A 55409-nucleotide genomic window follows, 5' to 3' on the forward strand; every position below is an offset into this window, starting at 1 on the left:
GGCGGCCGCCGTCGGCTTGGCACTCGCTTGGCGCCGGCTCGCACCGTGGGTGCTCCCGGGCGCCCTGCTGATGGGCTTCTCACGGGTGTTCGTCGGCGCGCATTACCCGCACGACGTGCTCGCCGGGCTCGTCCTCGGCTCGGTCACGGCGTGGCTCGTGTTCCGGTACCTGAAGGGCCCGGCGACCGGGATCGCCCGACGGCTCACCGCCCATGCCGGAGACGCGCCGACCCAGCCCATGCCCAAGGTCGACCTGCGGGGCGGTAGCAAAGGTCCCTTGCTCCCGCCCCGCAGGTAACCGCAGGTCAGGCGTAGGAAGCGACCAGTTCGACCAGCGTCCGCGCCGCGAAACCGGTGGCCCCGGGCACGACGTCGGCGTAGGTCTTGTCGGCCCGCGCGGGGCCGGCGATGTCGAGATGCGCCCACGGCACGTCGCCGACGAACTCCCGCAGGAACAGCGCCGCGACGATGCCGCCGGGACCACCCGGCGCCTGCCGGACGTCACCGAGCGAGCCCTGCACGGATTCGGCCAGGTCCTCCAGCAGCGGCATCCGCCACCACGCCTCGCCGACCCGCTCGCCCGCCTTCGTGACCCGCTCCGCGAGCGCGTCTTCGGTGGCGAAGACGCCGCCGGTGCGGACGCCGAGCGAGACCTTCATGGCGCCGGTCAGGGTCGCCGCGTCGATCACCGCGTCCGGCTTGTGCTTCTTGATGCCGTAGACGAGCGCGTCGGCCAGGACCATGCGGCCCTCGGCGTCGGTGTTGCCCACCTCGGTGGTCTTGCCGCCGTAGTGCCGGACGATGTCGCCTGGCCGGTACGACGAACCGGACACGTGGTTTTCGGCGGCGGGCACCAGCCCGGTCACCTTGACCGGCAGGCGCAGCGCCGCGATGGCGCGGACCGCGGCGATGATCGCCGCGCCGCCCGCCATGTCGGTGCGCATGAGGTGCATGCCGTCGGCCGGTTTGATCGAAAGACCGCCGGTGTCGAAGGTGATGCCCTTGCCGACCAGCAGCAGATGCGTCGTCGCCCCGCGCGGCCGGTACTCCAGCTCGATCAGCCGCGGCGGCGCGGCCGACCCGCCGCCGACGGCGAGGACGCCGCCGAAGCCCTGCTCGGCCAGCCACTTCTCGTCCCGCGCCGTCACGGTCAGGTTCGGGATACCACCGGCGGCCCGGGCGGCCGTGTCAGCGAGCCAAGCGGGGGTTTTGACGTTCGACGGCGTGTTCGCCAGGTCGCGCGCGAACGCGGCGGCCGCGGCGAGTTCGCGGACCCGCTCCAAGGCGTCCACGGCGTGCTCGTGACGTGTGATCAAGCGCACGGTCCGCAGGCTCGGCTTGGGGTCCTCGGCCGTCACCGTGAAGCGGTAACCGCCGAGCAGCAGCCCGAACGCGAGTTCCTCGACGTGCTCGGCGCCCGCGTCCTCGGGCAGCTCGACGGCGAAGGCGCGGAACGCCTTCTGCCCCGCCTTGACGTCTTCTTCCAGCGCCGACGAGACGGCGCGGACCAGCGCGGCGCCGGCCTTGCGGTACTGCTTCGGCTCACCGTCGCCGACACCCGCCAGCCAGCGGACACCGCCGGTCGGCACGGTCTGCACGTCACCTGCCTTGCCGGTGGGCCGCACGCCGCCGATCTCCGCGAGTCCGGCGTCACCGTCCTCTTCGGACGGCGCGGCGACCAGCGTGGCCAGCGGCGTACCGCGCCTTAGGTCGTCCGAGACCTCGAGTTCGAGCAGCTTCCCCGGAACGGGGGGTAGCGGGTTACGCACAGTGAGCGACCTCCGGGCGCAGATGAACCGCGACCCCGGCCTCCAAGGGGAGACCGGGGTGCGGGTGGTTGAACGTTGGTGCGGTCCGGCTCAGCCGGTGACCTCCTGCAAGGCCGCGCCGAGATCCTTCGCTTCTTCCGCGGAGAGTTCGACGACGAGGCGCCCACCACCTTCGAGTGGTACGCGCATCACGAGGCCCCGCCCCTCCTTAGTCACTTCGAGGGGACCATCTCCGGTCCGGGGCTTCATGGCCGCCATAGCGTGCTCCCTCCGTCTCAACCGGCGCGCCCGGGTCGCGCTCGTCAAAGCCAGCCGGGTCTACTGTCCATTGTCCCTCATCAGCGGCCGAGCGCGAACGCGGACCGATCTTTTGCCGCCGTATCGGTGCTGGTATGCGGCTCGCGAGGCTGAAAGACTCGTCTCCGACCGCAGTTTCGCCGACTAGGAGATCCCGTGACCACATCCGACGTTCTGCTGACCGCCGACGCCGATGGCGTGCGCACCTTCACGCTGAACCGGCCGCAGGCGTACAACTCGCTGACCGTCGAACTCAAGGAACTGCTGCTGGCGGGCCTGACCGAGGCCGCGGCCGACGACAGTGTCCGCGCGGTCGTACTGACCGGTTCGGGCAAGGCGTTCTGCGCCGGGCAGGACCTGAAGGAGCACGTCGGCCTGCTGCAGGCGGGTGACCCCGCGCCGCTACACACGGTCAAGGAGCACTACAACCCGATCGTCAAGACCATCGTCGGGATGCCGAAGCCGGTCATCGCGGCGGTGAACGGCCCCGCGGCCGGCGCGGGCGCGGCCTTCGCGTACGCGAGCGACCTCCGGATCGCCGCGACGTCGGCGAACTTCCTGATGGCGTTCGCGAACGTCGGCCTCGGCCCGGACTCGGGCGCGTCGTGGACGCTGCAGCGGCTGATCGGTCTCGGCCGAGCGGCGGAGCTGATGCTGCTGGCGCGCACGGTCGACTCCGCTGAAGCGCTGACACTCGGCCTGGTCAGCGAGGTCGTCCCGGACGAGGAACTGGCCGCCCGCGCGCAGAAGGTCGCCGCGAAGCTCGCGGCCGGCCCGACGGTCGCGTACGCGAAGATCAAGAACGTCCTGTCCGTCGCCGCCGAGTCGTCCCTCGAAACCGCGCTGGCGGCCGAGGACGAGGCCCAGACCGCGCTCGGCGCGACCGCCGACCACACCGAGGCCGTCGAGGCCTTCGTGGGCAAGCGCAAGCCGAACTTCCAGGGCAAGTAACGCTTGGCGCTCGTGGCTGACTTCGAGTTCGAGGGCCGCGTCGANTATCGGGCTCGCGCTGGCGCACGGGCTGGTCACCCGCATGGGCGGGACGCTGACGGCGGGCCCGGAAGCAGTCCTTGACGTGGTCGTCGACCATCCCCGTCGCCTGCATCAGCGCGTAACAGGTCGTCGGCCCGAGGAACACGAAGCCGCGCTTCTTGAGTTCCTTCGCCATCGCCTTCGACTCGTCGGTGATCGCCGGGACGTCGGCCATCCGCCGCGGCCGCGTATGCGAGGAGGGCGCGAACGACCACAGCAGGTCGTCCAGCGAACCGTCGAGTTCCTCGATCGCCCGCGCGTTGTTGATCGCCGCCAGGATCTTGGCCCGGTTCCGCACGATCGAAGCGTCTTCCATGAGCCGGGCGACGTCGTCGTCGGTGAAGACGGCGACCTTCTCCGGCACGAATCCGGCGAACGCCTTCCGGAACGACTCGCGTTTCCGCAGAATCGTGATCCACGAAAGCCCGGACTGGAACGACTCCAGGCACAGACGCTCGTACAGTTCCTCGTCGCCGTGGAGCGGGACACCCCATTCGGTGTCGTGGTACTCGATGTAGTCCGGGGCCGAGTTGCCCCACGAACACCGCTTGATCCCGTCCGCGCCCAGCAGACCCGCCTCAGCCAACCCGATACCCCTCCGCGTACTTCACGAATCTCCGCAGGCAAAGCCGCAGCCCCAGTTCGAACCCCGGTTTCGCGACCGGCCAGCCGAGCCGCCCGACGACGCCGAACGGCGGCCGCAGATGCTCCGCCCAGACGAACGTCGACGCGTGCGGCCCCTTTTCGATCACCTGGAACACCCCGGTGCCCTGCACGATCTTGCCGGTATGCCGCACGACGCAGCGCAGCGGCGGTTCCCAGCTGGTGATCTCCATGGTGTCGGTGAACCCGATCCCGGCCACGCCGGTGAACGCCGACAGTTTCGAGCCCACGCTACGCCCATTGCCTTCGACGACCTCGACCTCGGTGCCGATCATCCATTCGCCCTGGCGTTCCCAATCGGTCAGGGCGAGCCAAGCCGTCCCGGCCGGTACCGCGACGTCGACGGAGACGACGACATCGGTCACCTGGCGCCCTCGCGCTCTGCCTCCAGTTCGGCCACCTTGGCGCGCAGCTCCTCGATCTCGACGCCGAGCCGCCGCATCACCCAGTCCACTTCGGACATTTTGTAGCCGCGCAGCACCATCTGGAAGCGGACGGCGTGGACGTCCTCGGCGGTGATGTCCTCGGCGGGCAGCCTGGTCGGCGAACTGCCGGGCGGCAGCGGGGCCAGCTCCTCACCCCGGCCGAACACCACGGCGGCCAGCAGAAACACCACGGCGGCCACCAGCAGCATGACTACGAGATAGATCAGGGCGGTCGTCACGTCACGATCGTGGCACACGAACGCCACGATCGTCGCGCCAGCAACGCGAGTCGCACGCTGACCACCACCCAGAGCACCATGAGGATCCCGCACGGCACCGACAGGAACAGCCTCGACGCGTCGATGAACCCGGTGGCGATCACCAGCAGCGCCACCGAAAGCAGGTTCAGCCCGACGGCCTCGCCGATCAGCACGCCGGCGGTCTTGACCAGCCGGGTGCCGTCCATCCGCCGGGACAGCCAGCGCATGGAGACGAGGGCGATCACGCCCAGCACCGGCACGATGAAGACCGAACCGTGGGTGAACTGGGCGATGTACTTGTACCAACCCGGCGTCGGCGCGAGCTGCGACCAGTCGCCGAAGGTCCATTTCCGGGCGAGCTCCCAGGCGAGCTGCATCAGCGGCACGCCGAGGATCAGTTTCCACAGGGTGCGGGTACCGCTGTGCATGCCCAGTTCGGCCTGGTAGTCCCGGGCGATGAGGTGCACCGGCCCGAAGTCGGCGACGGCGCGCCGCTGCGCCTCGTGTTCGCTCCAGCCGCCGTCGCGGTACGCGTCCGCCGCGTCGTTGAGCCCGTCGCGCGCCTCGCGCAGCAGATCTCGTTTCGCCGACGCCGGGCCGTCCAGCCGCGTGCGCAGCTCCTTGAGATAGGCCTCGATCACTGTCATGCCGTGGTTCTCCAACTCCGCGCGGCGACCGTGAGCCGCATGCTGAACAGGATCCAGGTCCCGGACAGGACCGCGCACGGCACGCTGACGAGCAGGCGGGAGGGCTCCAGAAGTCCGGTCGCGCCGCCGTAGGTCGCGACCGCGACCAGGTTCAACCCCACGGCCGCGGCCAGCGTCCACGAGACCGCGCGCGCGACCGGCGGACCGGCCGTCCGCCGCGAGAGCAGCCGTGCCGCGAGCAGCCCGGCGATCGCGACGGCCGGGGACAGCGCCGCCAGCGTGTCGGCCACGCCGATCGCGCGGTGGTACCAGGACGGCGGAGCGCCGAGCCGCGACCAGTCGGCGAAGACCCGCGCCAGATCCCAGGCGAGGATCAGCAGCGGGACACCGGCGATCAGCTCCCACAGCACGCGGATGTCCCGCCGGAGACCCAGTTCCGCCTGGTAGTCGCGAGCGATCAGGTCTGCGGAACCGAAGTCCGCGACGGCACGGCGTTCGGCTTCGGCTTGGTCGGCACCGCCCGCGCGATAGGCGTCGGCCGCGTCGACCAGACCGTCCCTCGCCTCGGTGAGCAGATCGGCTTTCGCCGCCGACGGCCCGCGCAGCCTGCCGTCGAGCTCGCCGAGGTAGGCCTCGATCGCGTTCATGCGGCGAGCGCGGGCCGGGACCGGAAGGCGGGCGCGAGCAACCAGAGACTGAACGCCGCCCAGCCCGCCGCCAGCACGTTGCACGCCAGGCTCACGTTCATCCTGGACGGATCGAGGGCAGCGGTGCCCACGGTGAGCAGCAGCAGCGCCAGCAGATTCGTACTCGCCGCGGCGCCCACCGTCCACCGCGTCACCTTCCCCAGCCTGACGCTGTCGAGCCTGCGCCCCAGCCGCCGGGCACCGCAAAGCGCGACCACGCCGATCAGCGGCGGAACGATGACCAGGACGCCGAAGAGTTCGATGACGGACAGGTACCACTCGGGGTTCGACTTCCCGCTCCGGCTCCAGTCGCCGTAGGTCCAGATCCGCGCGAGTTCCCAGCCCAGATGGATCAGCGGGATACCGACGATGACCTTCCACAGGGTGCCGATGTCACCGCGCAACGCCAGCTCGGCCTGATAGTCACGCGCGATCACGGCGACCGGGCCGAAGTCGGCGACCGCACGACGTTCGGCTTCCGCCTCGTCGACGCCACCCTCGCGATACGCCTCGGCCGCGTCGACCAGACCGTCCCTGGCCTCGATGAGCAGATCGGTCTTCGCCCTCGGCGACCCGTGCAACCGCCTGCCCAGATCGCCGATGTAGCCGTCGATCGCGCTCATGCCGTGCTCCCCCCGAGGACACCACCGATCACGGTGGTGAACTCCTGCCACTCCGCCCGTTCCGCGGCCAGTGCCTTCTGTCCTGAGCGCGTGAGCTTGTACGTACGACGTTTGCGGCCGGACACGACGTCCCATTCGCTGGCGAGGAATCCGGCGCGCTCCAAACGGCGAAGCGCCGGGTAGACGGTGCCCGTCGGCAGGTCGAGCGCACCGTCGCTGCGGAGCTGGAGCGCCTCGATGATGGCGTACCCGTGCAGCTTCCGGCCGTCGAGGACGGCGAGGAGCAGCGCGTCGAGGTGCCCGCGCAGACTGTCGGCCTTCATAGATAGACAGTCTACACATCGCCGCATACCAGGGTAGCCGGGACTTTCCCGGACCGGCCTCAGGGAATGTCCCCGAGATCACCCCGATTTCATAGATTTAGTGGCTACATGTAGGCAGCCTACGTATACAGTGCTTCGACATGGACGCACTCCCGATCGCGAGACTCCAGTTCGCGACGACGACCTCGTTCCACTTCCTGTTCGTGCTGCTCACACTGGGGCTCGTGACACTCGTCGCGGTGATGCAGACTCGCTCCGCGTTCGGCGGCAAGCCGGAACTCACGCGGATGACTCGTTTCTGGGGCAAGCTTTACGTGATCAATTACGCGCTGGGAATCGTCACCGGAATCGTGATGGAATTCCAGTTCGGACTCACCTGGACCGGCCTGTCCGCGGTCGCGGGCGACGTCTTCGGCGCACCGCTGGCCATCGAGACGCTGGTCGCCTTCTTCGCCGAATCGACCTTCCTGGGGCTCTGGATCTTCGGCTGGGGGCGGCTGAACAAGTGGGTCCACCTGACGCTGATCTGGCTGGTCACGCTGACCGCGTACGCCTCGGCGCTGTTCATCATGGTGGCCAACTCGTTCCTGCAGAACCCGGTCGGCACGCACGCCGAGAACGGCGTGCTGAAACTCGACGACTTCGGCGCGCTGTTCACCAACCCGGCGCTGACGATGTCGCTGCCGCACGTGCTCAGCGCGGCGCTCATGACCGGCGGCTTCTTCGTGGTCGGCGTCAGCGCGTACCACTTCATCAAGCGCACCGAGGAGATCGAGTTCTTCCGGCGGTCGATGCGGATCGGCGTGCTCACCTCACTGATCGGCAGCACGCTGGTGATCAACTTCGGCTTCGGTCAGTTCGGCCCGCTCGGTGACTACCACCCCGGCAAGCTCGACGGAGCGGATCCCCTGGTCGGCGCCTCGCTCGGCTTCATGATCCAGATCGGGTTCATCGCCTTCCTCGCTTCGCTCCTCGGCACGGTGCTGCTGTTCCGGAACTGGATCACCAAGGTGCGGCCGCTGCTGTACGTGATGGTGCTGGCCATCCCGCTGCCGTTCGTCGCGGCGATCCTCGGCTGGCTGGTGCGGGAGATCGGCCGTCAGCCGTGGCTGATCCGCGGGCGGCTGACCACCGCCGACGCCGTCGCGGCGATCCCGGCGGGGCAGATCTTGTTCTCCTTCATCGCTTTCACCCTGTTGTTCCTGGTGCTCGCGATCGCCGACTGGGTGCTGATGTCACGGGTCGCGAAACGCGGCCCGGAACCCGTCGAAGAAGCGGCCGCGCCCCGTGCCGAGCTTCCCGTCCTGAGCGGAGTCTGACCGATGGTGATCCTCTGGTGGTGCGTGCTCGGTTTCCTGACCGCCGGCTATTTCGCGCTGGCCGGCTACGACTACGGCGTCGGCATGCTGCTCGGCAGGCTCGGCCGTGACGAGACAGGGCGGCGGCGCGTGCTCGGCGCCTTCGGCCCGTTCTTCCTGGCCAACGAGGTGTGGCTGGTGGCCGCGGTCGGTGTCCTGTTCGGCGCTTTCCCGCATCTGGAAGGAAAAGTGTTCGCCGGGGCGTATCTCCCGGTCGTCACCCTGTTGCTCGGGCTGGTCACCTTCACCGCGGCGGTGCAGCTGCGCAGCAGGCGGCCGGACGCGGGCCGCGGTGCCTGGACGCTGGCGATCACCGTCGGCGCCTGGGTGACGGCGGCGTCCTGGGGAGTGTTCCTCGGCAATCTCGTCCTCGGGCTCCCGCTCGACGCGGCCGGGAAGCCGACCGGCGACGTCCTCGCGGTGTTCAGCCCGTACGCGCTGCTCTGGGGCGCCGGGTTCGTCGCGCTGTTCGCCCTGCAGGGGGCGGCTTTCCTCGCCGTGCGGGCACCCGCCGAGTTCACCGCCCGCGCGAGCCGGATCGCCAAGGCGCTGCTCGCGCCGTCGCTCGCGTTCCTGGTAGTGGCGGTCGCCTGGGGCGCCGTCGAGACCACCGCGTCGTGGTCCGTGCTGCCCGCGATCGTGCTGGCGTTCGGCGCGCTGGGCGTCGCGGCCGCGGCCTTGCGCGCCGGACGGCACAAGACGGCGCTGGTCGCCACGATGACGCTGTCCGCGTCACCGGTGCTGGCCGTCGGAACGGCGCGCCTGCCGGACGCGCTGGTGTCCTCTGTGGACGGAGGGTTCTCGTTGAGCCTGACGGAAGCGGCCACCAGTACCGAGATGCTCGGGCTGCTCACCTTCGTCCTGCCTCCCGCCCTGGTGGCGATCGCCGCCGTGCAATGGGTGACCTGGCGCAGGCACGACAGCCGGGTCGACCAGCGTTCGCTGCTGCACTTCTAGGAGCCCGAGATGCCTCCCCTTCCCGGATTGCGGCGCCACTTCGGCGTACTGGCCGTCCTCGGAACGCTGACCGCCGCGGCGATCCTCGTCCAGGCCGACGGCCTCGCGACGCTGCTCACCGGCGGCGGCGTGACCTGGACCCTCGTGGCCGCCATCGCGGTACGGGCGCTGCTTGCGGGCGTCCAGGGCTCCCTCGGCGGCCGGTTCGCGGCGACGGTCAAGGCCGGGCTGCGCAAACGGCTTCTCGGCGCGGAGGCGGAGAACCCCGGTGAGGTCGCGACCCTGGTGACCAAGGGGATCGACGCGGGCGACGGCTATCTGACCGGTTATCTGCCGACGGTGGTGCTGTCGGCGATCGTGCCGGTCGCGGTACTCGTCCGGCTGTTCGCCGCGGATCTGTCATCGGCGCTGATCATCACCGCGACGCTGCCGCTGATCCCGGTGTTCGCGATCCTGGTCGGGCAGCACACGAAGGCGAAGACCGCCAAGCAGTGGTCGCTGCTTTCCAAGCTGGGCGGGCATTTCCTCGACGTCGTGCGCGGGCTCGGCACCCTCAAGGTGTTCGGCCGCGCGGAGGCGCAGGCGAAGACGGTGCGGGCGATGGCGGACGCGCACACCGACGCGACGATGCGCACGCTGCGGGTCGCGTTCCTGTCCGCGCTGGTACTGGAACTGGTGGCGACGCTTTCGGTGGCGCTGGTCGCGGTACCGATCGGCTTCCGGCTGCTCGAAGGCGGCATGGTCGTGCACACGGCGGTGCTGGTGCTGCTGCTCGCCCCGGAGGCGTACCTGCCGCTGCGGGCGGCCGGGGCGAAGTTCCATGCCAGCGCCGAAGGGCTCGCCACGTTGCGCGAGGCGCTGGCCGTGCGTTCGGAGGATGTCGTCCACGGTTCGCGCGTGGCCGGCCGCGGTGCGCCGCGGATCGTGCTGGAGAAGGTGAGCGTCGCATACGGCGACGAGGTCGTACTGTCCGAAGTGGACATGACGATCGACTCGGGCGAGCACGTCGCGCTCGTCGGTCCCAGCGGTTCCGGGAAGAGCACGCTACTGGCGGTCCTGCTGGGCTTCGTGACGCCGACGTCCGGCCGGGTCCTCGTCGACGGCGTCGATCTGTGCGGACTGGATCCGGCCGCGTGGCGGGCCGGAACGGCGTGGGTGCCGCAGCGACCGACTTTGTTCACCGGGACCGTCGAGGAGAACATCGCCATGGGCCTGGTGCCGGACGTCCAGGCCGCGGCGCGGGCGGCGGCCTTCGACAAGGTCGTGCGCGGGTTGCCCGACGGCTACCGGACGCGGATCGGCGAACTGGGCGCCCCGCTTTCGGCCGGGCAGCGGCAACGGCTGGGGCTCGCCAGAGCACTGGCCCGCACGGAGGCGGGGCTCGCGCTGCTCGACGAGCCGACGGCCAGGCTCGACGCGGAGACCGAAGCCGCCGCGCTCGGCGCGACCCGCGAACTGCTCACCGGCCGGACCGCGGTGTTCGTGGCCCACCGGCCCGCGATGGCCGAGCTGGCCACCCGCGTCTTCGAAGTCCACGAGGGCGCCGTACGAGAACGGGAACTGGTGTGAACGTCTGGGGTGCGTCCACAAAGGACGTCTTGCGACTGGTCCGTGCCGGGCTGATCGGGGCCGGGGCGGAGATCGCCGGGCTGGCGTTGATGGCCATGGCCGCTTGGCTGCTGCTGAAGGCGGCCGAACAGCCGCCGCTGGCGTCGCTCACGGTGGCGATCGTCGCCGTCCGGACGCTGGCGTTGCTGCGCGGCGGCCTGCGTTACGCGGAACGGCTCGCCGGGCACGAGGTCGTCCTGCGGTATCTCGGCGCCCTGCGGACCCGCGTGTACACGTCGTTGCTGCCGCACCGGGTCTCCCGGCATTCGGGCGGCGATCTCGTCACGCGGCTGGTGTCCGATGTGGACGCCGTGCAGGACGCGATCCTGCGGTGCCTGCTGCCCGCCGGTGTCGCCGCGTTCGTGGGTGCGGCGTCGACGACGGTCACCCTGATCGCCAGCCCGGCCGCCGGGCTCGTGCTGGCGGCCGGGCTCGCCGTCGCGGGGATCGGCTTGCCGTGGTTGTGCGTGCGGATCACTCGCACGGCGGCGGAGAAGAGCGCTCCGGCCCGCGCGGATCTCGCCGAACGGTCGGTCGAGCTGATCACCGGACGGCGGGAGCTGATCGCCTACGGCGTGCACGAGTCCACTGTGGACGCCGCGCACACCGCTGTCGACGCACTGGCGGTGCGGGACCGCGCGACAGCGAACCGCACGAGCCTGCCGAGCGCGGCCGGGATCCTCGTTCAGCTGCTGACCTGCGTCACGATCGCGCTGACCGCCGGGGTTTCACCGCCGCTGACGGCGGCACTGGCCCTCGGGGCGCTGGCCGTGTTCGAGCTGGTCCTCCCCCTGATCGCGGCCGCCCAGCGCTGGGTCGAGGTCCGCGCGTCGGCCGAGCGGGTGCGCTCGCTGCTGACGGAACCGCCGCCCGCACGCGGCACCGTGGCGCCCGAGCCTGGGCATCTGCGGCTCGAAGGGGTCGGCGTTCGGTTCGAGGGCAGGGCCCCCGCGCTGGACGGCGTCGACCTCGACCTTCCGCCGGGCAAGCGAGTCGGGATCGTGGGGCCGAGCGGGGCCGGGAAGACGACGTTGCTGAACGTGCTGCTGGGTTCCGTGGCGCCGACGTCCGGGCGCGCTCTGCTGAACGGGAAACCACTGGAGACCTACGACCCGACGCTGCTGCCGTCGGTGATCACGGGCGCGCTCGCGGACGCGCACGTCTTCCACACGACGGTCCGGGAGAACCTGCTGCTCGCGAAGCCCGGCTCTTCCGACGCCGAACTGCTCGACGCGTGCGCTACGGCCGGTTTCGACCTGCCGCTGGATCGCGAAGTCGGCTCAGACGGCGACTCGCTGTCCGGCGGGCAACGCCAGCGGCTCGTGCTCGCTCGGGCGGTGCTGGCCGCGCCGCCGGTGCTCGTGCTGGACGAGCCTGTCGAAGGGCTGGACCCTGAGCACGGCGACGCCGTCCTGGCGGACGTGCTCGCGGCCGCGCGCGGCACCGTCGTCCTGGTGACGCATCGTGAGTCGCAGGTCGCCGGGTTCGACGAAGTCCTACGTCTGTAGGTCGCGCACGTCCCGCATCGGCGGCCGGTCACTCACCGGCACCTCGGCGACCTCCGGCAGCCATTCGTCACCTACTTGCGCGAACTGGGTGAGCTGGGCCGGGTCGTCCGACTTGATGCCGCAGCGCGCGAGCGCCGTCCCGAGGATCTGGCGCGCCATCACCCCGAGCTGAAGCAGCGAGCGGTTGCGATGCTTGCGTACACCGAGATTGACCTGCGCGAGCCCTTCGAGGCCGTAGCGCGCTTCGGCGTCGAGAATGAGCCCGATCTCGACGCCGTACCCGGCCGCGAAGGGCACTGATTCGAGGAACTCGCGCGTCGCGGCGTACTCGCCTCCAAGGGGCTGAATGAGCCCGGAGAGCGAAGGTCGCAGCGCCGAGAGGACCGGTCGTGCCAGCAACTCGGTGACCCGGCCGCCGCCGCTGCTCTCCAGCCGCAGCGGCCGCCGGTAGAACCCTTTGACCAGGTGGACGCCGGTTTCGCAGAGCAGGGGCCCGAGCAGGGTCGGCACGAACGCCGGATCCGGGTCGACGAGGTCGGAGTCGAGGAACACGACGACGTCACCGGTCGTCGCGGCCAGCGACCGCCACAGCACCTCGCCCTTGCCCGGCACCGGCGGCAGGTCGGGGAGCACGTCCTCGCGGTGCACCACGCGCGCGCCGGCGCGGGCGGCGAGCTCGGCGGTGGCGTCGGTGGACCCGGAATCCATCACGATCAGCTCGTCGACGACCGTGCCCAGCAACGGGCGGACCGTCCCCACGACCTCGGCGACGGTGTCCTCCTCGTCGAGTGCCGGTAGCACGACCGAAACCGTCCGGTCACCCTTCGCAGCGACGATGTCATCGACCGTCCAGCCGGGGTTCTGCCACGTACGCCGCTCGAACCAACTCATGAGTAGTGATCGTGCCATGCTGGAGTCCGACACCCTGTCGATGGAGGAACCTTGCTACCGCTACTCGTCCGATTCGTGCTCGGCCCGCTGGTCAGGGCGCTGTACCGCCCCGAGATCCGCGGCGTGGAGAACATTCCCGCCACCGGGCCGGTGCTGCTGGCACCCAACCACCGGGCGGCGCTGGACACCGGCGTGATCACTTTCACGGCGATGCGGCAGGTCAAGTTCCTCGGCAAGGCGGAGTACTTCACCGGTCGCGGGCTCAAGGGCAAAATGATGGCCGGATTCCTGGGCGGCCTCGGCTACGTCCCGGTCGAACGCGGCAACGCGCAAGCCGGCCTCGCCGCGCTGGAAGCGGCGCGGAAGGTGCTCGACGCGGGCGGCGCGTTCGCGATCTACCCCGAAGGCACCCGCTCGCTGGACGGGCGGCTGCACCGCGGCCACACCGGTGTCGCGGCCCTGGCGCTGGCGACCGGCGCGAAGGTCGTACCCGTCGCGCTTTCCGGGACCGAAAACCTGCAGCCCGCCGGGAAGCGGATCCCGCGGCGGGCGAAGATCACCGTCACCTACGGTTCGCCGCTGGACTTCTCCCGGTACGAGGGACAGGACTCGTCGCCGGCGATCCGGCGCTCGGTGACCGACGAGATCATGTACGCGATCCTGGAGCTTTCGGGGCAGGAGTACGTCGACTCGTACCACAAACGGCCTGATCAGAGCGCTGCCTGACGGTCGAGTCGGGCTGGGGTGGTAGCAAAGGTCCCTTGCTCCCCTGCTGCTCGCGGGAGTTGGACTCTGCCGGTCTGGGTGAAGTGCCGTGAAGGCCTCCTTGCCTACCTTGAGGGTAGGGAAGGAGGCCTTCACGGANGCGCGGAGCCGCCATCAGTGGGTGTCCTCCCAAGCCTTGTACGAATCCTGCACGACGCGTACGGCGTCTTCGATGTCGTCGGTCACGTGCAGAAGCTCGAGGTCCTTCTGACCGATCTTGCCCTCGGCGAGCAGCGAACTGGCGATCCAGTCGTACAGGCCGCCCCAGTACTTGCTGCCGAACAGCACGACCGGGAACTTCGTGACCTTCTTCGTCTGCACCAGCGTGAGCGCCTCGAACAGCTCGTCGAGCGTGCCGAAACCGCCGGGCAGGCAGATGAACGCCTGCGAGTACTTGATGAACATGGTCTTGCGCGCGAAGAAGTACCGGAAGTTGACGCCGAGGTCGACCCACGGGTTCAGGCCCTGCTCGAACGGCAGCTCGATGCCGAGGCCGACCGAGAACCCGCCCGCCTCGTTGGCGCCCCGGTTCACCGCTTCCATCGCGCCGGGGCCGCCGCCGGTCATCACCGCGAAGCCCGCGTTCGCGAGCGCGCCGCCGATCTTGCGGCCGAGTTCGTACTCCGGGTGGTCCCGCTTGGTCCGCGCCGAACCGAACACCGTCACCGCGCGCGGCACCTCGGCCAGCGCGCCGAAGCCCTCGACGAACTCCGCCTGGATCCGCAGCACGCGCCACGGGTCGGTGTGCACCCAGTCGCTCGGACCCCGCGAGTCCAGCAGGCGCTGGTCGGTGGTGCTGCCTTGGTCACGGCGATCCCGCCGCAGCACGACCGGGCCCTTGTGGCGCTCGATCGGACGTTCCGGGTACTGGCCGTCGGGGAACTCGCTTGTCTCGCTCACCCCACCAAGACTACGACGTCGTCACCGTCCGGAGCGGCAGCATCGCCGGGAACAGGAGTTGTCGGATACGCGAACGCGGGGCCCGCCGCCGAGCGGGCCCCGCGATCACGCCTCAGGAACGTCCGGTCAGCGCGAACGCGAGCATGGCCGTCGAGGTGAAGTCGATGGCGGGCTCGTTGCTCGGCCACGAAGCGAGGTCGTCGGCGTAGCGGGCCTCGGGGGTGTCGAAGGCTTCGAAGGGCTTCTTGCAGTCCTTCGAACCCGGCGGGAGCTCCATGTGCTCGAAGTTCTCCGCTCCGTTGGGGCCGTTCACGACGGCGCCGTAGAGCAGTTTCTCCTCGCCGGCGAGGTTCGCCGCCTGGTGGTGCGGGCACCGCGGGTACGTGGTGCCGACGCCGACGACCAGCGAGATGCCCCACGCGTTCGCGCCGAGGGTGAAGTTCCGCTGCTGCGAACCGAACGCCGCGTACCGGCGGTCACCGGTCAGGTCCGCGTACAGCCGCTCGGTCGCGGCGAACCCGAAGCTCTTGCTGGCCGCGTCGAATTCCTTCACCGAGACGGCGGTCCGGAAAGGACTTTGAGCCGCGCTCGCGACACCTTCGGCGAGCTGACGGCGGAGGTCGCCGATCAGTTCCTTCGGACCGAGCGCGGCACCTGGGACACTGTGCCGCAGGAGCTTCGCCAGTTCGGCGTGCGCCAGCGCGCTGGTGTCGTACAGGTTGAGCGTGCTCTTCTCTTCGAGGTCGATGTAGGCCTTCGCCCAGTGCGCCGCCTGCCGCGTCCAGTCGGCGGACCGCGGGTCACGCAGGGCCTTGGCCGCCAGGGCCAGCTGCGTCGCGCCGAGTTCCATGTCGTCCCGCCAGGACGACTCCGGGTAGTACGCGTGCGGGAACGCGGTGACCAGTTCGCCGACGTTCTCGGTCTTGGCCTGCGCGAAGACCGACGAAGCCTCGGCGAGGTATTCCCTTGCCAGCGCAGGGTTCCGCTTCGCCTCGACCTGGGCGCCGAGCGCGAAAGCGGCGGCGACACGGCCGGCGAGGTTCGGGCTGAGCCCGGACCCGCCGGGGTTAGCCGGGAAGACCGGCCGATGCTTCACGAAGTACTTGGGGTCACCGGGTTTCACGTCGAGCGCGTCGTCGTCGTGCGGATTCCGCCAGACGTCGTGGTCGCCGAGGAACCCGAACTTGTCGCTGCCCGTCCCGATCCCGACCTGGGCGTAGAGCGTCTTGCTCTTCTCGTCCCACATCTTGTCGAGCCAGTCGAGGCCGAGCTTGACCTCCTTGGCCAACGCCGGGTCGTAGCCCTCGCGGAGCACGTAACCCAGCTCCGCCAGCGAGTACGCCGTGTTCGACGTGAACTTGACGAAGTCGCCCGCGTCGACCCAGCCGCCCTCGACGTCGATCGGCCCGCCTGCCGGCTTCAGCGGTTCGGTGATCTCGTCGCCGAATTCACCGCCGAACGCGGGCCACTCGTAGACCGTGGCCTGCTTGTCGGCCAGATGCGAGGGTTTGCGGTCGAGACGCCCGGGGATGATGTCGTCACCGTCGCGCTGCGCCTGGAAGAACTCGTTGGTGGCACGGACGAGCGGCGTGAAGAGCCGGTCCTTGGTGTCCACCCGGAAGGTCGGCGACGTCGCCTTGGTCTCGCCGGTGACCTCGATCCGGTACTTGCCCGGCAGCCAGACCTTCGACAGGTCCAGCTGGTACACCGCCGGGTACTTCGCGTTCCACGCGCCGAGCGACTGCCCGGTCCGTCCACGATGGACGGTCCGGCCGCGTTCGTCGATCACCGAGAACGCACCCGGCGCGCTGGAGAGGAGATAGGCGTGCTTGGTCTCGGTGATGCCGTAGCCGACCTGATCGACCCGCACCTCACCTTGGACCGCCGCCGCGGCCGAAACCGCCGGAACCGTCAAACCCCCGAGGACCAGTGCCGAAACCGCGGCCACCGTCCGGGACCAGGAACTCACCATCATCGGCGCCCCGCTCATGGATTAGTTAAGAAAGTTTCCTTTTTATGGCGCAAGACGCTAGCGTCCGGGACGTCACCAGTCAATATGTCCGTTTCGCCGGTCGGAAGTCACCGGATCCGGCCGATGTTGGCGGGTATCCGCCCAGCTCAGCCGGATACCCGTCAGGAAATCGTCTACCGTGGATCGGTGCCGTCCAGGGCAGAACCACTCGGCGCGCGGATCCGGCGGTTGCGCCGGGCACGCGGGCTGACTCAGCGTGAGCTCGCCGAGCCGCGCTACGACCGCGGCTTCCTCGCCAAGGTCGAGTCGGGCCGCCGTCTGCCCTCGGACGACGTGCTCTCCCACCTCGCGCGACGGCTCGGCCTCACCGCGGACGAACTCCGCTTCGACCGGCCACCGGGCGCCGCCGCGGAACTCACCGACGCGCTCGAGGCCGCGTACCGCGAGTTGCAGCAAGGCGGACTCGAAGCCGCCGAACGCGAGTTCACCCGGGTGGAACACCGAGCGGCGGAGTACCGGCTGCCGGACGTCCAATGCCACGCGCGCTTCCATCTCGGCGAAGTCCAGTGGCAGCGCTACGACATCCCGTTGGCGGACAGGGGCTTCGCGCACGCCATGGAACTCGCCGACGCGGCGTCGCCCCGGCTGCGCGCGATGATCGTCAACCGCCTCGCCACCTGCCGCGCGCTTTCGGGTGATCTGGGCGCTTCGGTCGCGCTCGTGGAAAACGCGCTCGCCGATCTCCGCGCCCCCGGCACGAGCGATCCCGACGCCGAGCTGGCGTTGGTGACCGCGTTGATCCATCCGCTGATCGAAATGGGCGCGCTCCGCCGCGCCCGTCGTGCCGCCGATGAAGGCCGGCGCGTCCTCCCTTCCGCTCACCGTGCGGACATCGCCGCGCGCTATCACCGGCAGGCCGCGCAACTGTGGCAGGCGATCGGCCTGGTCGACCGCGCGGAGAAGGACCTTTCGCGGGCACTGCACCTGTTCACCTCCCTCGGCTACGACCGCGACGCCGCCCGGTGCCGCTGGGCCCGCGGCTTCCTGTGGCGGCGACTGGGCAAACTCGACGAGGCGCACGCCGAACTGCGGCTCGCGCGCGATCTCCTCGCCAAGGCGGGATCGCGGGAAGGTGTGCTCGGCGCGACCATCGAACTCGCCGATGTCCGCCGCCGCCAAGGGAAGCTCGACGAGGCCGCCGAACTCGCCGAAGGGATCCGCCCGCTTCTGGATCGATCCCCCGATATCGAGGCCAGAGCCGAGGTTCTCCGGTTACTGGGACTCATCGCCCGCGCGCGCGGCGACCTGTCCGAGGCGACCGCGCTACTCGAAGAAGCCGCCACCGCACAGGAAAAGTCCGAACTGCGCGGCGCGCTCGTCGCCACCTCACTGCATCTGGGTGACACCTTGCGCGCCCGCGGATTAATCGAAAAGGCCGCGGAGGCCTATCGGCGCGGTGTACGCGCGGCCGCTATGTCCGATTTCGGGCCGACCGGCTGAAAACCATACGAAAGTCGCCATATATCGCACATGGCGGGAAAAACTCTTACTACACAGGCATTTCATTCCCTGCATGTCGATCTTCACCCGCTCCGCTAGGCCATCCGGCCCATTGACGCACCTTGTGACCGGCTCCTTTACTCGGACGTGCCCATCGGGATAACTCCAGTTATCCGAATGGGCACGCTCCCCGTCCCCGCCGTGCGCCCGCCAGGTCGAATTCCCCGCCGCGCCTGAAGGCCGGACGGGTACACGGTCCTGCCCATGGAAGGTTCACATGACCATTCAGCGAGGGCTCAGAACAGGGTTGGCGGCCGTCGCCGGCCTTGCCCTGAGCATGACGTTCCCGGTGACCCCGGCGAACGCGACCACCGCCACCATCCAGCCCGCGAGCCCCGACGCCGTGGCCGCGAGCGCGGCCGACCGGGCCGCCGCGACCGGTGTAGACCAGCTGCGGAAGGGGGCGCAGGAAGACTTCCGCCGCGTCGGGCTGACCCCCGGCGGCGGAGGACTCTTCTACGCCGCTTACGAACGAACCTACCGTGGCCTGCCGGTCGTCGGCGGGGACGCGGTGGTGGTCGCCGACGGCGCCGGGCGCGTCCGCGGCACCAGCGCCGCGGAGACCGCGGCGATCTCGGTGGACACGAAGGCCAAGGTCTCCGCGGCGAAGGCGACCGAGGTCGCCCGCGGCCAGCTGTCCAAAGTAGACAGTGTCGCCGCGCCGAAGCTCGTCGTACTGGCGGGGAACTCCCCCAAGCTCGCCTACGAGGTCGTCGTCGCCGGTACCAAGGCGGCGAACCCGAGCAACCTGCACGTCTTCGTGGACGGCGTCACCGGCGCGGTGCTCGAAACCCGTGACGACGTCAAGATGTCCAACTTCCCCGCCGCCGCGCCGAAGGCGACGTCGAACGACGTCAGCACGCTGGGCGCCGGGAACAGCTACTACGTCGGCAACGTCACCATCGACACGACGAACTCCGGCGGCACGTACACGATGCGCGACCCGCAGCGCACCAACATCAGCTGCGCCCGCCAGAACGGCTCGCCCTACAGCGGACCGGACGACAACTGGGGCAACGGTTCCGGCACCGATCTGGAAACCGCCTGTGTCGACGCGCTCTTCGGCGTGCAGACCGAGTGGAAGATGCTGGGCGAATGGCTCGGCCGCAACGGCATCAACGGCAGCGGCGGCGGCTTCCCCGCCTACGTCGGCCTCAACCAGGCCAACGCCTACTGGAACGGTTCTTCGACCACCTACGGCCGCTCGCAGGACAGCCAGCGCCAGGCCACCCCGATGGACGTCGTCGCGCACGAGTACGGCCACGCCATCTTCCAGACCACGCCGGGCGGCGCGGGCAGCGGCAACGAGAACGGCGGCCTCAACGAGTCCACCGGTGACATCTTCGGCGCCGTCACCGAGCACTACGCCAACAACGCCAAGGACGTCCCCGACTACGACGTCGGCGAGGGCGTGAACCTGGTCGGCCGCGGCCCGATCCGCTACATGAACCAGCCGAGCAGGATCTCCGGCAACCCCGACTGCTACTCGTCGTCCATCCCGAACACCGAGGTGCACGCCGCCGCGGGCCCGCAGAACCACTGGTTCTACCTGCTCGCCGAGGGCACCGCGCCGGTCGGCAAGCCGGCCAGCCCGACCTGCAACAACACCTCGATCACCGGGATCGGCATCCAGAAGGCCGCGAAGATCTTCTACAACGGCCTGCTGAAGAAGACCTCCAGCTGGAACCACCGCGCGGCCCGCAAGGCCACCCTGGAAGCGGCGCTCGCGCTGTACCCGGGTTCCTGTACCGAGTTCAACACCACCAAGGCGGCGTGGAACGCCATCAGCGTTCCCGCGGCGACCGGTGAACCGGCCTCGTGCACCCCGCAGGGTGACGACTTCTCGGTCGGCGTCACCCCGGCGGCCGGTTCCGTCAAGCCGGGCGAGTCGGCCACGGTCACGGTGAACACCGCGACCACCAACGGTGCGGCGCAAACGGTTTCGCTGAGCGCCAGCGGTCTTCCCGCCGGGGCGACCGCGACGTTCAACCCCGCTTCGGTGCAGTCCGGCGGCTCCTCGACGCTCACCATCGCGACGTCGGCGAGCACCCCCAACGGCACCAGCACCATCACGGTGACCGGTGACGGGACCTCGGTGGACCGCACGGCGCAGTACACGCTCACCGTCGGCGACGTCAGCGTGCGCACGTTCACCAACGGCACCGACTTCGCGCTGAACGACTACGCGACGGTCAACAGCCCGATCACGTCCAGTGCGACAGGTGCGGCGACCTCGCCGGTGAAGGTGTCGATCACCGGGACGCACACCTGCTCCGAGGATCTCCGGATCAGCCTGAAGGCTCCCGACGGCAGCACGTACTCGGTCAAACCCACCGGTTCCCTGCCCTGTACGGATCTCGGCACCAGGACGTACTCGGTCCCCGTGACCAACGAGGCCGCTTCCGGCACTTGGACGCTCGTGCTCTACGACGCCTACGCGCAGGACACCGGCACGCTCGACAGCTGGACCATCACCGTCTGACCATCCGAATGGCGAGGGCCATCTCACGAGGACACCCGTCCTCGTGAGATGGCCCTCGTGCGTGGGGGAGAATTTCGGACAACTCTTCGATATCTGGTCTAGACCACCCGATCGTCGGTAGCGCCACTCATGCGCGGCCACCTATGTTGAGCCGAACGGCCGCTTCCTGTTCGTTCAAACCGCTTTCGAGATGGGAGCTGGGTATGTTCGGTCGCGTCTCACGGCTGCTCGCAATCACCGGCGCGGCGGTACTCGCCGTCACCACACTCGTCGCCTTGGGCTCGGCGCAGGCGTCTCCCGATGCCGAGGTCTGCGCGGTCAAATCGAAGCCCGCGGGCAAGGTCCTGCAAGGTTATTGGGAGAACTGGGACGGCGCCTCGAACGGCGTCCATCCGCCGATGGGCTGGATCCCGATCACCGACGCCCGGATCAAGGCCAATGGGTACAACGTGATCAACGCGGCCTTTCCGGTCATCCTGTCCGACGGAACGGCCAAATGGGAGGATGGGATGGACGCGACTGTGAAGGTCGCGACCCCGTCCGAAATGTGCGCCGCGAAGGACGCCGGCGCGACCATCCTGATGTCCATCGGCGGCGCCACCGCGGGGATCGACCTGAATTCGGCCACCGTGGCGGACAAATTCATCGCGACCATCGTGCCGATCCTGAAGAAGTACAACTTCGACGGGATCGACATCGACATCGAAACCGGCCTCACCGGCAGCGGGAACATCAATACGCTTTCCGCTTCGCAGAAGAACCTCATCCGCATCATCGACGGCGTCCTCGCGGCGATGCCGCCGAACTTCGGGCTCACCATGGCGCCCGAGACGGCGTACGTCACCGGCGGCAGCGTCGTCTACGGCTCGATCTGGGGCGCGTACCTGCCGATCATCAAGAAGTACGCGGACAACGGCAGGCTGTGGTGGCTGAACATGCAGTACTACAACGGAAGCATGTACGGCTGCTCCGGTGATTCGTACCAGGCCGGGACGGTCCAGGGCTTCGTCGCGCAGACCAACTGCCTCGACAAGGGCCTGGTGATCCAGGGCCAGACGATCCGCGTGCCCTACGACAAGCAGGCTCCGGGCTTGCCCGCGCAGGCCGGCGCCGGCGGTGGCTACATGTCGCCGAGCCTGGTTTCCCAGGCGTACCGCAGCATTCCGGCACTGAAGGGCCTGATGACCTGGTCGATCAACTGGGACGGTTCACGGAACTGGACATTCGGGCAGAACGTGAAATCCCTGCAGGGGCGCTGAGTCGTCCGTCTGATCACGCGAGCTTGCTGTGCGGAACCGGCGAACTCGCGTGATCGAACGGCGAACTCACGTCATCGGCGGGTTCGCCCGTATCGTTCTCGGTCATGGACGAGGAGGTCGGCGGACGGCTACGGCGGCTCCGCGCCGAACGCGGCCTCACCCAGCGCGAACTCGCCGAACCGCACTACACCGCCGCGTACGTCTCGTCCGTCGAGACGGGCGCACGGACACCCTCCGGTGACGCGATGCGCCATTTCGCCGCGCGGCTCGGCGTGGACACCGGCGAACTCCTCGGCGTGACGTCGCCCCGCGACGACGTCCGGCTCGATCTGGACATCGCGGCGGCCGCGGCGGATTTCCTGGCGGGGACCGGTTCGGCGCCGAAGATGCGGCGCCTGGTCCGGCGGGCCGAGAAGATCGGCCGTCACCGCCAGGCCGGACTCGCCTGGATGTGGCTCGCGCGGTTCACCGAGGGCGACGCCAGGGCACGGCCGGTGGCCGCCGCCGAAGCCGCGCTCGCCGGCGACATTCCGCCGTACCGCGAACTGGCCGCCGCGCTGCGGGCGAACGTCCTGATCGGCCGGGGCGAGCCGCATCACGCGATGCACCTGCTCCGGACGGCGCTCGACGCGAGCCTCGTCCGCCATCCGCATCCGGTGCTCCTGCTGACCCTGCACGCGTACCTCGCCGACGGGCAGCTCCGCCTCGGCGAGACCGCCAAGGCCGCGCATCACGCGGAAGAGGCACTTCGGCTCGCTCGCGGCAGCGAGGAGATTCTGGCCGAACTCGCCGGGAACCAGCGACGGCTGGCCGAGTCCTATCTCGGCGAAGGACGGCTGGCCGACGCCGTCGCCGCCGTGTCGGCGCTGCACGATCTGCTCCACGAACGCGCCCTGCGGCCGGTGCTGGCCCGGTGCCTGTTCGCGCGAGCCCTGAACCGGCGTGCCGACGATCTCGAAGGCGCTCTGGCGGACCTTCGCGCGTCACGCGCGGCCGCACCCGATCACACCGTCACGCTGGAACTCGCCGACGTCTGCCGCGAACTCGGTCGTCTCGGCGACGCCGCCGCGCTACTCTCCGAAGCAACCGAAGCCATCCCTGAGGACTCGCCGCTGTCAGCCTCACTCACGTTCCAGCAGGGCTCACTGGCCCTGGCCCGTGGAGACCTCGAAGCAGCCGAAGCAGGCTTCGCGCATGCCATCGACGTAGCCGCCCTCCACGACACTCGCGGCGTCTTGGCCGCTTCAATCGACAAAGCGGGAGAGCTCCTGCGCGATCAGGGGCGTTTCGAAGAGGCCGCGGACCTACTGCGGCATGGACTGCTCCTTCTCGGAGCCGAGGAGGACGTTTCCCAGTGACCGAGGTGGACTTGGAAGACATCAGAGCTCGTTTGGTGAGCCGATTCGGCGCCGACGCCGACGGATGGCTCGCCGGGGTCCCCGCACTCGCCGCGAAGCTGGCCTCTCGATGGGACTTCGAGCTCGGCGAGCTGTTCGAGAGCGGCGCCTCGTCCGTCGTCCTGCGCTGCCGTTGGTCCGATGGGACGCCGTCGGTGCTCAAACTCAGCCCGGACGGGGCGCTGCTGACCAAACAGCTCGAAATGCTGCGGGTGCTCGCGCCGTCGGGCCGGGTGCCCGCCGTCCTCGCCGCCGACGCGGACGCCGGTGCGATGGTGCTGGAAGAGATCCAGCCGGGCACCCCGGCCGAGGACCTGCCGCTGCCGACCCTGCCGGAACGTTGGGGAGACCTGCTCAGCGCGCTGCATTCCGTCGCCCCGCCGGCGGACTGGCCGTGGAGCCTGCGCGGCCGGTTCGAGGAGTCCTTCGACCGGATCGGCAAGCGGATCACCGAACCGGCCATCGCCGCCAGGATCGGCCCGGAAACCTGGCGGCTGGCGATCGAGCGCTGCGAGAAGTTGCTGGACACCCAGGCCGGCGTCGTGTTGCTCCACGGCGATCTGCATCTCGGCAACGCCTTGGACGGCGGCTCGCGCGGCCTGATCGCGATCGATCCGAAGGCGTGCGTGGGTGATCCGTGCTTCGACGCCGTCGACTACGTGGTGAGCGGCGCCGGGCACGAAGGCGTCGAGGCCCGTTGCCATACGGTGGCGAACGCCTGCGGGCTCGACGGGGACAGGTTGTACGCCTGGAGCCGGGTGGTCGCCCCCATGTTCGCCATCTCGCACCTGACCTATGGCGGCCCGGAGCAGGCGCTCGACGAGTTGCTCGCCCTGACTAGCTGAGGAATTCGCGCAGCACCGCGGCCACTTGCCGGATCTCGCCCGCTCGGACGTTCTCCTGGCGGGTGTGCGCCAGCGTCGGGTCGCCCGGACCGAAGTTCACCGCCGGGATCCCGAGTGCCGCGAAGCGCGCGACGTCGGTCCAGCCCAGCTTCGCGACCGCCTTGCCCCCGGCCGCGGCGACCAGCTCGGCCGCCGCGGGAGCGCTCAGGCCGGGCAATGCCCCTGGCGACAAGTCGACGATCTTGACGTCGTAGCCCTCGAAGACCTCGCGAAGGTGCGCCTCGGCATCCTCCGGGGAGCGGTCGGGAGCGAAGCGGTGGTTGATCGTGAGCACGGCTTCGTCCGGGACGACGTTGCCCGCGACGCCGCCGCCGATCTTCGTGGCCTGCAACCCTTCCCGGTAGGTCAGGCCGTCGATGTCGACCACCCGCGGCGTGTACTCGGCCAGCCTGCGCAGCGGTTCGGCGAGACCGTGGATCGCGTTGACGCCCATCCAGCCGCGCGCGGTGTGCGCCCGGACGCCGTCGACGCGGATCTCGATCCGCATCGTGCCCTGGCAACCGCCTTCGATCCCGCCGTTCGACGGCTCGCCGAGGATCGCGAGGTCGGCTCGCAGCCACTCGGGCAGCTCACGCTCGATGCGCCCGAGACCGTTCTTCGTCGCTTCGATCTCTTCGCAGTCGTAGAACACGAAGGTGATGTCGTGCCTCGGCTCCCGGAGCGCGGCGGCGAGGTGCAGGAAGACGGCGTCACCGCTCTTCATGTCGACGGTGCCGAGACCGTGCAGGATCTCGTCGTCACCGGTCCCCTCGCGGCGCACGGGCAGGTTCTCGTTGACCGGAACGGTGTCGAGATGCCCGGCCAGCAGCACCCGCGAAGGGCGGCCGAGGTTCGTGCGGGCGAGGACCGCGTCGCCGTTGCGGATCACCTCGAGATGCGGCGCCTGCGCCTGGAGCGCGGCCTGCACGGTGTCCGCGATCACCTTCTCCTGCTCCGAGACGCTGAAGATGTCCACCAGCGCGGCGGTGAGGGCGACGGGATCGGCGTGCAAGTCGAGCGAAGGCATGCCCGCACCGTACCGCCGGGGGCCCGGGGCTACCGTGAAGGAGTGCGCATGCGAACGATCTTGGTCGCCCTCCTCCTGGTGCTCAGCGGGTGCGGATCGAGCGAAGTCCCGGTGAAGGTCCGGCCGACCCAGAGCACCGGCCCGGACGTGCTGCCGATCAAGCTCAAGGCGCTGACCACCGATCAGTGCTATCTGGCGCCGGGGACCGAATCGCCCGAGGGCTGCCAGAAGTACGTCACCGAGCTCTCGAGCGCCGCGGGCACCGTCCGCAAGCGCCGCCCGGACCTGTCGTCGCACGCCGACGTCCTCGATCGCCCGATCGCCGCCTTCCGCGCCGCGAACTGCCAGGCCCAGGCGGCTCCCGGGGGACCGTGCGGCCAGGCGCTCACCGATATGGCGACGGCGCTGACCAGTGTGAAGAGCCTCGTCGGCGGCTGAGGAGCGTCACTGGGTTACCGTTCAGGTCGTGAGCGAGCAGACCCCTGACCCCGAAACGACCGGCGCCACCGGCGTCGGACTGGCCACCGTCACGACCGACGGCACGGTACTGGACACCTGGTTCCCGCTGCCCAAGCTGACCGACGGCTCCGACAGCAAGGCCGGCACGGTGCGGCTGACCGCCGAAGAGGCCTCCGAAGCCCTCGGCGAGGCCGCGGCCGCCCAGCTCGGCCCGGACACCGATCGCGGTGTCGAGGTCGTCGCGGTCCGCACGACCATCGCCCGGCTGTCGGACGCCCCCGGCGACACGCACGACGTCTACCTGCGTCTTCACCTGCTGTCGCACCGTCTGGTCCGGCCGCACGGCGCGAGCCTCGACGGCATCTTCGGCCTGCTGGCGAACGTCGTGTGGACCAACCACGGACCGTGCCCCGTCGAGGGCTTCGAGGCGACCCGGCTGCGGCTGCGGGCGCGCGGCAACGTCACCGTCTACGGCGTGGACAAGTTCCCGCGGATGGTGGACTACGTCGTGCCGACCGGCGTCCGCATCGCCGACGCCGACCGCGCCCGCCTCGGCGCGCACCTGGCCAACGGCACCACGGTCATGCACGAGGGCTTCGTCAACTTCAACGCCGGCACACTCGGCGCCTCCATGGTCGAAGGCCGGATCTCGGCGGGCGTCGTGGTCGGCGACGGCTCCGACGTCGGCGGCGGCGCGTCGATCATGGGCACGCTGTCCGGTGGCGGCAAGGAGACCATCTCGATCGGCGAGCGCTGCCTGATCGGCGCGAACGGCGGCGTCGGCATCTCGCTCGGCGACGACTCGGTCGTCGAAGCGGGCCTGTACGTCACGGCCGGCACGAAGGTGACCTTCGAGGGCAAGGTCGTGAAGGCGCTGGAGCTGTCCGGCATCTCGGGCGCGGTGTTCCGGCGGAACTCCGGGACCGGCGCCGTCGAGGTCGTCGCGCGCACCGGCGTCGGCATCGAGCTGAACGCGGCCCTGCACGCCAACTGACCTGCGAAAAGAGAGCAAGGGACCTTTGCTACCGCGCGGGCGGCAGGTGGGTGTGTGGGAATAGGGACGTTGAGTGTCCCTATTCCCACACACCCCTCACCCCGCGTAGCGACGCTGACCGACCGTGTCGGTTTTAGGACGTTAGATGTCCCGAAACCCACACAGTCACCTGAGGCGCCCGGGGCCGCTGCGCGCGGGGAGCAAGGGACCTTTGCTACCACTCTCCCCCGGAGGGCTGCAGCAAAGGTCCCTTGCTTCTCTCACGGCCTGGACCACCTTGCCGGTTCACCTAGAATTCATCTTGTGACAGCCGAGACCCTGCCGCGCAAGAACGCCCCTTCGACCACTCCGGCCGCGCTCGGGCTCGGCGACCGTCCCGCGAAAGCCGGGCCTGGCGATCCGGCGGCCACCCACGTCCGGGTCAAACTCGACGTCGAGATCCGCGCGCTCCTCGCGCACGAGCCGGGCACCAAATCCGGCGCCGACCCCGAAGATCTGCACCAGATGCGGGTCGCGCTGCGCCGCATGCGAAGCGTCCTCAAGCTCTCCGGTCGCCTCGTCGGCCCGGACTCCGAGCCGGTGCGCGCCGAACTCGGCTGGCTCGGCCAGTCCCTCGGCGACGTCCGCGATTACGACGTCCTGATCGGGCATCTCCGTGAGGTCGTCGCCGAGTTCGAGGTGCGCGACCAGCCGGCCGCGCGCCGTCTGGTGTCGAAGTTCGTCACCGAGCGCGGCGTCGCGAAGCGGCGGCTCACCCGCGCGCTCGCCAGCCCCCGGTACGCCTCGATGCTGCAGGACATCGGCCGCCTCGCCCGGCAGCCCGCCGCCGAAGAACCCACTGCCGAGGCCGCCCCCACCTCGGCCGATCTCGTCGTCGGTCTCGCGAAGCCGCATCGAAAGCTCGCGAAGGCCGTGAAGGCTCTTCCCGCCGATCCTCCGGACGACGACCTTCACGCGCTTCGCATCTACGGCAAGAAACTCCGCTACGCCGCCGAGATGGCCAAGCCCGCCGCGAAGAAGAAGCAGGCGGAGCGGATCCAGCGGCTGATCAAGGCCACGAAGAACTTCCAGACCGTCCTCGGAGACCACCAGGACGCCTGCGTCGCCGCCGATCGGATGCGCGGCGTCGCAGCCGCCGTCGACTCCGAGGTCGCCTTCATCGCCGGCCGGATCGCGGAGAAGGAACTGCTGCGCCGCGCCGAGGTCCGTGCCGTGTGGCGCGACGTCTGGACCGAGGTCGACCAGGCCGCTCAGGCGGTGACCGCGCGGATGTAGCCGTCCGGGCGGATCTGCACCTGCCACCCGTTCCCCGCTTCATACGCGGCGAAGGCGTGCCCGCCGACGTCCTCGAAGTCCGCGTCGGACAGCGCACTGCCCGCGGGCAGGATCCGCCGCGCGTCTTCGGGCGCCGGACCGTCGCCGAACACCAGCACCGTCGCCTGCGGGCCGCGCAGCACCTCGAACAGCCGGACGGACTTGCCGTTCGCGTCCCTCAGCGGCGCGTCCGGCGCGCGGTCGCCGGGCCGGATCCGGCCGGTCGCCGCGGGCGCGAGCGGGCCGCCGCGATACCCGATGTCGAGCTGACGCGTGTTCTCCCCGCGCTCGTGCGCGTCTTCCGCCCCTTCCTTGTACTTCTCGAGGATCTCGGTGCTGATCTTCAACACCCGCGCGGCGACCCCGCGCCGTTCGGGCTCGTAGCTGTCGAGCAGCTCCGGTGAACCGTCGGCGAGTTTCCAGCCCAGGTTGTACGCGTCCTGGACTCCGGTGTTGAGGCCCTGCCCACCGGTCGGCGGGTGGACGTGCGCCGCGTCGCCGGCGAGGAACACACGACCGTCACGAAACCGCTCGGCGAGCCGGGTATTGGGCCGCCATACCGTCGACCAGGCGAGGTCGTGCAGCCGGACCCCGCCGCCGGACAGTTCGTCGAGCCGGGACTGCAAGGTGCCGAGCGACGCCTCGACCTCCTCCTCACCCAGTGGCGCGGCGAACTGGAAATGCGGCACCCCCGGCAGCGGCGTGAGCACGATCCCCGACATCGGGTCCTCGGGCTTCGCGAACCAGTGCCCATACGCGCGATCGAGCCCCTCGGCCTGGACGTCCCCCAGCAGCATGCGGACCGATTCATCGGTGGTGCCCTCGAACGCGATCTTGAGCGCCTTGCGCACGAAGCTCTTCCCCCCGTCCGCGCCGACGAGGTAGTCGACCCGGACGCGCTCGCCCGGCAGTTCGGCGGTCACCCCGTCGGCGTCCTGCTCGAAGCCGAGCAGCGGCGTGCCGAGCTCGACCTGGACGCCGAATTCGGCGAGCCGCTCACGAAGGATCCCCTCGGTCCGCGACTGGCCGAGGAAGTGGCCGTTCGGGTATGGCACGTCCGGGGTCGGCTCGGCGAGCTCGGCCATCCTCCGCTCGCCGACGACCTCGCCACCCAGATGGATCTTCACCGCCACGGGCGGCTGCCCGGCGGCCAGGACCGCGTCCAGCACCCCGAGATCCTCGAAGACCTCCAGCGTGCGCGGTTGCAGGCCGTCGCCGCGCGAGCCCTCGAAGAACGTCTCGGCCTTCTCCACGATCCGCACGCCGACACCGCGACGCGCGAGATCGATGGCCAGCGTGAGCCCGGTCGGACCGGCTCCCGCGATCAGTACCTCGGTCATCTCGCCTCCAGTGAATTAAGATTCAGTGAATCTTGATTCAGTTTGACCGTTGCTAGCCTTCCGTGTCAAGGAGGTGCCGATGACGGCGACGAGCCGCAAAGAGAGGGCGGCGGAAACCGAGGCCGCGCTCAAGGAGGCGGCGAAGCGCGTTTTCGCGGCGAAGGGGTACCTGAACACCAAGATCACCGACATCACGGCGGAGGCCGGACGCGCGGCGGGCTCGTTCTACAACCACTTCGCGAGCAAGGAAGAGCTGCTCGAAGCGCTCCTCGCGGACCTGGCGGCGGCCAGCGACGTCAACGCGTCCTCGCCGGAGCACAAAGCCGACTTCACCGACCCGGAAGCCGTGCGCTGGCACGTCCGCGAGTACTGGAGCTTCCATCGCGACAACGCCGCGACGATGCTCGCGCTACGCCAGGCCGCCATGGTCAGCGACGACTTCGCGCGGACCTTCGCGCGCTTCGGCGCCGATCAGGCGGAGGACATCCTCGGCCACCTGGGGTACGTCACCGCGGCCGGCCTGGAGCTCCCGGCGTCGGAGCGGCTCACGCTCGCGATGATGGGTGAGCTGGTCAACGGTTTCGCGCACACGTGGCTGCTGGACCCGTCCTCGGTCTCGGAGGAGGATGCCATCGAGGCGCTGACGCGGTTCATCTACCGGGGTTTCACCGGCCGCGACGTGTCCTGAATCCGCTCAGATCGAAGCGAGCCGCTCCACGGCCGCGTCGATCCGCTCGTCCGTCGCCGTCAGGGCGATCCGGACGTGCCGCCCACCGGTCGGCCCGTAGAAGGTGCCCGGAGCGGCGAGGATGCCGCGATCGGCCAGCCAATCGACCGTGTCGAGCGCGGCTTCCCCGCGCGTGGACCAGAGATACAGTCCGGCCTCGGAATGAGAGATCTCGAAACCGCTGTCCAGCAACGCCTTACGCAGCACCAGCCGACGGCGCGCGTAGCGTTCCCGTTGCGCGGCAAGTGCTTCGTCGTCCTTCAGCGCGGCGACCATGGCCTCCTGCACCGGCCGCGGCACGATCAGCCCGGAGTGTTTGCGGATCTCCAGCAGCCCGGCGACGAGCTTCGGGTCACCGGTGACGAATCCGGCGCGGTAGCTGGCGAGGTTCGCGGACTTCGACAGCGAGTGGACGGCCAGCAGGCCGTCGAGGGAGCCGCCGTGCACGGACGGGTGCAGGATCGACACGGGCTCGCTTTCCCAGCCCAGCGCCAGATAACACTCGTCGGAGACAACGACGACATCGCGTTCCCGCGCCCATTCGACGACCTTGCGCAGGTGGTCGACGCCGAGCACGCGCCCGGTCGGGTTGGACGGCGAGTTGATCCACAGCATGGACGGCCGCTGCGGACCGACCGCGAAGGTGCTGTCCGCGCGCAGCAGGGAAGCACCCGCCAGCAGCACGCCGACCTCGTAGGTCGGGTACGCCACCTCGGGGATCACGATGAGATCGCCGGGGCCGAACCCCAGCTGCCGCGGCAGCGAAGCGACCAGTTCCTTCGAACCGATCGTCGGCAGCACGGCCGCCTCGGGAACACCCTCGATGCCGTGCCGCCGCGAAAGCGCGTCGATCGCGGCGGCCCTGAGCTCGGGGATCCCGTGCGTGGTCGGATACCCCGGGATCTCCGACACGGACGCGAGCGCCGCGCGGATACTCTCGGGGACCGGGTCCACCGGCGTGCCGATCGACAGGTCGACGAGGCCGCCGGGATGCGCCTGGGCCTTCGCCTTGGCCTCGGCCAGGGAGTCCCAGGGAAAATCGGGAAGAGCGACCCGGCTCATTCGCCCTGCGGGGGAAGAGCCTTGATGAAGGCGGGGTCGTGGCTGGTCTTGCCGACCTTGGAGGCGCCACCGGGCGAGCCGAGTTCGTCGAAGAAGTCGACGTTGGCCTTGGTGTAGTCGTTCCACTCGTCGGGGACGTCGTCCTCGTAGTAGATCGCCTCGACGGGGCAGACCGGCTCGCAGGCACCGCAGTCGACGCATTCGTCCGGGTGGATGTACAGCATGCGGTCACCCTCGTAGATGCAATCCACGGGGCACTCGTCGATACACGCCTTGTCGAGCACGTCGACGCAGGGCTCGGCGATCACGTAGGTCACTGCGCACTCCTGCTTATCTCTGCTTCACCAGTCTGCAACGGACATTACGCGCCCACGGGCGCGACCGGCCCGCTTAGGCCACCCTTATCGGTACCCCGGGGATGGGCGTTCAGCGGTCTTTCCGGCGAGGCGGCGGAGTGGCCCTGCTGTCCCCAGTGATGACGAACTTCGGTGCGGCGGGCTTGGCCGCTACTGCGTCCTTCCCGTCCTTCTCGACGGCCTTTTCCGCGCCCAATGCCCGGTTGAAGCCGTCCGAGATCTCGCGGACGAGGTCTTCGTTGTGCCTGTCGTCCTTGCGCGCGATGCTCATCGGGGTCCCTCCACTGCCTTCCTTGGCACAATCTAACCGTGAACAGTGCGGAAATGCTCGAGCTCACCTGTAGCCAGGCTTGGACTCCCCTGCACGAGAGCCGGATCGGTGACTGGAGGCTCCGCTGGGCGGACGGGTTCACCGCGCGGGCCAACAGTGCCCTGGCGATCGGTGACCCGGGAAAACCGCTGCCAGACGCCCTGCGGACGGTCTGTGACTTCGCCCACGATCATGCCATCCCGCCCGTCGTTCAGGTGATCCAGAACACGTCTCTCGAGGACGCCATCGCCACCCGCGGCTGGGTCCACTATGTGGAACACCGCCCCGCGCACGAGGTCCGCGTGCTGACCGGGCCGCTCTCGCACGGGACCTCGGCGGGAGCGGTGATTCTGGACGAACCGACGTCCGGATGGTGGGAGATGACGGCAGGCGGCGCGGATCCGGCGGAGGCGCCAAGGCACGTCCTCGGCACCGGCAAGGTCGGCTTCGGGGTGGTCGAAATCGACGGCGTCACGGCCGGCGCGGTGCGCGGAGCGGTCGTCGGCGAGTGGCTGCACATCGCCCGTTTGGAGGTACGGCCGGAGTTCCGGCGGCGAGGGCTCGCACGCGGGCTGATGAACGCCGTGGGCGCCTGGGGCGCCGCTCAGGGCGCGACCGGGATGCTGCTGCAGGTCGCGGTGGCGAACTCCGGCGCGCTGAAGCTGTACGAAAGCCTGGGCTGTACGGAGCACCACAGGTACCGCTACTGGGCCCCGGCTCCGGGGGCGTGCGAGGATCGCCCGTCGTGAAGGTCGTCATTTTGGTCGGCGGAGTGGGCGGGGCCCGCTTCCTGCTGGGGGTCAAACAAGCACTGGGTCTGCCCGCGACCGGTTCCGCGCCGGAATCGCCGCATGAGGTGACCGCGCTGGTGAACACCGGGGACGACGTGTGGATGCACGGTCTGCGCATCTGCCCGGACCTGGACACCTGCATGTACACCCTCGGCGGGGGGATCGACGAAGAGCGCGGCTGGGGTCACTCCGGGGAGACCTGGACGGTCAAGGAGGAGCTCGCCGCCTATGGTGCCGAGCCGACCTGGTTCGGACTGGGCGACAAGGACATCGCGACGCATCTGATCCGTTCGCGGATGCTGCGCGCGGGCTATCCGCTGTCGCAGGTCACCGAGGCGCTGTGCGATCGCTGGCAGCCGGGCGTACGCCTGCTGCCGATGTCGGACGACCGCGTCGAGACGCATGTCGTGATCGACGACCCCGAGGATCCGGACCAGCGCAAGGCGATCCACTTCCAGGAGTGGTGGGTGCGCTACCGCGCCGAGCCGAAGGCGCATTCGATCATCGCCGTCGGCGCCGACGAGGCCAAGCCGGCGCCCGGCGTGCTCGACGCGATCGCGGCCGCCGACATCGTGCTGTTCGCGCCGTCCAATCCGGTGGTCTCGGTGGGCACGACGCTCGGCGTCCCGGGAATCCGCGACGCCTTGCGGAAGACGCGCGCCAAGGTCGTCGGTGTCTCGCCGATCATCGGCGGGAAGCCGTTGCGCGGGATGGCCGACGCGTGCCTGAGCGCGATCGGCGTGGAGACCTCGGCCGAGGCCGTCGGACGGCATTACGGATCCCGCAAGGAATCCGACGGCGTGCTCGACGGCTGGCTGATCTCCGAGGGGGAGACCGTCGACGTGCCGGGAGTCGCCGTCCGCGACGTGCCCCTGCTGATGTCCGATGTGGACGCCACGGCGGCCATGGTGCGCGCCGCTTTCGATCTGGCGGGAGTTTCCGTTGACTGACCACGCTTCCGCGAAGATCGAGATCCTGCCGGTCGAGGGCCTGCCGGAGTTCCGCCCCGGCGACGACCTGACCGGGGCGATCGTCGAGGCGGCCCCCTGGCTGCGGTCGGGCGACGTCCTGGTCGTGACGAGCAAGATCGTTTCCAAGGTCGAAGGCATGCTGATCCGGGTCCCGTCCGATCCGGAGGAGCGCGACGCCGCCCGGCGCAAACTCGTCGAAGAGGAGTCCGTCCGCGTGATCGCGCGGATCAACCGGACGGTGATCACCGAGAACAAGCTCGGCATCGTGCAGGCCGCGTCCGGTGTGGACGCGTCGAACGTGGCCTCCGGCGAGGTCGCGCTGCTGCCGTCCGATCCCGACGCTTCCGCGCTCGCGCTGCGGAACGGGCTGCGTGAACGGCTCGGTGTCGAGGTCGCCGTCGTCGTCACCGACACGATGGGCCGTGCATGGCGGGTCGGGCAGACCGACGCCGCGATCGGTGCGTCCGGCCTGCGGGTGCTGCACTCGTACGCGGGTGAGGTCGACAGCCAGGGCAACGAACTCGCGGTCACCGAGGTGGCGATCGCCGACGAACTCGCCGCCGCGGCGGATCTGGTCAAGGGCAAGCTCGGCGGGACCCCGGTCGCCGTCGTGCGCGGCCTCCGGCTGACCGACGACGGTTCGACCGCCCGAAAACTGCTCCGCCCGGTCGAAGAAGACCTGTTCCGCCTCGGCACCAACGAATCCATCGCCCAGGGCCGCCGGGAGGCCGTGCTCGCGCGGCGTTCGATCCGGTCGTTCACCGACGAACCGGTCGATCCCGAGGTGCTGCGCCGCGCGGTCGGGACGGCGCTCACGGCTCCCGCTCCGCATCACACGAAGCCGGTCCGGTTCGTGTGGCTGCGCGAGGAAGGCTTGCGCCGCAAGCTTCTCGACGCGATGAAGGCGTCGTGGCAGGCCAATCTCGAAGGCGACGATTTCACCTCCGAACAGGTCGCGAAGCGCCTCAGCCGCGGCGACATCCTGTACAACGCGCCCGAAGTCGTGGTGCCGTTCCTCGTCGCCGAGGGCGCGCACACCTACCGCGACGACCGGCGGAACGCTTGTGAGCACACGATGTTCACCGTCGCCGGTGGCGCTGCCGTGCAGGGCCTGCTGGTCGCGCTCGCCGCCGAAGACCTCGGCTCGTGCTGGATCGGGTCGACCATCTTCGCGGCGGACATCGTGCGCGACGTCCTCGGCCTCGACGAGCGCTGGGAACCGCTCGGGGCCGTCGCGATCGGGCATCCCGCCGCCCTCCCGCCCGCGCGCGGTCCCGTCGAACCCGGTGAAGGACTTCTCGAACTGTGACCCTGCACGACGACGTTGTGTCCACTTTGTCCGGTTGGCGACCGGTGGACACGACTCAGGAATCCTTGCGCCAGGCCTATCTGGGCTTCCTCGCCGCCCGCGACGACGTCTGCCGCCGCGAATGCGCGGCCGGGCATATCACCGCGTCGGCCGTCCTTCTCGACGCCGACGCGGAAAACGTGCTGCTCACCCTGCACCCGCGAGTCGGGCGCTGGTTGCAGCTCGGCGGACATTGCGAACCAGGCGACGCGACGCTCGCGGACGCCGCGCTTCGTGAGGCACGAGAGGAATCCGGCATCGAGGACCTCGTGATCGACCCGGCCCCGGTGCATCTCGACGTCCACCCGATCACGTGCTCGCTCGGCGTGCCGACCCGGCATTTCGACGTGCGTTTCGTGGTGCGCGCGCCACGGGGAGCGCAACCGGTCCAAAGCGACGAATCGGACGATCTTCGTTGGTGGCCGCTGGATTCCCTGCCGGAAGGGTCGGAAGATCTCGCCGAACTGCTGGAAGCCGCCGTGCCCGCGGCGTCCGGCCGTTAGGGTGTCGGCTGACGTTCTTAAGGGGGAATGATGCTGACGACGCTGACGCCATACCTGGACCGGGTCCGGGTCCACAGCAGCGGTGACGGTGACGGCTTCGGCTGGTTTCTGCTGATCTTGGCGATCATCGTCATCATCATCGTGATCGTGGTGATCATCGTGAAGGTCAACCAGGCCAAGAAGCCGCCGATGACCTTCCCGCAGAACCCGAACTTCGGCGGCGGTGGCCCGGCCCCCGGCTTCCCGCCGCCTCCCCCGCCCGCCGGTGGTCCCGCCCCGCAGGGCAACTGGCAGCAGCAGCCCGGTTTCCCGCCGCCTCAGCCCGGTTACGGCCAGGCGCCCGGTTTCCCGCCGCCTCCGGGCCCGGCGGGGTTCCCGCCCCCGCCCGGCGCCCCCGCGGCTTTCGCGCCACCTCCGGGAGCCCCGGCACCCAATCCGTTCGGCGCGCCCGGCATGGCTCAGCCCGGTTTCCCGCCGCCTCCCCCGCAGCCGGGGCCGCCGATCGACGGCAGCGCGGACCGTACCCAGGTCGTGTCCCCGCAGCAGCAAGCGGATGCCGGCGCCGACCGCACCCAGGTGGTCTCCCCCGCGAGCGCCGACCGCACGCAGGTCGTCCCGCCCGCGAGCGCCGACCGCACGCAGGTGGTGCCCGGTGGCGGCGGTGACGCCACCCAGGTCGTCCCCGGTGGCGGCGGTGACGCCACCCAGGTCGTCCCGCCCCGCCAGTAGTCGACTGTCCGTGAAGGCCTCCTTCCCTACCCTCAAGGTAGGCAAGGAGGCCTTCACGGCANGTAGTCGACTGTCCGTGAAGGCCTCCTTCCCTACCCTCAAGGTAGGCAAGGAGGCCTTCACGGCATTTCCAGCAGGGAGAAAACCGCATGGTCAGGGTCGACCCGAACTCTCCGGTCCCGCCTTTCGAACAGGTCCGCACCGCCTACGCGGAGCGGATCAACGACGGCACCTTGCCCGTCGGGGCGAAACTCCCGACCGTGCGGAAACTCGCCGAAGACCTCGGCATCGCCCCGAACACGGTCGCCAAGGCCTACCGAGAGCTCGAAGAAGCGGGCCTGATCGAGACCCGCGGCAGGGCCGGGACGTTCGTGAGCGCCGTCGGTGACGAGTCCCGCGAACGGGCGAGGCAGGCGGCCGCCGACTACGCCGCGCTGACCAGGAAGCTGGGTCTCGGCCGCGACGAGGCCAAGGCGATCATCGACGCCGCGCTGGGCTGATCCACCCCTCGCGACCGCTCACGACGATCATCGACCGGCTAGCCTCACCGCATGGGAGTCTCCGTGCTGATGCTGCTGATCGTCGTCCTGTTCCTCGCCGGTGTCGGTGTCGGCATCTTCTTCCTGGTGAAGGCGCTCAACAAGCCGAAGCGCCCGATGTACCCGCCGCAGCAGAACCCACCCCACGTCCCGCACCAGCAGTATCCTCAGCAGCCGCCGCAGTACCCGAGCCAGCAGCAGCCCTACCCGCCGCAGGGCTGGGGCAACTGACTCCCTCATTCAGAGGACCAAATGCGGCGGTAGCGCGATCACATCGCGCGGTAGTCGCGGAGTTCGATCTTCGGCCCGAACCTCGGACGGCGGAAGCCGGCCGTCGACAGGTAGCGAACCGCGCGCTGCCGCTGCGGTGAGTACGGCGCCAGCACCTCGGACATCCCGGCGTCGTCGAGTTTCGTGCCGACCAGCGCGTGCCCGACCATCGACGGGATGTTGTAGTCACCGAAGCTCACCGCGTCCGGGTCTCCCCAGGCGCGCTGCGCGATCTCCGCCGCGGTCCACACTCCGATGCCCGGCACTTTCCGCAGCCAAGCCCGGCCTTCGACACCCTTCAGTTCGACGGCCTTCTCCAGCCGCGGCGCGACGCGGGCCGCCGCGATCAGCGTCGTCCGCCGTTTCAGGTCCACCCCGGCGCGATGCCATTTCCAGTCCACAATGGATCGGATGGCGACGGGCGTCGGCGGCACGCGCAGCCGTGCCGGTCCAGGCCCTGGCGCCTGCTCCCCGAACCAGCGGCACAGCTCGCCCCACGACCGCAGCGCCTCGGCACTGGTCACCTTCTGTTCCAGCACGGCGAGCACCAGCGCGTCCCACACCCGGCCGGTCGAGCCGAGGCGCAGCCCCGGGTTGCGGCGGCGCGCCGTCGCGATGACGTCGTGATGCGCGACGAATTCGGAGTCGTCGTCGTGCGCGCCCAGCATCGCCGGAACGCCTTCGAGCAGCCTGTCCGCGCCGGGTCCCCAGGCCTCCGCCTCGATCTCGCCGTCCGTGCGCCGCAGCAGCGCGAGTGTGCCCGCGCCGTCCGCGGTGTTGGCGGCCAGCCAGGTGACCCCGCCCTCGGTGCGGGCGACGTTGGGCGAACGCGATCCCCGGCTCAGCGGCCCCAGGACCGCGTCCAGATCAAGCGAGAACCCGGGACGGAACAGCACACGGTGAAACTACCCGGCACTCGGCTAGGGTGAGCGGGCCACCTGAAACCGTAAGCCTATGGAGGACTGGACGATGACCGAGCGACCGGCGAAGGCCTCGATCGTCAGTGGGTACTTCAACCCGCTCCACCAGGGCCATCTCGACCTGTTCGAGTCCGCGCAGGCGCGGTCCGGCTACCTGATCGTCATCGTCAACAACGACCACCAGCAAGTCCTCAAGAAAGGCAGGGTGATCCAGACCGAGGACGTCCGGGCCCGGATCGTCCGCGCGCTGCGCATCGTCGACGACGTGTACATCGCCGTCGAGCAGGGGCCGGGCATCGACGAATCGTTCGACCAGATCCGCGCGGCGTACCCCGACACGGAGCTCGAGTTCTGCAACGGTGGCGACAGGCGCAGCATCGAAGAGCTCCCTGCCGACGAAATCGAAGCCGGAGCGCGGAACAACATCACGATGGTCTACGGCATCGGCGGCACGGACAAGGCCGACTCCAGCACGCGGATCCTTTCGGACATGGAAGCCTGAGTCCAGGCGGCCCGCCAACTTTTGTCGGAAGACGTTTGCGGGTCTGCTGACGGCAGCCGCACCTAGGGCCTACCCTAGACACCACACAGTCGGCCCTGAACCCAGAGGGCCCCAGGTCAGTCGGGAGGCCTAGGGGAATGGACCCCCGTGCTCGGGCGGACGCCTTGCTCGCACGCGCAAGCGCGCGTGGAGCCTTCGTCGTGACACCGGACAACGCGACGTCTCCGATGGACTCCGCGAACACTCAGCAGATCCCCCGATCGGTGGTCACCGAGATCGACCGTTCCTCGGACCCGGATACGACCACTCAGCTACCGGCTTCGTTGATCGCCGAGAACGATCACCCGCTCGCGGGACCCGAACCGACGACGCGGCTGGACCTGCCGCCGGCGCGGGGCGAAGGCTCGACTCAGCCGCAGCCGTACCCCCGCCGTCCCGGCGCTCCCCAGCAGACCAGACCTCTCCCACAGGCGACGACACCGCTCACCCGGCGGCCGCCCGCCGCGCCGGTGCAGAGTCCCCTGATCGAGCAGCCGGAGCCGGAGACCGTCGAGAACGAGGTCGGCGGCCTGGTGCCGACGGTGAAGCAGAACCCCTCGGGCCGGTCGAACCTCTCACGCCGTCTGGACGGCATCTAGCCCTCGAAACGTGCAATGAAAGGCCCCTTCATAGCAAATTTTGCTATGTAAGGGGCCTTTCATTGCACGCGCGAGAACCTGCCTCAGGATGCCCGGATCACCCGGTCGATCTCCTTGATCGCCGCTCCCCCGCCGTACGTGGCGTTGGACAGCATCGCGACGTCCAGCCCTTCGGCCGGATAGTGCCGCATCAGCGAGCAGACGCCGACGTTCCCGCCGTCCTTGTAGTAGTGCCGCACCGAGCCATCCGGCGCCAGGACGAATTCGAGGCCGAAGCCGTACCAGACGCCGCTGCTGTGAAGCACCTGTGGCGTGAGGAACTCCTTCGTGCGCGCAGGGCTCAGGAGTCGTTCTTCGCGGATCGCCCGCAGCAGCCGGACGAGGTCGCCGACGGTGCAGTACATGCCACCATCGGGTGACCCGATCGGCGGGTAGCTGAAGATGTTCTGCTTCCAGCCGGTGACCCGCTCACCGTCCAGGAGGGGATCCCAGCCCTCGGCGACCCTCGGCTCCGGACCGCGTCGGTCGAAGAAACCCGAATCGGTCATCCCCGCACGGTCGAGCACGGTCTCCCGGACGTGGTCGCGATACGGCGTCCCGGTGCTCTCCTCGATCACCAGCCCGGCGAGGACGTAGCCCGAATTGCAGTACCGGCAGCCCTCGCCCGGCGCGAAATTCGGTGCCCGATAAGCGAAATTGGGCAGATGGTCCCGCGTGTCGACCACCGAGTACACCGGCTTGTCGACCCACAACGCCTCGTAACTCTCGCCCGCTTCCTCGTCGGCGTCGTCGGCGATCCCGGACGTATGGGTGAGCAGCTGCCGCGTCGTCGCCCCGGGCGCGATCGCCGTGCCGTCGAGGTCGATGATCTCGCCGATCGGGCGATCGAGGTCGAGCCGTCCCTCATCGGCCAGCCGCAGGGCGGCGATCGCGGTGACGACCTTCGTGATCGACGCGGTGTCGTACCGGATGTCCGGCGCGTTCGGCACCGACCAGCGGCGACTGGCCAGGCCGTACCCGTGTTCGAACAGTGTCTCGTCTCCGCGCCGGATCAGCACGACCCCGGAGAAGCGCTCCTCCCCGGCGCGTTCCGTCAGCCAGGTGTCCAGTGCGGCGAAGTCCATGCACCGACGGTAACGACGGCAGAGAGCGGAGTCGCGCGAATTCCGGTGGCCGGAACCGCTACTTCCGGCGCGTTTCGAGCTTGAGCCGCAGCGCGAGACCGGCCTTCACCGCGAGCATGACCGGCTTCCACAGGAGACCGCGGTGACGGTCCGCGAGGTAGCGGTACGCACTTTCGTGGTGTACGCGCAGCATCTTCTCCGATGTCTGCGAAGTCGAGTGCCCGCCGATGTGCATGACACTGGCAGAAGGCGCGTACACGTTCAGCCAGCCCGCGCGGGTCAGCCGGTCACCGAGGTCGACGTCCTCGAAGTACATGAAGTAGCGCGTGTCGAACCCGTCGACCGAGTCGAAGGCCTCGCGGCGGAACAGCTGACAGGATCCGGAAAGCCAGCCCGCCGTGCGCTCGACCGGGGTGCCGGTCTCCTGCCGGTACTGCCGCGTCCACGGGTTGCCCGGCCAGATCTTGCCGAACGCCGCGTGCCCGATCCCGCGGCCGAACGACGGCAGCAGCCGGGCCGACGGGTAGACGGTGCCGTCGAGGTCGTGGATGAGCGGACCGAACGCGCCACCGCGCGGCCAGCGCTCGGCCACTTCGAGCAACGCGTCGATCGAACCGGGTTCCCATTCGACGTCCGGGTTCACCACGGCGACCCAGCCGTAACTGTCGTCGAGTTCCGCGACACCCAGGTTGGCGGCCGTGCCGTAACCGACGTTCTCGCCGATCCTGAGCAGCTTGACGTTGTCCCGGCGGGCGGCCTTGTCGAGCGCGTCGTCCGTTGAGTCGTTGTCGGCGACGACGACCTGGACGTCCCGGTCCGTCGCCTTATCGAGCGTGTCGAGGAACTTCTCCAGGGTTTCGCCGGGGAAGTACGTCACGGTCACGACGGCGAGCCCGTCGCCGTAGCTGGGGTGCTCAGTCACGCGGCCATTGTCCACCCGTCACCGAACGCGACCACGCCGCACCCCACCCCGACCCACCTCGTGAGTGGTAAGGAGTGAGCCTCAGCCGGCCCGCCGCTGCGCGTGCCGGTACCAAGCCTTCGCGTAAGCCTCCCGATGCCGCTCCGCGGTCATCGCCCACGAGAACTCCTTCGCCCGCCGAAGCGCGGCTTCGGCCAGCTCGGCCCGCTTCGCCGGGGCATCGAGCAGCTCCGAGATGGCCGCCGCGACGTCTCCCGCGCCGACCCCGCAGTAGGCGACGGCGTCCCCGCCGACTTCCGGCAGCGAAAGCCGCCGGGTCGTGAGCACGGCCGCACCGCACGCCATCGCCTCCAGCACCGGCAGCCCGAATCCCTCGCCGAGGCTCGGGTACGCGACCAGTTCGGAGCCGCCGAGGAAGCCGGCGAGCGTGTCGAACGGCAGGTATCCGGCCCGGATCACGCGCAGCCGGTGAGGTACGGCGTCGAGTGCGCGTTCGACCTGCGAATCCCAGCCCGGCTGCCCCGCCAGCACCAGCGCCGGCGGGTTCGGCCTGCCGATCACGGCGTGTGCGAAGCCGCGGATCAGCGCGGGCACGTTCTTGCGCGGTTCCAGCGCGCCGAGGAAGGCGACGTACGGGGTCTTCCCGAGTCCGACGGCCTGCCGCGCGGCCTCGATCTCGGCGGGCGAGGGCGGATGGAACCGGTCCGGTTCGACGCCGTGATGGATGATCTCTAATTCCGCGGTACGCACCTGGCCGACGCGCTCCAGTTCGGCCGCCGTCGCGATGCTCGGCACGACGCACAGCGTCGCGCGGCGAAGCGCCGTCGCGGTCCAGGCGCGGAAGAAGCGCGCTTTGACGGAAGAGTGCAGCACCGCGTCGGTGAAGAAGGTCGCGTCGTGCAGTGTCACCACCGAAGCGGCCGGGCTGGCCAGCGGCATCGTGTAGTGCGGTGAGTGGACGACGTCGGCGGCGAGCCGCCGGACCAGCCGGGGCAGGGTCGCCTGCTCCCAGGTCAGCCTGGCCGTCCTGGTCGAGGTCGACGGCGAGGTGGGCACGATCCGCGCGCCGGGCGCCAGCCGGTCGTACAGCACCGCGTCCCGCGGCTGGCAGACGACGGTGATCCGCGCGCCGTCCTCGTCCAGCGCCGCGACCAGCGAATCCACGTAACGTCCGACGCCACCCCGGTCCGCTGGGACGGCGGTCGCGTCGATCAGCACGCGAGGGTCATCGGTCACCCTAGGAGGGTACGGCTGCTCACCGGCTCCGCGGTGAGGAACCGACAAACTGATCGCGCTGGTGGAGACCCCAAACAGCCGAAGCGGCACGCTGCCAGGTGAACTCACTCGAACGGCTGAGACCACGGTCACGCAGCGCAGCCGCATGCTCCGAATGGTCGAGTACGTCACGAAGGGCGTCCGCAAGCGCTTGCGCCTCGCCGGCAGGCACCGCCACGCCCGCTCCCCCGGCCACCTCGACCAGGGCCGGGACGTCCGAGTGCACCACCGGCACCCCGGCCGCCATCGCCTCGATCAGCGGCAACCCGAAACCCTCCGCCCGGCTCGGCATCGCCAGCACCGACGCGCCCCGCAACGTGAACGCCAGTTCCGCGTCGCTCACCTTCCCCAGCACCCGGACGTCGGCGCCGTGCTCGCGCGCCAGCGCCACCGGGTCGATGCCACCCCAGCCCGGCTGGCCTGCCAGCACCAACGGCACCCCGATCCGGCCGACGGCGTCGATCAGCACGTCGATGCCCTTGCGCGGCTCGATCGTCCCGATCGCGAGCACGTACCGCTCCGGCAGCGGGACCTCGGCGAACCCGGCGGGCGGCCGCACACCGTGCGGGATCACGCGCAGCGGCACCGACACCGGCACCAGCGCGGCGAGCTCGTCCGCAATCGCTTGCGTCGGCACGGTCAGCGCGGTCGCCCGCGCCGCGGCCCTCGCGATCACCGCCTTATGCCACGCGACGCCGCGCGGCGTCAGTGTCTCGGGATGCGTCCAGGGCACGGTGTCGTGCACCGCGACCGACAGCGTCCGCCCCTTCGGCACCCGGGCGGGCGCCAGCGGCGTCGGCGCGTGGACCGCGTCGCCACCAGGCCACCACGGCAGCCCCAGCTGCCAGGCGGCGATCAGCGCCCGCGGCGGGGTCGGCAGCACTCGCGGCCCCTCGACCCCCTCGACGACCGCGGCTTCGACGTCGACGTGCCGCGCGACGACGCTCGACACCGTCCATCCCGGCGGCGCGGTCTCGGCGAGCGCCCGCAGCAGTTCGCCGGTGTAGCGGCCGGTCCCGCCGGGGACCGGCGCCAGCAGCTGCTCGGCGAGCACGACCAGTTCGGGCATGGTCTCTATTCTCTCTGGAATGACCAGCACCACCGTCGTCGTGGTCACCTGGCGCGGCGCCGCGCACATCACCGCCTGCCTCGACGCCCTCGCCGCGCAGTCCCGCCCGCATCGGACGCTGGTCGTCGACAACGCCTCCGACGACGGGACGGCCGCCCTCCTCGCCGCCCATCCCTCGAAGCCCGAGGTGCTCCGGCTGCGGCGCAACACCGGTTACGCGGGCGCCATGGCCGCCGCACTGGACAAAGTGGACACCCCGCTGATGGCCTGGTTGAACGACGACGCCGCTCCTGCCTCGGAGTGGCTCGCGACCTGCGAAGACACCCTCGCCCAAGCTCCGCTCGCCGCCGCCGTGAGCGCGCGGCTGACGCTGGCCGACGGGAGCGTCCAGTCCACCGGCGTCCGCCTGACCGCCGACGGTCACGGCGCCGACCTGCCGGAACCCGCCGACGAGGTCTTCGGTTTCTGCGGGGGCGCGGCCGTGCTGAACGTGGAGGCGCTCCGTTCCGTCGGCGGTGTCCCGGCCTCCTACTTCTGCTACTACGAGGACACCGACACCGCGTGGCGGCTGCGGCTGGCGGGCTGGGACATCGTGGGCGCCGAAGCCGAGGTCACCCATCGGCATGGCGCGAGCACCCGGCCGGGTTCGGCCCCGTTCCATCTGTGGAATGAACGCAACCGCCTGCTGACCCTCCTGCGGTGCGCTCCCCGCGCGGTGGCGATCCGCCAGCTGGTGAAATTCGCGGTCCTGACCGCGGTACTCCCCCTTCGAGGGAAACCGGACGCGCCGAACTTCCGTCTGAGCCTCCGGTGCCGGGTACTGGGCGCGGTCGCCGCCCGCCTGCCGCGCACGCTGCTCGAGCGGCGGGCCATCGGGCGGCGGGCGACACTGGGCCGAGGCGCGGTCTGGGACGCGTGGGCGGGCAATTAAGCTTGCCCCAATCGAGAGCAGGGAGTACGGCTTTGGCGCAGGGGGAAACGCAACCGGTCGTCTCGGTGATCGTGGTGAACTACCGGGGAGCGGCCGACACCGTCACCTGCCTGCGCGCACTCGCCGAACACGACTACCCGAACCTCGAGGTCATCTGCGTCGACAACGCCTCCGGCGGCACCGACGTGGCCGAGATCAGAGCCGCGGCCCCGGGCGTCAAGCTCGTCGAGTCCCCGGTGAACTCCGGCTTCGCGGGAGGCTGCAACCTCGGCGCGCAGCACGCCACCGGCACCGTCCTCGCCTTCCTCAACAACGACGCCCGTCCGGCTCCCGGCTGGGTCGGCGCGGCAGTGGCCGAGCTGCGCGCGCAGCCGACGGTCGCCGCGGTGGCCAGCAAGGTCCTCGACTGGGACGGCACCGGCACCGACTTCGTCGACGCGGGCCTCACCTGGTTCGGCATGGGCTACAAGCGCCACGCGGGCAGCCCCCTGGCCGACGTCCCCGCCGCCGAACACGAGATCGCCAAGGACGTCCTGTTCGCGACCGGTTCGGCGATGTTCGTCCGCGCCGGGGTGTTCGCCGAACTCGGCGGCTTCGACGAGCGGTTCTTCATGTTCTACGAGGACGTCGACCTCGGCTGGCGCCTGAACCTGCGCGGCTGGCGCGTGCGCTACGTGCCGGAGTCGCTGACCTACCATCGGCACCACGCCACGATGTCCACAGTGGACGCACCGGACTCCGGACGCGAGACGTTCCTTCTGGAACGCAACGCCTTGGCGGCGCTGTACAAGAACCTTTCCGACGAAACGCTGGCGCGCGCGCTGCCCGCCGCGCTGGCGCTGGCCGTCCGCCGGGCGACGGCGCGCGGGGACCTCGACGCCACCCGGTTCGATCTCGCCCAGGGGGTCGGCCCGGCCGAAACCGGCCCGGTCGAGGTGCCGAGGACGACGCTGGCCGGCGTGCTGGCGATCGACCAGTTCGTCGAACTGCTGCCCTCACTCACCGAGTCCCGCGCCGCCGAACAGGCCGCCCGCGTCCGCACCGACGCCGATCTGCTTCCCTTGCTGCGCAAAGCGTTGGAGCCCGCGTATCCGCTGCCGCGCTATCTCGCCGCGCACGACGTCCTGGTCGAGACGTTCGGCATCGACGCGCTCTTCGGGCAGCGCCGGAAGGTACTGGTGATCACCGGCGACGCGATCACCGAACGGATGGCGGGCCCGGCGATCCGCGCGTGGAACATGGCCACGACGCTGGCCACCGAACACGACGTCCACCTGGTGACGGTCAATCCGCTCGCCGATCCGCCGCCCGCGCCGTTCCGGGTCAGCGCGGCCACCCGGCGCGATCTGGAGACGCCGATCGCCTGGGCCGACATCATCGTCCTGCAGGGCCACGTGCTGGAATTCGCGCCCTCGCTGAAGAAGCAGTACGCGCACAAGATCGTGGTCGCGGATCTGTACGACCCGATGCACCTCGAACTGCTCGAACAGGGCAAGGGCGTTCCCGACGACAAGCGGGCACTGGACCTCATCGGGGTCACCAAGGTCCTCGACGCGCAACTGGAACGCGGCGACTTCTTCCTGTGCGCGTCGGAGCGTCAGAGGCACTTCTGGCTGGGACATCTCGCCGCGATGGGCAGGCTGTCGCCGCGGCTGTACGATGCCGACCCGACCACCCAGTCGCTGCTGTCGATCGTCCCGTTCGGTCTGCCACCGCAGGCACCGGCGCGCACCGGCCCCGGCCTCAGGTCCACTTTGGACGGTATCGGCGAGACCGACCACGTCGTGCTGTGGGCGGGCGGCGTCTACAGCTGGTTCGACCCGCTGACCCTGGTCCGGGCGATCGAACAGCTGCGACAGCGCCGCGGCGACGTCCGCCTGGTGTTCCTCGGGATGAAGCATCCCAACCCCGAGGTCACCCAGATGGACATCGGCGCGCGCACGATGCTGCTGTCCGACACGCTCGGGCTCACCGGCAAGCACGTGTTCTTCAACCAGCAGTGGGTACCGTACGAGGAGCGCCAGAACTGGCTGCTCGACGCGAACTGCGGCGTCACCACGCATTACGAGCACGTCGAGACGACGTTCGCGTTCCGGACGCGGGTGCTGGACTACCTGTGGGCCGGGCTGCCGATCGTCACCACCGACGGTGACTCGTTCGCCGACCTGGTCCGCGAGGAACGGCTCGGTGTCGTCGTCCCGGCCGAGGACGTGGACGCGCTGGCCGACGCGCTCGAAAAGGCGTTGTACGACGAGGAGTTCGCCGCGGGCTGTGTCGAGCGGATGGCCGCGGTCGCCCGGCGTTATGCCTGGCCGGAGGCACTGAAACCGCTGGTGGAGTTCTGCCGGAACCCGCGGCCCGCCGCCGACCGGCTACCCGGCTCCGGCGACCTCGTGGTCGCCGAACCGGTGCGCGGCAAGGAAATGCTGCGCCGCGACGTCGGTCTGATCCGCGAGTACCTCGCCGACGGCGGCCCGAAGGAGCTCGCGCGGCGCGTCGGCGGCCGCGTGGTCAAGGTCGCCAAGCAGAGGCTCGGCCGTGGCTGACCGCCCCTTGCGCGTCTTGCTCGACGGGACCCCGCTTCTCGGTGCCAGGACGGGTATCGGCCGGTACACCGTCGCGCTGTCCGAAGAACTCGCCTCGATGTCCGAAGTGGACACTCGTGCGGTCGCGTTCACGTTGCGCGGCTGGCGACGGCTGCGGCACGTGCTCCCGCACGGCGTCCGGGCGCGCGGCATGCCGGTGGCGGCGCGGCTCCTGCGCAAGGCGTGGCTGCGTTCGCAACTGCCGCCGGTGGAGCTGTTCGCCGGGCCGACGGATGTCGTACACGGCACCAACTTCGTGCTGCCCGGCCGGTTCCGCGCCGCGGGTGTGGTGACCATCCACGATCTGGCCTTTTTGGACGCTCCCGAGGAGCTCGCGCCGAGCGATCACGAGCTGCCGCGGCTGGTGCGGCGCGGCGCCCGGCTCGCCGACGCGATCTGCACGCCCACCAACGCCGTCGCCGACCAGGTCGCCGAACGGCTCGACGTGGACCGCGGCAAGATCATCGTCACCCCGCTCGGCGTGAACCCGGCCTGGTTCACCGCCCGCCCGCCGGACCCGGAACGCCGCAAGGAACTAGGCCTCCCGGACAAGTACCTGCTCTTCGCCGGCGCCCCCGGGCCCAGGAAGGGCCTGCACTGGCTTCGGCAGGCGCACGAGGCCGCGCCGGATCTGCCGGATCTGGTGTTCGTCGGTCCCGGTTCGTTCGCGGTGGGCTCTCGTTCGCGGCACGTCGGCTACCTGTCGGACGTGAACCTCCGGCGGGTCGTCGCCGGGGCCAGCGCACTGGTGCTGCCGTCGCGCGACGAAGGCTTCGGGCTCCCGGTGCTGGAAGCGCTGGCGTCGGACGTCCCCGTGGTGTGCACGGACATCCCGGCGCTGCGCGAGGTCGCGGGGAACTGCGCGAGCCTGGTCCCCTACGAGGACGTCGACGGGCTCGTGGAGGCGCTGCGGACCGCCGTCAGCGACCCGCACGCCGTGGCCACTTCGGCCGCGCGCCGCGCGCACGTCGCGAACTTCACCTGGCGCGCGTGCGCCGAACTCACCGTCGCCGCGTACCGCCAGGCGAGCACGAAGCACTGACCTCCGCATTTCGTCCTCTGAATGCGAGCGGGGTCAGGAAGCGAAGTAGGCCTTCAGTGCGTCAGGCCAACCCCGAAGCGGCGTAAGACCCGCCTCGCGCCACGAAGCGTTCGACAGCACCCCGTACGCCGGGCGCGCCGCCGGACGGGGGAACTCCGCCGTCGTACAAGGCTTCACGCGCGCCGGATCCGCGCCCAGTTCCGCGAAGATCGCCTTCGCGAACCCGCACCACGTCGTCGACCCGCCACCCGTGCAGTGCAGCACCCGCTGCGACGGCCCTTCACCGGCGGCGACCCGGCCCGCCAGCTCCAGCAGGCCCGCGGCGAGATCACGGGACCAGGTCGGCGAACCGGTCTGATCGTCCACTACGGACAGTTCGTCGCGCTCCTTTTCCAGCCGTGCCATGGTTTCCACGAAGTTCGACCCGGTCTTGCCGTACACCCAGGACGTCCGCACGATCCACGAACGGGCGCCCGAACCGAGCAGTGCGTCCTCCCCGGCCGCCTTCGTCCGGCCGTAGGCGTTGAGCGGGCCCAGCAGATCATCGGTCTCGTACGGCGAAGTCGCGTCGCCCGCGAACACGTAATCCGTCGACACGTGGATGAGCGGCACCCCGCGCGACGAGCACGCCGCGGCGAGCACCCGGGGGCCGTCGGCGTTCACCGCGAACGCCCGTTCCTCATCGGTTTCCGCCGCGTCGACCGCGGTGTACGCCGCCGCGTTGATCACCACCGGCGACGTTCCCGCCGCCCGCGCCCGGCCGGCCAGCTCGGTCACCGCGGCGACGACCTGACCGGTGTCGCGCACGTCCAGCTCAGACGACGACGGGGTCGTGGCGTCGATGGAGTCCACAGCCAGTGCCGCGACGTCCCGACCCAGCTGCCCGGATCCGCCCGGTACGAGAATGCTCAGCACTTCTTCACGCCCCCGCACGCTTCTTCAGCGGCTCCCACCAAGACCGATTCTCGTTGTACCAGGCGACAGTGTCGGCCAGACCGTCCTCAAAGGACTTCCGCGGCGCGTAACCGAGCTCCCGCGAGATCTTGGTGATGTCGACGGAGTACCGGCGGTCGTGTCCCTTGCGGTCCTCGACCGGCTCGACGCTGTCCCAGCCGGCGCCGACGGCGGCCAGGAGCCGCTCAGTCAGCTCGCGGTTGGTCAGTTCGGTGCCGCCGCCGATGTTGTAGACCTCGCCCGGCCTGCCGCCGTCGGCGACGAGCTGGATGCCGTTGCAGTGATCGTCCACGTGCAGCCAGTCACGCACGTTGAGCCCATCGCCGTAGAGCGGGACCTTCTTGCCGTCGAGCAGGTTGGTCACGAAGAGCGGGATGACCTTTTCGGGGAATTGGTACGGACCGTAGTTGTTCGAGCACCTCGTGACACAGACGGGCAATCCGTGCGTACGGAAGAACGAACGGGCCAGCAGATCCGAGGACGCCTTCGACGCCGAGTACGGCGAATTCGGCTCCAGCGCGCGGTCCTCGTCCCAGGATCCGTTGTCGATCGAGCCGTAGACCTCGTCGGTGGACACGTGGACGAACTTCCCGACCTGCGCCTCGAGCGCGGCCTGCAACAGGGTCTGGGTACCGAGCACGTTCGTCAGCACGAAGTCGGCCGCGCCGGCGATCGAACGATCCACATGGGACTCGGCGGCGAAGTGCACGACCAGGTCGATACCCCGCATCAGCTCACCGACCAGGGCGGCGTCACAGATGTCGCCCTTTTCGAACCGGTAGCGCGGGTTGTCGCGTACGGGCTCCAGGTTCGCTTCGTTGCCCGCGTAGGTCAGCTTGTCGAGCACGAGCAGCTCGGCGCCGGCCATGCTCGGGTATGCACCCGTCAGCACCTGCCGGACGTAATGCGAACCGATGAACCCGGCGCCACCGGTGACCAGCACTCGCATGCCGCGATCCTCCCTCTGCTTCTTCCCGACCGGCCGAGTGTGTCACGACCGGGGCAACCTTTCACCAGCCTACGGGCGTCTAACACGAGGATCAGTAGAGTTATGGACGAGGCACGCGTGTGCCCTGGGGAGATTCGTGGAGGACCGCACGTGACCGAGTGGCCCGGGCCACCCATTCCGGCGCGCCGTGGCGGCGTCGTGGTGTTCGCTCGCCGTGGCGTGAAGGTCGTGTTCAGCCTGGTCTCGATCACGATCCTGACGCTGACCTGGTGGGGCTGGCAGTCCATCGGCGACCTGTCGCAGGGCTTCGCGACCACGAACATCTTCGAGGACGACGGTCACCCGCCGGCGAAACCGCTGGACGGCGCGATCGACATCCTGCTCGTCGGCCAGGACAGCCGCACCGACGCGCAGGGTAACCCGCTGCCGCGAGAGGTCCTCGACATGCTGCACGCCGGTGTTTCGGACGGCGAGCGCCAGACCGACACGATGATCCTGGTGCACATCCCCCAGAACGGCAAGAAGGCGGTCGCGATCTCCTTCCCCCGCGACTCGTGGGTCGAGATCACCGGCGGTTTCGGCAAGCACAAGCTCAACAGCGCGTACGTGTACGCCTACAACGACACGTCGAAGACGCTGCAGCAGCAGGGCAACACCGACCTCAAGGACGTCGACGCCAAGGCCAAGGACGCCGGTCGCAAGAACCTGATCGCGACGCTGGAGAAGTTCATCGGCAAGCCGAAGATGATCGACCGGTACGCCGAGGTGAACCTGTCGAGCTTCTACGAGATCACCAAGGCGATCGGCGGCGTCGAGGTCTGCCTCAACAACGCGGTCAAGGAGAAGAAGTCCGGCGTGGACCTGCCCGCCGGGAAGTCGACCGTCGAAGGGGTCCAGGCGCTCGCGTTCGTCCGTCAGCGGTACGACCTGCAGAACGGCGACCTCGACCGGATCGCGCGGCAGCAGGCCTTCCTGTCCGGGCTGGCGAACAAGGTCCTCTCCTCGGACGTCCTGCTCAACCCGGCGAAGATCTCGGACCTGATCGGCGCGGTGAAGAAGTCGGTCGTGCTGTCGGCGGGCTGGGATCTGCCGGAGTTCGCCGCGCAGATGCGCGGGCTGACCAGCGGCAACGTCGAGTTCCACACGATCCCGACCCAGGGCGACGCGACCATCGGCGGGGCCGCCGTGCTCCGCGTGGACCCGGCTCAGGTGCAGGCCGAGGTCGCCCGCCTGACCGCCGATGGGGAGGCGGCGCCGTCCGAGACCCCGGCCACCCTGCCGGGCGCGGAAGCGGTGACCGTCGAGCTCTTCGACGGGACAGGCTCGCCCACGGTGGCCACCGAGACCCGGAATCTGTTGCAGGGCAAGGGTTTCAAACTCGCTGCCGACACCAAGCTCAGCACCCGGAACTCGACGGTCATCCGGCACGCGCCGGGTGACGACGCCGCGCTGGACCTGATCAAGCAGGTCTTCGGCACCGCGGTGCAGGCCGAGGCGGACCGTGACGTCGCGCCCGGCAAGGTGCGGGTGCTGCTCGGCAAGGACTTCAAGGGCGCGTCCACCGGCGCGGCCACGCCGCCGGCGAAGACCTCGGCGCCCTCGAAGCCGGCTCAGCCGCCCTCCAGTGCTCCGGCGGCGCCCACCTCGAAGCCGATCGTCGCGGGCAATGTGCCCTGCGTCAATTAATTCCGGGTACTCAGCGTGGCCGCCCTCACGGTGGCTTAGCCTTCTCCTACGATCGGACCGGCTACAGCACCAGGGGAGGTGATCAGGGATGAGCGACGAAGACAAGAGCGTCAACGAACGTTCTGAGCACTTGGACGCCGAAGAACCGAAGACCGAAGAGGGCGGCAATTCGGACACCGAGAGTGACGAAAAGCTCGTCCCGACGCCGTACCCGCGGAATCCGCCACTCCCTCAGCCGTCGGCCCCTACCGAGAACGAAGACGAACCGAGTTCGGGTGTGCTCGACGTGCCCGAGCGCCCGCTGCGCCGCGCCGGCCGGATCACCCGGCGGATCGCGCTCGGCCTCGTGTCCCTTCTCGCCCTCGGTACGACGGGCTACGCGTACGTCACCAAGGACCAGCTGCAGAACAACGTCCCCACGACGAACGCCCTGAGCAAGGCCGACGATCCCGCCGCGCCGCCCGCCGACGACGGCGCGACCGACATCCTCCTGGTCGGCAGCGACGCGCGGACCGACGCGCAGGGCAACCCGCTGCCACTCCGCGTGCTCAAGCAGCTGCGCACCGAGGAGAAGGCCGGCGTCAACACCGACACCATCATCATCCTGCGCATTCCGAAGAACGGCGGGAAGCCGTCCGGCGTCTCGATCCCGCGCGACACCTGGACCGAGATCCCCGGCCGCGGACCGAACAAGATCAATTCGGCGTACGGCGTCGCGAAGACCAACTACGCGAACGCCCATCGGGGTGAAACCGATCAGGCGAAACTCGAACGTGATTCCGACCAGGAAGGCCGCAAGGCACTGGTCCAGACCGTTCAGGAACTGACGCAGATCCGCATCGACCACTACGCCGAGGTCAACCTGCTCGGGTTCTACCTCCTGACCGAGGCGCTGGGCGGCGTCAAGGTCTGCCTGAATCACGCGACCGAGGACAAGGACTCCGGCGCGAACTTCCGGCGCGGCGAACAGACCGTGTCGGGCGGCGAGGCGCTTTCCTTCGTGCGGCAGCGGAAGAACCTGCCGCGCGGCGACCTCGACCGCATCGTGCGGCAGCAGACGTTCCTGTCCTCGGCGCTGAATCAGGTGCTTTCGGCGGGGACGCTGACCAGCCCGTCGACGATGGCGGGCCTGATGGACGTCGTGCGCCGCTCGATCGTCCTGGACGAAGGACTGGACCTGCTGGAGTTCGCACAGCAGGCGAAGGGGATCGCGTCGGGCGACCTGACGTTCACGACCATCCCGGTGGTGAACATCAACGGCCGCAGCGCGGACGGCCAGAGCATCGTCGAGATCGACCCGGCCGCCGTGCGGAGCTTCGTCTCCGGTCTGGCGGGCAGGGGCGGCGGTGGCGGCGCTCCCGGCGCGGCTCCGGTGCTCGCCGCGTCGAGCGTTCCCTGCGTGAACTAACGTCGTGGCGTGAGCCTCACCGAATTGCTGCTGCGGCCCGTACTCGGGTCGCCCGCGAAACCGCTGATCACGCACTACGACGACAAGCAGGGCAGCCGGGTCGAACTGTCCGTGGCGACCACGGTGAACTGGGCGGCCAAGACGGCGAACTGGCTGGTCGACGAGTTCGACGTCGAACCCGGGGACGAGGTCGCCGTGGTGCTGCCGTCGCATTGGCAGACCGCCGGTGTCCTGCTGGGCGCGTGGTGGTGCGGCGCCAAGGTGGTGACGGAGACCGCGGGCGCGCGGGTGGCGTTCGTCGCGCCGGGCGGGGCGTCCGGCGCGACCGCCACGGCCGTCGTCTCGCTGCACCCGATGGGTCTCGGGCTGCCAGCCGGTTCCGTGCCGGACGGGGCACTGGACTACCTGACCGAAGCCCGGCTTTCGGGTGACCAGTTCAGCCCGCTGTTCCCCGTGCCCGGCGACACTCCGGCGCTCGGATCGTCCACTGTAGACGAGGTGCTCGCGGAAGCCCGCTCCCGCGCTTCCGCCGCGGGCCTGTCAGCCGAGGATCGCGTTCTGTCCACTGTGGACTGGGTGGGTGAGGAAGGGATTCTCGCGGGGTTCCTGACACCGCTGGCGGCGGGTGCGCATCTGGTCCAGGTCACCGACGCGGATCCGGCCAAACTCGCTTCCCGGCGCGAAGCCGAGCGGACGACGGCGGATCTTCCCTCCTGAAATGCCATGAAAGGTCCTTTCCTTGCAGGATTCGCAAGGAAAGGACCTTGCATAGCGTTTGGGTCAGGCGTCCTGGAGCTGCTTCGCCTCACGCTTGCGCCCGAAAAGCGCGTGGTCGAGCGACAGCTTGCCGGCGTTGAAGCCGAGCGCGAGCCCGGCGACCGCCAGGACGAGGACGAGTTCGTAACCGCCCTGGCCGGTGAGGCCGTTGTCGAGGTGCACCGAGAGCAGAGCACCGACTGAGACCACGACGAAGCCGAGGCCGACCAGCGGCGTCAGGAAACCGACGATGAACAAGATCGCGCCCACGATCTCCACCGCGATCGCGAAGATCGCCGCGAGCGTCGGCAGCGGGATTCCGGTCTGCTCGAAGAACTTCGCGGTGCCGTCGATCCCGTTTTCCCACTTCTGCAGGCCGTGTGCGAGGAAGACCACACCGACACCGATCCGGCCGAGCAGGAGGGCGACATCCTTGAAACGAGCGAACATCGGGTATCAGCTTTCTGGTCGGTGAATATTCAACTTACTCGGATCACGGTAGGGCACCGGGCGGCTCCGATGGCACCTTCGGAGCGTGATCGACAGGTACCCGACAGGAAGCGGGGCCGACCGGACGTTGCTTCCCGTGCGGCAGACTCTCGTCCGTGACGGACGAACGGCTGGCCGGCCTGTGGTCGGATGAAATCCTGCATCCCGGCAGCGTCGAGTCCGTGGACCTGGTGTTCCGCCGCGACGGCTCCGGATGGCTCTACTGGTCGAGCTGGAGCACCGAGTTCGCGGTGTCCCGCTTCACCTGGGCGACCGCTGGCGAACTGGTCTTGAAGTTCCATCGCACCCTCGAGGGCACGTGGTCGATCGACAACGGTGTCACCCGTCACGACGTCGAATCCAACGAAAAGGAAGAGTCCGTCATCGAGGTCGGCTACGAGATCGCACCCGGCGAAGACCCGTTCGGCACCCCGGTGACCCTGCTCTCGCTGGACCGCCCGCTGACCGAGCACCTGGCGGGCTCACGGTTCGCGTGGGCCGAGAAACCGGAGTCGCTCAGCGACCCGTCCGCCGATGCTTCGCGGCCAGACCCGTCCAGCCGCCACTGACGGCCAGCACCTCGAGCACGCGCTCGGCCTGCTCCGCGAAGCCGGCCAGATCGGCGTGCAGCAACGCTATCCGCTCGGCATCGAGCGGGACCTCGTCGTCGGCCCACAGCTCGATCACCGTGCTGACGGTCCACACGAGGAACTGGATGATCCGGATGAACCCCTCCGACGGCTCGTCGACGGCCTCGCGGTAGCCCGTCTCGATCTCGTCGCAGGCCGCGACCAGCTCCCGCAGCGGCTTGACGACGTCGGCCGCCGTCCCGTCCCACGCGGCCGTCGGCCACGTGCGATCCCCGAGTTCGAGCCACAACCGCCAGCCGGCGATCAGCTCGGCCTCGTCGTGCGGTGTCCACGACACCGGTGCGAACCAGAACATCCTTCGAGAGTGACACCGGCGGTCCATGAACGCCGTACTTCCGTGAAGCATCTCACCGAGGGGCGATCTCACCTGCGCATTTCGTCACCTGAATGCGAGCCCCGAAGCGCGTGAAGGCCTCCTTCCTTCGGCTGAGCCGAGGGAAGGAGGCCTTCACGCGNCGTGAAGGCCTCCTTCCTTCGGCTGAGCCGAGGGAAGGAGGCCTTCA

The 55409-nt window shown here is 69.6% G+C and carries 57 protein-coding genes and 1 pseudogene (1 of these 58 only partly in view); 32 read left to right on the forward strand and 26 right to left on the reverse strand.

Annotation, left to right across the window (positions count from 1 at the left end; all coding sequences use genetic code 11):
• A protein-coding gene (locus LCL61_RS39525) for a phosphatase PAP2 family protein (RefSeq protein WP_340684459.1) crosses the window boundary here: on the forward strand, positions 1-298 show its final stretch. It extends 314 nt beyond the left edge of the window; 298 of the gene's 612 nt are visible here — the last part of the coding sequence; its start codon lies beyond the left edge, outside the window; its stop codon occupies positions 296-298.
• Between the two features lie 7 nt (positions 299-305).
• Here LCL61_RS39525 and LCL61_RS39530 read toward each other — a convergent pair whose 3' ends face one another.
• Entirely contained in the window at positions 306-1769 is a 1464-nt protein-coding gene (locus tag LCL61_RS39530) for a leucyl aminopeptidase family protein (RefSeq protein ID WP_340684460.1), read from the reverse strand.
• A gap of 90 nt (positions 1770-1859) precedes the next feature.
• On the reverse strand, positions 1860-2027 hold the full coding sequence (locus LCL61_RS39535) for a DUF3117 domain-containing protein (RefSeq protein WP_005155393.1): 168 nt from the start codon (positions 2025-2027) through the stop codon (positions 1860-1862).
• Positions 2028-2222: 195 nt separating this feature from the next.
• Between LCL61_RS39535 and LCL61_RS39540 the strand changes: the two genes are divergently transcribed.
• Complete coding sequence (locus LCL61_RS39540) at positions 2223-3017, forward strand: enoyl-CoA hydratase/isomerase family protein (protein WP_126736366.1); 795 nt, start codon at positions 2223-2225, stop codon at positions 3015-3017.
• Between the two features lie 103 nt (positions 3018-3120).
• Here LCL61_RS39540 and LCL61_RS39545 read toward each other — a convergent pair.
• The 7 genes and pseudogenes from LCL61_RS39545 to LCL61_RS39575 form a co-directional block, all read right to left on the reverse strand.
• Positions 3121-3684 (reverse strand): annotated as a pseudogene (locus LCL61_RS39545) (DNA-3-methyladenine glycosylase I); the annotation flags it as partial.
• Positions 3677-4126, reverse strand: coding sequence for an SRPBCC family protein (locus tag LCL61_RS39550; protein WP_340684461.1), 450 nt, complete (start codon positions 4124-4126; stop codon positions 3677-3679). The pseudogene LCL61_RS39545 and the gene LCL61_RS39550, both read right to left, overlap by 8 nt.
• Complete coding sequence (locus tag LCL61_RS39555) at positions 4123-4425, reverse strand: DivIVA domain-containing protein (RefSeq protein WP_340684462.1); 303 nt, start codon at positions 4423-4425, stop codon at positions 4123-4125. Before LCL61_RS39555 ends, LCL61_RS39550 begins: the two co-directional genes overlap by 4 nt.
• On the reverse strand, positions 4422-5093 hold the full coding sequence (locus LCL61_RS39560; RefSeq protein ID WP_340684463.1) for a permease prefix domain 1-containing protein: 672 nt from the start codon (positions 5091-5093) through the stop codon (positions 4422-4424). The genes LCL61_RS39555 and LCL61_RS39560 overlap by 4 nt, the downstream gene beginning before the upstream one ends.
• Positions 5090-5740: a permease prefix domain 1-containing protein gene (locus tag LCL61_RS39565; RefSeq protein ID WP_340684464.1), complete on the reverse strand. Its 651-nt coding sequence runs from the start codon at positions 5738-5740 to the stop codon at positions 5090-5092. Before LCL61_RS39565 ends, LCL61_RS39560 begins: the two co-directional genes overlap by 4 nt.
• Entirely contained in the window at positions 5737-6402 is a 666-nt protein-coding gene (locus tag LCL61_RS39570; protein ID WP_340684465.1) for a permease prefix domain 1-containing protein, read from the reverse strand. Before LCL61_RS39570 ends, LCL61_RS39565 begins: the two co-directional genes overlap by 4 nt.
• The gene (locus LCL61_RS39575) at positions 6399-6725 is read right to left on the reverse strand and encodes a helix-turn-helix transcriptional regulator (RefSeq protein ID WP_005155407.1); all 327 of its coding nucleotides are present in this window, start codon (positions 6723-6725) and stop codon (positions 6399-6401) included. Before LCL61_RS39575 ends, LCL61_RS39570 begins: the two co-directional genes overlap by 4 nt.
• 140 nt (positions 6726-6865) lie before the next feature.
• On the opposite strand from LCL61_RS39575, the gene LCL61_RS39580 reads away from it, so the two are divergent.
• From LCL61_RS39580 to cydC, 4 genes are read left to right on the forward strand one after another with little or no spacing between them, the layout of a single operon-like run.
• Positions 6866-8044: a cytochrome ubiquinol oxidase subunit I gene (locus LCL61_RS39580; protein ID WP_340684466.1), complete on the forward strand. Its 1179-nt coding sequence runs from the start codon at positions 6866-6868 to the stop codon at positions 8042-8044.
• Positions 8045-8047: 3 nt separating this feature from the next.
• The gene (locus LCL61_RS39585) at positions 8048-9040 is read left to right on the forward strand and encodes a cytochrome d ubiquinol oxidase subunit II (protein WP_340684467.1); all 993 of its coding nucleotides are present in this window, start codon (positions 8048-8050) and stop codon (positions 9038-9040) included.
• A gap of 9 nt (positions 9041-9049) precedes the next feature.
• Positions 9050-10609 (forward strand): thiol reductant ABC exporter subunit CydD, encoded by a 1560-nt coding sequence (gene cydD / locus LCL61_RS39590; protein WP_340684468.1) that lies wholly within the window; start codon positions 9050-9052, stop codon positions 10607-10609.
• Entirely contained in the window at positions 10606-12156 is a 1551-nt protein-coding gene (cydC, locus tag LCL61_RS39595; protein ID WP_340684469.1) for a thiol reductant ABC exporter subunit CydC, read from the forward strand. The genes cydD and cydC overlap by 4 nt, the downstream gene beginning before the upstream one ends.
• On the opposite strand, the gene LCL61_RS39600 is transcribed toward cydC, so the two are convergent.
• Positions 12145-13047: a glucosyl-3-phosphoglycerate synthase gene (locus LCL61_RS39600; RefSeq protein WP_340684470.1), complete on the reverse strand. Its 903-nt coding sequence runs from the start codon at positions 13045-13047 to the stop codon at positions 12145-12147. The genes cydC and LCL61_RS39600 overlap by 12 nt on opposite strands.
• A 51-nt stretch (positions 13048-13098) precedes the next feature.
• Between LCL61_RS39600 and LCL61_RS39605 the strand changes: the two genes are divergently transcribed.
• The gene (locus tag LCL61_RS39605) at positions 13099-13773 is read left to right on the forward strand and encodes a lysophospholipid acyltransferase family protein (RefSeq protein ID WP_340684471.1); all 675 of its coding nucleotides are present in this window, start codon (positions 13099-13101) and stop codon (positions 13771-13773) included.
• Between the two features lie 153 nt (positions 13774-13926).
• Here LCL61_RS39605 and LCL61_RS39610 read toward each other — a convergent pair whose 3' ends face one another.
• Both LCL61_RS39610 and LCL61_RS39615 read right to left on the reverse strand, forming a co-directional pair.
• Positions 13927-14712, reverse strand: a complete 786-nt coding sequence (locus tag LCL61_RS39610; protein WP_034324028.1) for a TIGR00730 family Rossman fold protein — start codon at positions 14710-14712, stop codon at positions 13927-13929.
• Positions 14713-14824: 112 nt separating this feature from the next.
• A complete protein-coding gene (locus tag LCL61_RS39615) occupies positions 14825-16687 on the reverse strand; it encodes a glycoside hydrolase family 9 protein (protein WP_340688796.1) in 1863 nt (620 codons plus the stop codon).
• Positions 16688-16807: 120 nt separating this feature from the next.
• Between LCL61_RS39615 and LCL61_RS39620 the strand changes: the two genes are divergently transcribed.
• The 5 genes from LCL61_RS39620 to LCL61_RS39640 all read left to right on the forward strand — a co-directional run bounded on the left by LCL61_RS39620 (position 16808) and on the right by LCL61_RS39640 (position 24227).
• On the forward strand, positions 16808-18184 hold the full coding sequence (locus tag LCL61_RS39620) for a tetratricopeptide repeat protein (protein WP_425341968.1): 1377 nt from the start codon (positions 16808-16810) through the stop codon (positions 18182-18184).
• A gap of 277 nt (positions 18185-18461) precedes the next feature.
• Positions 18462-20726 (forward strand): M4 family metallopeptidase, encoded by a 2265-nt coding sequence (locus LCL61_RS39625; protein ID WP_340684473.1) that lies wholly within the window; start codon positions 18462-18464, stop codon positions 20724-20726.
• Between the two features lie 203 nt (positions 20727-20929).
• Positions 20930-21985, forward strand: coding sequence for a chitinase (locus tag LCL61_RS39630; protein WP_340684474.1), 1056 nt, complete (start codon positions 20930-20932; stop codon positions 21983-21985).
• A 104-nt stretch (positions 21986-22089) separates the two neighbouring features.
• Positions 22090-23343, forward strand: coding sequence for a helix-turn-helix transcriptional regulator (locus LCL61_RS39635; RefSeq protein WP_340684475.1), 1254 nt, complete (start codon positions 22090-22092; stop codon positions 23341-23343).
• Positions 23340-24227: an aminoglycoside phosphotransferase family protein gene (locus tag LCL61_RS39640; RefSeq protein WP_340684476.1), complete on the forward strand. Its 888-nt coding sequence runs from the start codon at positions 23340-23342 to the stop codon at positions 24225-24227. The genes LCL61_RS39635 and LCL61_RS39640 overlap by 4 nt, the downstream gene beginning before the upstream one ends.
• Here the strand turns inward: LCL61_RS39640 and dapE are convergent.
• Complete coding sequence (gene dapE / locus LCL61_RS39645; RefSeq protein WP_340684477.1) at positions 24220-25293, reverse strand: succinyl-diaminopimelate desuccinylase; 1074 nt, start codon at positions 25291-25293, stop codon at positions 24220-24222. The genes LCL61_RS39640 and dapE overlap by 8 nt on opposite strands.
• A 48-nt stretch (positions 25294-25341) precedes the next feature.
• On the opposite strand from dapE, the gene LCL61_RS39650 reads away from it, so the two are divergent.
• From LCL61_RS39650 to LCL61_RS39660, 3 genes are all read left to right on the forward strand, one after another.
• The gene (locus LCL61_RS39650; RefSeq protein WP_340684478.1) at positions 25342-25731 is read left to right on the forward strand and encodes a hypothetical protein; all 390 of its coding nucleotides are present in this window, start codon (positions 25342-25344) and stop codon (positions 25729-25731) included.
• 28 nt (positions 25732-25759) lie between these two features.
• Positions 25760-26746: a 2,3,4,5-tetrahydropyridine-2,6-dicarboxylate N-succinyltransferase gene (gene dapD, locus LCL61_RS39655; RefSeq protein ID WP_340684479.1), complete on the forward strand. Its 987-nt coding sequence runs from the start codon at positions 25760-25762 to the stop codon at positions 26744-26746.
• A 303-nt stretch (positions 26747-27049) separates the two neighbouring features.
• Positions 27050-28021, forward strand: coding sequence for a CHAD domain-containing protein (locus LCL61_RS39660; RefSeq protein WP_340684480.1), 972 nt, complete (start codon positions 27050-27052; stop codon positions 28019-28021).
• On the opposite strand, the gene LCL61_RS39665 is transcribed toward LCL61_RS39660, so the two are convergent.
• Entirely contained in the window at positions 27997-29400 is a 1404-nt protein-coding gene (locus LCL61_RS39665; RefSeq protein WP_340684481.1) for an FAD-dependent monooxygenase, read from the reverse strand. The genes LCL61_RS39660 and LCL61_RS39665 overlap by 25 nt on opposite strands.
• Before the next feature lie 79 nt (positions 29401-29479).
• Here LCL61_RS39665 and LCL61_RS39670 point away from each other — a divergent pair, with 79 nt between their 5' ends.
• Positions 29480-30088, forward strand: coding sequence for a TetR/AcrR family transcriptional regulator (locus tag LCL61_RS39670; protein ID WP_340684482.1), 609 nt, complete (start codon positions 29480-29482; stop codon positions 30086-30088).
• A 6-nt stretch (positions 30089-30094) separates the two neighbouring features.
• Here the strand turns inward: LCL61_RS39670 and dapC are convergent, their stop codons facing one another.
• The 3 genes from dapC to LCL61_RS39685 form a co-directional block, all read right to left on the reverse strand.
• A complete protein-coding gene (gene dapC / locus LCL61_RS39675) occupies positions 30095-31189 on the reverse strand; it encodes a succinyldiaminopimelate transaminase (protein WP_340684483.1) in 1095 nt (364 codons plus the stop codon).
• Entirely contained in the window at positions 31186-31506 is a 321-nt protein-coding gene (fdxA, locus tag LCL61_RS39680; protein ID WP_016331413.1) for a ferredoxin, read from the reverse strand. The genes dapC and fdxA overlap by 4 nt, the downstream gene beginning before the upstream one ends.
• Before the next feature lie 109 nt (positions 31507-31615).
• Positions 31616-31816, reverse strand: coding sequence for a hypothetical protein (locus LCL61_RS39685; RefSeq protein WP_340684484.1), 201 nt, complete (start codon positions 31814-31816; stop codon positions 31616-31618).
• A gap of 53 nt (positions 31817-31869) precedes the next feature.
• Here LCL61_RS39685 and LCL61_RS39690 point away from each other — a divergent pair, with 53 nt between their 5' ends.
• From LCL61_RS39690 to LCL61_RS39720, 7 genes are all read left to right on the forward strand, one after another.
• Positions 31870-32604, forward strand: coding sequence for a GNAT family N-acetyltransferase (locus LCL61_RS39690; protein ID WP_340688797.1), 735 nt, complete (start codon positions 31870-31872; stop codon positions 32602-32604).
• The gene (cofD, locus tag LCL61_RS39695) at positions 32601-33596 is read left to right on the forward strand and encodes a 2-phospho-L-lactate transferase (RefSeq protein ID WP_340684485.1); all 996 of its coding nucleotides are present in this window, start codon (positions 32601-32603) and stop codon (positions 33594-33596) included. The genes LCL61_RS39690 and cofD overlap by 4 nt, the downstream gene beginning before the upstream one ends.
• Entirely contained in the window at positions 33589-34926 is a 1338-nt protein-coding gene (locus LCL61_RS39700; RefSeq protein ID WP_340684486.1) for a coenzyme F420-0:L-glutamate ligase, read from the forward strand. Before cofD ends, LCL61_RS39700 begins: the two co-directional genes overlap by 8 nt.
• Positions 34923-35468: an NUDIX hydrolase gene (locus LCL61_RS39705; protein ID WP_340684487.1), complete on the forward strand. Its 546-nt coding sequence runs from the start codon at positions 34923-34925 to the stop codon at positions 35466-35468. Before LCL61_RS39700 ends, LCL61_RS39705 begins: the two co-directional genes overlap by 4 nt.
• Positions 35469-35498: 30 nt before the next feature.
• Positions 35499-36197 (forward strand): hypothetical protein, encoded by a 699-nt coding sequence (locus tag LCL61_RS39710; RefSeq protein ID WP_340684488.1) that lies wholly within the window; start codon positions 35499-35501, stop codon positions 36195-36197.
• Between the two features lie 149 nt (positions 36198-36346).
• On the forward strand, positions 36347-36697 hold the full coding sequence (locus LCL61_RS39715) for a GntR family transcriptional regulator (RefSeq protein WP_340684489.1): 351 nt from the start codon (positions 36347-36349) through the stop codon (positions 36695-36697).
• A 51-nt stretch (positions 36698-36748) separates the two neighbouring features.
• Complete coding sequence (locus LCL61_RS39720) at positions 36749-36967, forward strand: hypothetical protein (RefSeq protein WP_340684490.1); 219 nt, start codon at positions 36749-36751, stop codon at positions 36965-36967.
• A 38-nt stretch (positions 36968-37005) separates the two neighbouring features.
• On the opposite strand, the gene LCL61_RS39725 is transcribed toward LCL61_RS39720, so the two are convergent.
• On the reverse strand, positions 37006-37902 hold the full coding sequence (locus LCL61_RS39725) for a DNA-3-methyladenine glycosylase 2 family protein (protein ID WP_340684491.1): 897 nt from the start codon (positions 37900-37902) through the stop codon (positions 37006-37008).
• Positions 37903-37975: 73 nt separating this feature from the next.
• Here LCL61_RS39725 and LCL61_RS39730 point away from each other — a divergent pair, with 73 nt between their 5' ends.
• Both LCL61_RS39730 and LCL61_RS39735 read left to right on the forward strand, forming a co-directional pair.
• Positions 37976-38428, forward strand: coding sequence for an adenylyltransferase/cytidyltransferase family protein (locus LCL61_RS39730; protein WP_340684492.1), 453 nt, complete (start codon positions 37976-37978; stop codon positions 38426-38428).
• Between the two features lie 137 nt (positions 38429-38565).
• Positions 38566-39066, forward strand: coding sequence for a hypothetical protein (locus LCL61_RS39735; RefSeq protein ID WP_340684493.1), 501 nt, complete (start codon positions 38566-38568; stop codon positions 39064-39066).
• A gap of 83 nt (positions 39067-39149) precedes the next feature.
• Here LCL61_RS39735 and LCL61_RS39740 read toward each other — a convergent pair whose 3' ends face one another.
• From LCL61_RS39740 to LCL61_RS39755, 4 genes are all read right to left on the reverse strand, one after another.
• Entirely contained in the window at positions 39150-40190 is a 1041-nt protein-coding gene (locus tag LCL61_RS39740) for a serine hydrolase domain-containing protein (RefSeq protein WP_340684494.1), read from the reverse strand.
• A 58-nt stretch (positions 40191-40248) separates the two neighbouring features.
• Positions 40249-41112, reverse strand: a complete 864-nt coding sequence (locus LCL61_RS39745) for a glycosyltransferase family 2 protein (RefSeq protein ID WP_340684495.1) — start codon at positions 41110-41112, stop codon at positions 40249-40251.
• An 81-nt stretch (positions 41113-41193) separates the two neighbouring features.
• On the reverse strand, positions 41194-42330 hold the full coding sequence (locus LCL61_RS39750; RefSeq protein ID WP_340688798.1) for a glycosyltransferase family 1 protein: 1137 nt from the start codon (positions 42328-42330) through the stop codon (positions 41194-41196).
• A 37-nt stretch (positions 42331-42367) separates the two neighbouring features.
• Complete coding sequence (locus LCL61_RS39755; protein WP_340684496.1) at positions 42368-43456, reverse strand: glycosyltransferase family 1 protein; 1089 nt, start codon at positions 43454-43456, stop codon at positions 42368-42370.
• Between the two features lie 19 nt (positions 43457-43475).
• Between LCL61_RS39755 and LCL61_RS39760 the strand changes: the two genes are divergently transcribed.
• The 3 genes from LCL61_RS39760 to LCL61_RS39770 are packed head-to-tail and all read left to right on the forward strand — an operon-like array spanning position 43476 to position 48014.
• Positions 43476-44387, forward strand: a complete 912-nt coding sequence (locus tag LCL61_RS39760; protein WP_340684497.1) for a glycosyltransferase — start codon at positions 43476-43478, stop codon at positions 44385-44387.
• 32 nt (positions 44388-44419) lie between these two features.
• Complete coding sequence (locus LCL61_RS39765) at positions 44420-46933, forward strand: glycosyltransferase (RefSeq protein WP_340684498.1); 2514 nt, start codon at positions 44420-44422, stop codon at positions 46931-46933.
• Positions 46926-48014: a glycosyltransferase family 1 protein gene (locus LCL61_RS39770; RefSeq protein WP_340684499.1), complete on the forward strand. Its 1089-nt coding sequence runs from the start codon at positions 46926-46928 to the stop codon at positions 48012-48014. Before LCL61_RS39765 ends, LCL61_RS39770 begins: the two co-directional genes overlap by 8 nt.
• Positions 48015-48047: 33 nt before the next feature.
• Here the strand turns inward: LCL61_RS39770 and rfbD are convergent, their stop codons facing one another.
• Positions 48048-48947: a dTDP-4-dehydrorhamnose reductase gene (rfbD, locus tag LCL61_RS39775; protein ID WP_340684500.1), complete on the reverse strand. Its 900-nt coding sequence runs from the start codon at positions 48945-48947 to the stop codon at positions 48048-48050.
• The gene (gene rfbB, locus LCL61_RS39780; RefSeq protein ID WP_340684501.1) at positions 48934-49917 is read right to left on the reverse strand and encodes a dTDP-glucose 4,6-dehydratase; all 984 of its coding nucleotides are present in this window, start codon (positions 49915-49917) and stop codon (positions 48934-48936) included. Before rfbB ends, rfbD begins: the two co-directional genes overlap by 14 nt.
• Before the next feature lie 150 nt (positions 49918-50067).
• On the opposite strand from rfbB, the gene LCL61_RS39785 reads away from it, so the two are divergent.
• The 3 genes from LCL61_RS39785 to LCL61_RS39795 all read left to right on the forward strand — a co-directional run bounded on the left by LCL61_RS39785 (position 50068) and on the right by LCL61_RS39795 (position 53728).
• The gene (locus tag LCL61_RS39785; RefSeq protein WP_340684502.1) at positions 50068-51603 is read left to right on the forward strand and encodes an LCP family protein; all 1536 of its coding nucleotides are present in this window, start codon (positions 50068-50070) and stop codon (positions 51601-51603) included.
• An 88-nt stretch (positions 51604-51691) separates the two neighbouring features.
• Positions 51692-53011 carry an LCP family protein gene (locus tag LCL61_RS39790; protein WP_340684503.1) on the forward strand — a complete coding sequence of 440 codons (1320 nt, stop codon included), beginning with the start codon at positions 51692-51694 and terminating at the stop codon, positions 53009-53011.
• A 9-nt stretch (positions 53012-53020) separates the two neighbouring features.
• Positions 53021-53728 carry a TIGR03089 family protein gene (locus LCL61_RS39795; protein ID WP_340684504.1) on the forward strand — a complete coding sequence of 236 codons (708 nt, stop codon included), beginning with the start codon at positions 53021-53023 and terminating at the stop codon, positions 53726-53728.
• 63 nt (positions 53729-53791) lie between these two features.
• Here the strand turns inward: LCL61_RS39795 and LCL61_RS39800 are convergent, their stop codons facing one another.
• Positions 53792-54217, reverse strand: coding sequence for a DoxX family protein (locus LCL61_RS39800; protein ID WP_007031884.1), 426 nt, complete (start codon positions 54215-54217; stop codon positions 53792-53794).
• A gap of 155 nt (positions 54218-54372) precedes the next feature.
• On the opposite strand from LCL61_RS39800, the gene LCL61_RS39805 reads away from it, so the two are divergent.
• Positions 54373-54825, forward strand: coding sequence for a hypothetical protein (locus LCL61_RS39805; RefSeq protein WP_340684505.1), 453 nt, complete (start codon positions 54373-54375; stop codon positions 54823-54825).
• Here the strand turns inward: LCL61_RS39805 and LCL61_RS39810 are convergent.
• The gene (locus tag LCL61_RS39810) at positions 54773-55201 is read right to left on the reverse strand and encodes a hypothetical protein (RefSeq protein WP_340684506.1); all 429 of its coding nucleotides are present in this window, start codon (positions 55199-55201) and stop codon (positions 54773-54775) included. The two genes, LCL61_RS39805 and LCL61_RS39810, sit on opposite strands and share 53 nt — an antisense overlap.
• Positions 55202-55409: the final 208 nt, after the last annotated feature.

The sequence above is a fragment of the Amycolatopsis coloradensis genome (genome assembly GCF_037997115.1).
In the GTDB taxonomy this organism is placed as follows: Bacteria; Actinomycetota; Actinomycetes; order Mycobacteriales; family Pseudonocardiaceae; genus Amycolatopsis; species Amycolatopsis coloradensis_A.

Excerpts from the sequence above, each read along its gene's own strand:
- LCL61_RS39800 (WP_007031884.1), bottom strand. The coding sequence starts at position 54,217 with ATGTTCGCTCGTTTCAAGGATGTCGCCCTCCTGCTCGGCCGGATCGGT.
- LCL61_RS39585 (WP_340684467.1), top strand. The coding sequence starts at position 8,048 with ATGGTGATCCTCTGGTGGTGCGTGCTCGGTTTCCTGACCGCCGGCTAT.
- LCL61_RS39560 (WP_340684463.1), bottom strand. The coding sequence starts at position 5,093 with ATGACAGTGATCGAGGCCTATCTCAAGGAGCTGCGCACGCGGCTGGAC.
- LCL61_RS39810 (WP_340684506.1), bottom strand. The coding sequence starts at position 55,201 with ATGTTCTGGTTCGCACCGGTGTCGTGGACACCGCACGACGAGGCCGAG.
- LCL61_RS39755 (WP_340684496.1), bottom strand. The coding sequence starts at position 43,456 with ATGCCCGAACTGGTCGTGCTCGCCGAGCAGCTGCTGGCGCCGGTCCCC.
- LCL61_RS39580 (WP_340684466.1), top strand. The coding sequence starts at position 6,866 with ATGGACGCACTCCCGATCGCGAGACTCCAGTTCGCGACGACGACCTCG.
- LCL61_RS39630 (WP_340684474.1), top strand. The coding sequence starts at position 20,930 with ATGTTCGGTCGCGTCTCACGGCTGCTCGCAATCACCGGCGCGGCGGTA.
- LCL61_RS39575 (WP_005155407.1), bottom strand. The coding sequence starts at position 6,725 with ATGAAGGCCGACAGTCTGCGCGGGCACCTCGACGCGCTGCTCCTCGCC.
- LCL61_RS39730 (WP_340684492.1), top strand. The coding sequence starts at position 37,976 with ATGACCGAGCGACCGGCGAAGGCCTCGATCGTCAGTGGGTACTTCAAC.
- LCL61_RS39760 (WP_340684497.1), top strand. The coding sequence starts at position 43,476 with ATGACCAGCACCACCGTCGTCGTGGTCACCTGGCGCGGCGCCGCGCAC.
- LCL61_RS39715 (WP_340684489.1), top strand. The coding sequence starts at position 36,347 with ATGGTCAGGGTCGACCCGAACTCTCCGGTCCCGCCTTTCGAACAGGTC.
- LCL61_RS39740 (WP_340684494.1), bottom strand. The coding sequence starts at position 40,190 with ATGGACTTCGCCGCACTGGACACCTGGCTGACGGAACGCGCCGGGGAG.
- LCL61_RS39615 (WP_340688796.1), bottom strand. The coding sequence starts at position 16,687 with ATGATGGTGAGTTCCTGGTCCCGGACGGTGGCCGCGGTTTCGGCACTG.
- LCL61_RS39535 (WP_005155393.1), bottom strand. The coding sequence starts at position 2,027 with ATGGCGGCCATGAAGCCCCGGACCGGAGATGGTCCCCTCGAAGTGACT.
- LCL61_RS39565 (WP_340684464.1), bottom strand. The coding sequence starts at position 5,740 with ATGAACGCGATCGAGGCCTACCTCGGCGAGCTCGACGGCAGGCTGCGC.
- LCL61_RS39670 (WP_340684482.1), top strand. The coding sequence starts at position 29,480 with ATGACGGCGACGAGCCGCAAAGAGAGGGCGGCGGAAACCGAGGCCGCG.
- LCL61_RS39710 (WP_340684488.1), top strand. The coding sequence starts at position 35,499 with ATGCTGACGACGCTGACGCCATACCTGGACCGGGTCCGGGTCCACAGC.
- LCL61_RS39790 (WP_340684503.1), top strand. The coding sequence starts at position 51,692 with ATGAGCGACGAAGACAAGAGCGTCAACGAACGTTCTGAGCACTTGGAC.
- LCL61_RS39635 (WP_340684475.1), top strand. The coding sequence starts at position 22,090 with ATGGACGAGGAGGTCGGCGGACGGCTACGGCGGCTCCGCGCCGAACGC.
- LCL61_RS39600 (WP_340684470.1), bottom strand. The coding sequence starts at position 13,047 with ATGAGTTGGTTCGAGCGGCGTACGTGGCAGAACCCCGGCTGGACGGTC.
- LCL61_RS39625 (WP_340684473.1), top strand. The coding sequence starts at position 18,462 with ATGACCATTCAGCGAGGGCTCAGAACAGGGTTGGCGGCCGTCGCCGGC.
- dapC (WP_340684483.1), bottom strand. The coding sequence starts at position 31,189 with ATGAGCCGGGTCGCTCTTCCCGATTTTCCCTGGGACTCCCTGGCCGAG.
- LCL61_RS39570 (WP_340684465.1), bottom strand. The coding sequence starts at position 6,402 with ATGAGCGCGATCGACGGCTACATCGGCGATCTGGGCAGGCGGTTGCAC.
- LCL61_RS39690 (WP_340688797.1), top strand. The coding sequence starts at position 31,870 with ATGCTCGAGCTCACCTGTAGCCAGGCTTGGACTCCCCTGCACGAGAGC.
- dapE (WP_340684477.1), bottom strand. The coding sequence starts at position 25,293 with ATGCCTTCGCTCGACTTGCACGCCGATCCCGTCGCCCTCACCGCCGCG.
- LCL61_RS39620 (WP_425341968.1), top strand. The coding sequence starts at position 16,808 with ATGTTGGCGGGTATCCGCCCAGCTCAGCCGGATACCCGTCAGGAAATC.
- LCL61_RS39665 (WP_340684481.1), bottom strand. The coding sequence starts at position 29,400 with ATGACCGAGGTACTGATCGCGGGAGCCGGTCCGACCGGGCTCACGCTG.
- LCL61_RS39720 (WP_340684490.1), top strand. The coding sequence starts at position 36,749 with ATGGGAGTCTCCGTGCTGATGCTGCTGATCGTCGTCCTGTTCCTCGCC.
- rfbB (WP_340684501.1), bottom strand. The coding sequence starts at position 49,917 with ATGCGAGTGCTGGTCACCGGTGGCGCCGGGTTCATCGGTTCGCATTAC.
- LCL61_RS39650 (WP_340684478.1), top strand. The coding sequence starts at position 25,342 with ATGCGAACGATCTTGGTCGCCCTCCTCCTGGTGCTCAGCGGGTGCGGA.
- cydD (WP_340684468.1), top strand. The coding sequence starts at position 9,050 with ATGCCTCCCCTTCCCGGATTGCGGCGCCACTTCGGCGTACTGGCCGTC.
- LCL61_RS39735 (WP_340684493.1), top strand. The coding sequence starts at position 38,566 with ATGGACCCCCGTGCTCGGGCGGACGCCTTGCTCGCACGCGCAAGCGCG.
- LCL61_RS39685 (WP_340684484.1), bottom strand. The coding sequence starts at position 31,816 with ATGAGCATCGCGCGCAAGGACGACAGGCACAACGAAGACCTCGTCCGC.